Source organism: Micromonospora sp. NPDC049662 (assembly GCF_040675055.1).
Lineage (GTDB): Bacteria > Actinomycetota > Actinomycetes > Mycobacteriales > Micromonosporaceae > Micromonospora.
Map to the genome: position 1 here is coordinate 170,837 of NZ_JBFAOC010000002.1, position 55,448 is coordinate 226,284.

The following is a 55,448-nucleotide window of genomic DNA, read 5'->3' on the forward strand; positions in this document are numbered from 1 at the left end:
GAAAAATCGGCAGACGGTCATCCGGCGGCGGTGTGCTCCGGAAGCGGACTGACCGTGTAGACCAGGGCGTCGCGCACTGCGGCAGCGCGAGCCCGCAGGGTCGCCACGTCCGGTGCGGCCAGGAGAAAGTGAGCGAAGAAGTTCTCCTGGTCGATCGACTCGGCCCGGTAGGGGGAGAGGACGAGACCGTCGACGACGCCCGGCAGGCCCAGCAGGTCGGCCACCGCACTGTGGCACGTGACGATTCCTGCCTCGTCCGCCTGGATCGGAAGCGCGCCCCACAGCTGGGCCTCGACCGGATGAGGTTGTCGAGCGGGCTCCCTCGGCTTGCGCTCGTCGGGGTGGAAGAGCGCCATGTCGATCAGGGTGTCGATCGGGTTCAGCCCGGTGAGTTGCGTGACGGCGTGCAGGTTCACGCCGCCGCCCACGCGCGGGTTGATCTCGATCAGCTCCGCGACGCCGCCGGCGGCCCGGCCCTCGACGTGGAACCAGGCCTCGTCGACACCGATGGCCGCGCAGAGCTGCGACACCCGGTCGGCCAGGCGCCGGGCGGCCTCGTCGACCCCGTCGGACGTGGGCGGGGAGACGAGTAGCCCGGTGTCGTGAAAGCGCTGCCCGACGTGCGCGTCCTTCTCGAAGATGACCACCGGGGTGAACCGGGAACCGGTCACCGGACCGTCCATCGAGAACTCGGTGCCGGGGACGAACTCCTCAAGGATCATCTCGCAGTCCGCGCCGAAATCGTGGGCCGCTTCGAGCAGGAAGGCAGTCGCCTCCGCACGGTCGTGCAGCAGCCGTACGCTCCGGGACGCGCCGCTGCGTTGCGACGGTTTGCCGATTACCGGGAAGCCCGGCACGTCGTCGAGTGGGAACGACGCGGCCGGCCCGGCCGTGAACCGCAGGTCGGAGAGGCCGTGCTCACGCATCGCCGACCTGACCTTCGCCTTGCTGAGAAGTGTGGCCAGACCGGGCGAAGCCCCATGCACGCCGAAGTGCTCCACGAGGTGGATCTGCCACGGGATCAGGGCTTCGACGAGATTGATGAGGGCAACCGGCGCCGGGGCCAGGGCAGCCACCTTGGCGGCAAGCTGAGACTCCGAGTCGTGCGCCCAATCGACCAGGACGTGGCCGTCGCACAGTCCTCGGTTGAGGTCGTCGGGCTCGTTGGACACGAGTACGGGCGAGTACGCCCGCTCCCGGAGGGCGTGCACGATGTAGCGCACTCCGCCGGCGTTCAGCTCGGAAAGGATTAGGACCTGCGGTTGGACTTGGCGGGGGACACTCATCTTCGGTCTCACCGTTCCTCGGGAACGATCGCGAACGCTCGCCCGCCGAGGTGGACGGCGCCGGACGCGATCACGATTACGCGACAGAAATGCTGGTGATAGGGGAAGGCGTCGTTGTTGACGTGCATCTGCGCCGACAGCAGGACATCGTCGGTGCTCCCGGGCGTCACCCGTACCTCACCGGGGTCCGGAACGTCGACGCCCTGGAAGTACTGCCCGTGCAGGAACCAGCCGACGGTGAGTCGGTCGGTCCTCCAGCCGTCGGCGCCCGGAAGCAGTCGAACCGTCCCGCGAACGTCCTCCCCGCGATGCCAGACCTCGGGTATGTCGATCAGCGGCACCTGTAGCTGAGGATCGGCGGGGGCGTCCCACACGTGGCTGCATCGATGGCAGAACGCGGCCGTGCGGGAGGTCCAGGGTCGGTCCGGGCTGGTGCCGACCAGCTCCTCGACGGTGGCGTCGCAGTAGGGGCACGGCGTCCGCGACGCGTGGGTCCGGGTGGCCAACACGGGCTCCCAGATGCTGTCGAACCCGGAGTAGGTGGCCGATGTGTAGTCGATGAGTTCGGCGGCCGCCGCCATCTGTGCCCGGGCCAGAAGGTCCGGGTCGGGTACGGACCGGGCTTCCAACTCGGCCACGCAGGTTTCGAGGGCCGTCGAGTTCAGGCCGAGATCGAGCAGGCTCCGCAGCAGCTGTTGCGGGGTCGCTGCCGTGCCGTAACCGGATGTCGGGGCTGTCGTAGCGGGCGCGACGTCGGGATCGGCCGAGCGTGCGGCGTCGGCCTCCCAACGCCTCAAGGTGGCCTCGTCGGCCGGTGCGACTCCACCGGCCACCAACCACGGGAACCCGAGCAGGGCGAAGTAGGGCAGTTCCGTCCCGGTCTCCCTCGCCCTGCCGTTGAGGGCTGCGACCACCTCACCCAGCGGGACTCCCGCGTCGCACAGACGGTGGAACGTCTCGGTGGCCCAGTCCGTCGTGTGGGAGGGGAACATGGGGCCGATGGCCGCCGCGGCGTAGCCGGAGCTGAGCGCGTTGGTCAGGAGGAACTGACGGGGCGCCCGGCCGCTGTGCGGGCGCCAGCTGAGGCAGGAGTTGGTGAAGACGACCTCGGCTCGGACCGATCTCGCCTCGATCACGTCGTCCAGGCTCACTCCGGGCAGGAAGCACGTGCCCTCGAACGCGCAGTGCGGAGCCCCACCACCCGTACCGAGCTCGAGCCACTGTCGGCGGGACTCGTGATCGCTGCCGCACAGGACGGTGTCGTTGAGCAGTACCGCGTGCTCCCGCCCGGACGACGTGATCGACAGGAAGGTCGCGCTGCCGGCGACGACTGCCTGGTGGACCGATTCGCGGGTGACCTGCGCCCCGCTGAGGACCAAGGCGCCGGCGCTCAGCAGCGGACCATTGGGGAAGGGGCTCAGGAACACGTGTTTCCGAGAGGCCGGTTCACGATGCCCCGACGCCAGGTTCTTCAGGATCAGCCAGGAAAGCTGGTCCAGGTCGCCCGCCGTCAGGAACCCGAGCCGGGGTACCCGCCCGCCCGGCCGGTCCCGGTACGCGTTGACCCGATCGACGACGGCGAGGGCGTCATCGACGGACACCTCGTCGGCGAGGGCGATGACGAGTACGTGGGCGGCCTGATCGTCGAGGACGAGATGCTCGCCGAGGCCGCCGGCCGGCAGCGCGATGACCGTTCCACCGAAGCGGGCCGCCAGCGCCTCGGCGACGCGGGCGACAGGCGAAGCTGAGACGCACACGACGCGAAGGTCGGCGACCGGTCGGGACCTGTCCGGCGTTCCCAGCGACGTGACGTCGACCGGTGCACTCCTGCTCCGCAGCACCGGGAACGAGTCGGGGTCCGCGAGCTCGCGCACGTACGTGTCGAGGTCGTGGTGTTGCGAGAGCATGCTGGTCTGTGTCATCGGGCGACCGGCCTTTCATGCTGCGGGGCGGCCGGGTCACTCACGTCGGGCCGTTCGCGGAGACGTCGCGAGGCTTCCTCTCCTCGGAACACCGGCACGGCACAGACGGTCGCGGCGAGCAGCGCCACCGCGACGGCGGATATGACCACGACGAGGAGCGGGCTCGTGGCGGCAGCCACCGGAACGGCCAGCAGCAGGCCGAGAGGCCGGCAACCGTACGAGACGAACCCGTCGAGCGCCGACACCCGCCCCAGCATCTTGCCGGGCACGCGCTGCTGAACGGTGGTGCCCCAGAGGGTGTTGAAGATCGCGAGAGCTACGCCGTAGACGAACATGCCGGCCAGGGTGATCGGCAGGGGGGCACCCGTCGCGAGCAGGATCAGGCCGGGCGCGACCCCGAGCGCGGTCGCCGTGTACGCGGCCAGCAGCGGGCGCTTCGGAACGAAGCGGGTGGAGGCGAATCCGCCGGCCAACATCCCGAGCGAGCTCGCGAGTAGCAGCGCGGACCAGCCGGCGACGCCGTCGTAGTGCTTGATCGCCAGGAGCGGGCCCAGCACCGGCAGCATGCCGAGCACGAGCATCTGGAACATTCCGGCGTTGGCGAGCCCGGCGGTCAGCCATGGCGTCCGTGCCACCTCTCTGACCCCGGTCACAAAGTCGGCGGCCCAGGAGCTGTCCGACTGGGCGACAGTTGCCGGGATCCCACGGATGCGCGTCAGGAGCAGGGCACTGGTGAGGAACGTCAGGGCATCGGCCAGTAACGCGACACCGGGCGAGGTCACGGACACCAGGAGGCCCGCCAGTGGGAACCCGAGGATGCCGACCGACGTGAAGGTCATGGACAGACCGGCGTTGGCGGTCTGCAGGTCGCGGCCGGTGGCGAGTCCGGCCAGGATCTTGCTCGTCGCCGGTATGTAGAGCGCCGCGGCTGCCCCGTTGACCGCGAACAACGCCACGAGCTGCCACGCCGAGGGGTTGCCGAAGACGATCAACATGCCGATCGAGGCCTGGGTTCCGAAGGCCACGAGATCCGCGGCGATCATGAGCGGCCGAGGCGGGAAGCGGTCGACCGCGACGCTGCCGAGCAGCAGCACCGCCACCTGGGCGATCGTGCGCGCGGCGAGGACGAGCCCGGTGAGGAATCCACTCTTGTCCAGCGCGAGCATCGCGAACGGAATTGCCACGAGGGCGAGGACATCGCCGAAGCCGCTGACGCCCTGGGAGGTCAGCAGGAGGCGGAACTCGCGCTTCAGCCCCGGACGGCTCGGGGTCTGCTCCATCTCGTCGGTCACTTGACCCGCACCGGGAGGGAGGTGAAGCCGCGGATGAAGTTGGACTGCAGTCGCACGGGCTCACCGTCCGGGATCAGTCGCACGTCCTTCAGCGCTGCGACCGCGTGAAGGAGCGTTTCGAGCTCGACCAGCGCCGGCGTCGCCCCTACGCAGCGGTGAATGCCGACGCCGAAGGCCAGGTGGTTCGTTGCCTTTCGGTCGAGGCGTAGTTCCAAGGGATTCTCGAATTCTGAAGGATCACGGTTGGCGGAGTAGATCCAGAGCAGCACGGTCTGCCCGGCCTTGATCGTCGTGCCGTGCATCGTCCTGTCACTGGTGGCCACCCGCTTGACGTAGGCGGCGACGGAGGTGAGCCGCAGCATCTCCGTGAGTGCGTTGGGCACCAGATCGGGGTTCTCGACCAGCGCGGTGTACGACCACGGCTCCTGCATCATGAGCAGCAACGACCCGGACGCCGTGTGGGCGGACGTCTCATTGCCACCGAAGACGAGATTGACGAGGTTGTAGATCACCTCGTCGCGGGTGAGCGTGCCGGTGCGTTCGGCGGCGAGGAAGTGGCTGAGGGCGTCGTCACGGGGCTGCGTGGCGTGTCGTTCCTCGAGAATTTCGTCGAGGAACCCGAGCAGCTCTATCTGTGCCACGGCCCGTCGGGTCTCCTCGGGCACGGAGAGGTCGGACAGCGTCTCGTCCCGGTAGCCGACCACGGCGTCGGTGAGGTCGACGACGTGATTGGCGGCGGACTCGTCGATGCCGAGCAGCGTCATCAGCGCGGCGACCGGAAGTTGACGCGAGATGGAACGCGCGAAGTCGCCACCGCCGTCGGCCAGGAGGATGCCGAGTTCGCGATCGAGCAGGGCCTGGAGCTGCTGGCGGATTCGCTGCGCCATCGCGGGGCCGAGAGCTCCGAGGAACACCCGGCGGAAGTTCCGATGCTCAGGCAGGTCGCTCGCGACGAGCATCTTGCTCCTGGCGGAGTCCTGGTCCGAGTGGAAGGAGCTGCCCATGATGGCCCCGCTCAGCGAGCTCAGCCAGTCATGGTCGCGGTAGCAGGCGGAGACGTCCGCGTAGCGGGAGAGGTTCCAGAAACCCTCTTCCGACCCACCGTCATTCCAGTAGACAGGCTGCTCTTTCCGCAGCTGCGCGAACATCGCTTCGGGGGCGTTGGTGCGAAAGAGATTTGCGTCGCGCAGGTCGGGAAAGGACTGCGTCATCGCGTGGCCCGCTCATCGATCAGTTCGGACAGCGCGGTGAGCGTCTTCTCCTGGAGTAGATCCTTGAAGCCGAGGTCGACCGAGAGCTCCGCTTTGATCATCTTGTTCAGGCGGAACAGCAGGATCGAGTTGCCGCCGAGCCGGAAGAAGTCGTCATCGAGACCCACGGGGGAGACCCGCAGGAGCGTGCTCCACATGGCCCCGACCCGCTTCTGCGTCTCGGTGACAGGGGGAGTGAAGGCCGACAGGCGTGCGCTCTCGGCGAGAGCGAGCATGCGCATCTCACTCACGTCGCGCTTGCCGTGGTCGGTGGAAGGGAGTCGATCCACGGTGACCAACGAGTGCGGAACCAGGTGCGCGGGGAGCCGCGACTCGGCGAACTCCCGCAGTTCGGCGACGCTCGCCCCCGAGCGCAGTACGACGATGGCGACCAGGGACGGCTCCACCGACTGCCGTTCCACGATCAGCACAGCGTCGTCGACGGACTCGTGATCGAGCAGAACACGCTCGATCTCGATCGGGTCCACCCGGTGCCCGCTGACCTTGACCATCCGATCGCGCCGGCCCACGAACTCGAGCCAGTCATCGTGCTGCACGAGGATGTCTCCGGAGCGGTACGTCGCCACCTCGGCGTCCCCGATCACGGCCGTCCCGAAGACGGCAGCGTTCTCAACCGGGCTGTCCTGGTAGCCCAGGCTCACGCCGGGCCCGGCGATGACTGCCTCGCCGGGCGTGCCGGGAGGCACGGGGCGACCCGCCTCGTCCACCAGTTCGATGGAGCAGCCGTCCAGGGTGCGACCCAGGGGGATGCTCGGCTCGTCCGCATCAGCCGGGCGGACGGCGTGGATCGTGCACGCGGTGGTGATCTCGGCGGGGCCGTACAGGTTGTACAACGTCCCAGCGAAGCCTCCGTCGTACAGCTTGCGCACCGCGGAGACGGCGAGCACGTCCCCACCGACACCCAGCACGCGCACTCCGCTGAACGCCCGGGGATCCGCCTCGATGATGTGGTTGAACGCCATCGTCGGCACCAGAAGAGCGGTGATCCTTCGCGAGGTCAGCTGCCGCTCGATGCCGGTGGCGAGCATCTGGGGAATGTGCGGCAGCGTAACCAGCGTCGCGCCGGTCGCCAAAGCACGCCAGATCTCGTAGTGAAAGGCGTCGAAGGACAGGCTGGAGATCTGGCCCATGCAGTCGTCGGTGCCCAGGTCGGGCAGCGCGTCGTTCAGGGCGAACCAGGTCAGGCCCGAATGCCCGAGCACGATGGCCTTGGGCTGACCTGTCGATCCGGAGGTGAAGACCAGGCCGGCCGCGTCCGACGGCGACGGCGGGGTGAGGTCGTCGACCGCCCCGGACGCCGCCGGGAGGTCGCCGGCATCGAGTACGAGAAGTTTCGCGTCGCCGTCGACGCGGTGGACGAACGAACTCGACACCATGACGAGGGCCACCCCGGCCCGGGAGAACATCTCCTTGCGACGTTGGTCGGGGTCCCGTGGGTCTGCGCACACGTAGACGCCTCGGGCCTTGAGGACGGCGAGGAGTGCGACCGGAACGATGGCCGAACGCTCGAGAAGCAGACCGATACGATCGCCCGGCTCGGCGCCGGCCTCCACGAGGGCCAGCGCGAGGTCGGTCGAGAGCCGGTCGAGCTCGCGGTAGGTGAAATCCATCTGGTCGTCTCGGCACGCGCTGTGGTCGGGATAGGCAGCGGCGGTCGCGGACACGAGCTCGACAAGGGTCTGCGGTGACGGCGGTGGCGCTGTGTCAACGGCCGGGCGTGTCGATCTGTGGTCTACCACGGGCGCTCCCTCGTTTCGATCTCAGGAATGTCTGGTTGAAAGGCGATGTGATCGGTGCTGTTGGGCTGCCAGTCCGGGGGAATCCAGCCGGAGTACTGCGGCGCCTCGGTCGCCTCGCCGAAATCCGTCAAGGTCGGATTGGCGTCGGCCTGCAGCCTCTGAGATCTCCTTGGCGACGTCGGCCTCTTCTGGCTCTCGCTCCGGGCCGGTCATGCCGTCGCGATCCGGATCGTCGTGCGCGACGCCTGAAGGATCCGCAGTACGTCGTCGTGGGTTGCCGCAGCGCCGAGCAGGAGGACGGTCTCGCCAAAGGTCCCCATGCCGACCGACACGACATCTCCCGGATGTTTGAGCACCCGGATCGATTCGACTCCGGGGTGCCGCGCCATCTCCTCGATCCCCCGGATGCCGGCGATGGTCCCCTCCAACTCGGGATAGAGGGAGATGTGATAGCTGACGGAGTCGGAGCCGATCGATGCCAGTTCGTTCCGCGCCTCGTCGGAGCGGCCCAGCGCGATGGCGTACCCGGCCCGGACGAGCGCTCCGGGACTGCGCTGACAGAGCAGGCTGTCGACGAGCCCGCCCAGCCGGCCGTTGACCTCGATGATGACGGGGCCATCGGGCGTGAGCTTGAGTTCGGTGTGGCAGAGACCGTTCTCCACACCGAGGGCTTCGATCGCCTTCGTCGCCTCGGCGTACGCGTCGGCCCTGACGACATCGGGCAGATTGTCCGGGAAGACCATGCCCGTCTCCCGGAACGGGGGCGTGATGGGGAACCGCCCGGAGACGCCCACGTGCGTCGGCGAGCCGTCGATCACGGCCGACTCGACGGAGATGTAGTCGCCCCACTCCGCTCCGGCGACCGTGGTGTCACCCTGGAGGATCGACTCCAGGATGAAGGCCTCACCGGGCAGCCCCTGGGCGGCCAGACTGTCGAGGAGCGGACGCAGTGAGCCCGGGTCCGCGACCCGATAGGTGTGCCGGCTGCCGTAGCCGGCCCTCGGCTTGATGATGGCCGGGAACCCGATGCTGTCGAGTCCTGGCGACGAGACGCCGTCGACCGGGACAAGAAAATCGGGACCACGCGCGCCCTTTGCGCGCAGGCGTGAGCGCTGCAGGAACTTGTCCCGCAGGAGCCGCGCGGCCGACGTCCCGACCGAAGGGAGCGACAGCGCCTCGGCCAGCTGGGCCGCCGGAGCGATGCCGGGGTCCGCGAACGACACGACGCCGTCCGGCTGGCCGATCACATCCAGCAAGGCGAGCGGGTCACCCGGGGTGAACTCGTGAACCAGAGCGATCTCGTGTAGCAGGTCGAGATGAGCCGCGACCTCGTCGGAGCCCTTCGGCACCGCGAACGACAGCTCCGCCGTACCCTCGGCGTTCGACAGGAGCTCGAGAGGCGATGCGGATCCGCCGTCGAAGACGACCACCAGATGAGGAAGCTTCACTGCGCCATCCACTCTGGAGTCCGTGCGCGTGCTCGATCGCCGGCCGACCCGGAAGTGTTCAGCGTGGCCACGGCGGCACCTCGATTCATCCTCGATGGTGGTTGGTCGGCTGGGGACAGTCAGGGGAGGATGGCAACGCCGTTCTCACGGACGAATACCTGGAAGTCGCGGATGTCCGTCTGCTGGGTGACCCACATGAGCAGTCGTTCGACCCCGAGGCCGAAGCCGCTGGTCAGCATCGGCGCGGTGTCCTTCATCGCGACATACCACCCGTACTCGGTCTCAGGTACCTCGTGCAGGCGCAGCGCCGCCCGTACCGATTCGCCGTCGACGTGGCGCTCACCGGCACCGACGACTTCGCCGGGGCCGAAGAGCAGATCGCCGTTGAGCGCGTGTCCCTCGCCGTCGTTCGCCTGGTAGAACGGCACGGAGCGCTCGTCGAAATGGGTGATCCAGACGAACTCGCCACACAGTTCCATGAGCTTGCGCTCGCCGGCGCGGGTGAGCCCCCGGAAGCCAAGGTCCGGATCGGTTTTGACCAGTTCCGGGTCGCCGTCGAGCATGTCGATCGCCTGATCGAGGGTGAGACTGCGGAAAGGCGTTGGATCATCGAGACGGGCGAAGTGGTCCAGAGATCCGCTGGCCCTCGCGATATCCGGGCCGCACTCGCTGCGAAGGCGCAGGAGGATGTGCCGAATGTATTCCTCGACGAGAACCTGAGTGTCGGCGAGGGTTCCGGGAATCTCGGCCTCGCTGTGGAAGAACTGGCACAGGTGGGTCGAGTCGGATGCCTCCCCCCGGAAGGACGGCATCATGTAATAGGCACCCGCCTCGCTGAGGCGGCAGAGGTATTCGAGCCCGAACTGCATGGAATCGGCGAGGTACGTACGCACGTCGAACATCGACACCGACACGGGGGTCGAATCGCTACCCAGACCCATCGGTGACGAGATCGACCCGGTCGTGACCGGGAGGTGACCGAAACGGACTCCGCGCGCACTCCAGAATTCAACCGTGGCTGAGGTGATGCAGTCCTGGAGTTTGACGACGAGGCGGTACCATTCGCCTTGGAGCGCCTTGAGGTAATGGGTCTCCGAGTCCTCCCAGGTGCGGGGAGGGGTGATGTTTTCGTCGGTCATGTCAGATTCTCCCGGACTGCGGGCGCCGGAGCCCCTGCGGAAGCTGGGGCTTGCAGATTGCAAGCACCTTGGTCATATTCTCGAAGGTCACCAAAATCTCCATCCTTCGGTGGTTTCGGGAATTGCGGCGACGTCGTCGTCGCACTGGCCGGACTGTACGGTGGTACACCTCCTGCCAATCTTCGGCAGGAACGCTATGAAAACGTCTGGGCAGACCTGGGCGCCGGATCACCGGCCGCTGATAAGGCAGGCTCGGCCCACCAGGTGGGCGGCACGGTCCAATTCGCGCCGACCCGCCAAGGCGAGTTGGCCGATGCCACTTCCTGCGCGATCTTGTCGGCGACTTCGCGTGAGCGGCTCGACGGCCCTTGGATCAACCTGAGATGAGACCGGGCCCTTGCGTTGACGGGCCCGGCAGCCTCAGCCTGAGGGCGTCGGTGGGTGAAGCCATCCCCGGAGGGTGCGGCGACATTGGACAGCGCACCGACCGTGCGTCACTCCTGGTGCTTGATCCACAACCGCAGGAGATGGCGCCGCTCTTCGAGGTTGGGGCTGTCGACGAAGCCTGTCCGGCCGTGGAAGATCGACGTGTTGTCGAGGAGGAACAGGTCCCCCGCCTGAAGTCTCAGTTCCGTCGTGAGCCCGGCGTCCTCGATCACCTTGGGGAGGCCGCGGATCAGTTCCTGATCCTCCGCCGTTACGGACCCGGGGTGGAAGTCTCGCCCACGGTCGAGCGCCCCGATGCTGAAGCGAGCCACCAGTTTGCCGGAATAGCTTCTGAAGACGGAGTCTTCGACGAACGGGCCGTCTTTCAGGGCTGCCGTCGGCCGGCCGCCCCACCACCTCTTCTCGCACAGAATGCGGAGATAATCGGGGCGGTTAGCTGCCAGCCATTCGTAGACGGCGGGTGCGCTGGCAAGTACCGACCTGCCGCCGTCTGGCGCCTGCTTCATGCAGAGCAGCCCGAGGATGCCAATGTCCGGCCGACCGCCGGGCACCTCGCCTTCCTGGGCGCTGGCATTGTCCGTGTGCATGGGCTGCGCTTCGACAGAGAGGCTTGGCGCGGGTGCGGGCTCAGCGTCACTACGAACGGTGGCCAAGACCTTCGCGGTCATCGCTTGCGAGATCGTGCCAATGGCCCCGTCTCGGGCCGTGGGCTGTTCGAAAACCGGGCCCAACAATGGACTGACGGTTTTGATGACGCCCGCGTCGATGTCCTCGATTCCGGAAATCGGCCATCCTCGGAGAACGGCAAAACCACGTCCCGAGAGCACCCGTTCGTCTGCGACCCCGAGTAGGAAGCTTCCAACGCGCTGCAGCTTGTCTTCCGGAACACGCGCCGCGTCGACGCCGTGAGCTTCGACCTCTTTCTGAATGTCGAGCAGATCATCGACAATTGCAGAGGGTACGGATACAAGCCAGTCGTCTTCTTCGATACTTTGCTGATCCCATACGCGCGAACGCGGATAGGTCACCCCGCTTAGCATTCAGGTCTCCTATGGCATCCTTGCTGCCGTGGCTGGCGGCGTCCATATCAACCGACCTGATCCCCCGTCGGCTGGCACCATCATAGACAGACGAGCCGCCGGATGAAAGAGGAACTTCGAAGTAAGGGGAGGCTTACCTTAGTAATTTCATGCCCGAAGCAGATTATATCCGGCGGTGACGCCAATATCAACGCCGGTCAACTTCGCCACATTTCCAGCCGAATGTTGACCCCCCTCGTATCGTGGGTTCGAGTCGAAAATGAACGTCATTAAACCGGCTGATGATCGGGATGCCGTCGAACCGCGCTACCGCCGGCCGGTGGGTGCTGGACCCGGGGACGCGACATCGTGATCTTCGATGGTGTGCGCGGTGCGCTCTCCCGGTGGGTGCCAGCCCAGGCCAACCCATGCCAATGCGGGGTCGCGTGGCCGACCGCCGGTCGCAAACCGGGGTCGTGTGCTCGCGCTGTGGTCTGGGCTGGGAGAACGGCCCTCCGGGAACGCGGGTGCACGTGGGCCGCTCCCAGCCACCCCGGGTGAACCCCAGATCGCTAGACTAGGCGCTCGCGGCCCCGTAGCTCAGGGGATAGAGCATCGGTTTCCTAAGACGATGTTATATCTGCGCCCGCACGGCTGATTACCTGCGGTTTCCTGGTTATCGCCTCTTGTGGCCTGGTCGCATACGGGTTTGCTGTGCTCGCTTGCGTGAGATCTGCGGCCTGACCGTCGCTTGGCTGATGCGGTAGGTGATGTGCCGGAATCATGCTTATGCCGGATTCGCGACGCCGAGAGCCAGAACAAGCGCTGTGGAAGGGCTTCGCATTGCTTCCGTGCGCCGTCGGGCAGCCCGCGGTCGGGTCTTGACAGCCGGCCTCAACCGAAGGCTGGCGGCTCGAGTCTCCCGACCGGATGCTTGGGATGATCTTCGATGTGAGCATGCTTAATGCCCAGCACGGTTGGCGTAGGCTCAGGGGTCGATAGCCATACTGCGGCCGGCCCTCGCCATAGACGCCGTTCCGCTGTCGAGTCGATGAGGCGGGTGGACCACGTGCAGGCTTTGTACTCGGTGGCTGTGCGGGTCGAAGGTGACGCACGAAGCGCCTTCGACGCTTTGCAGCAGAAGGTGGGTAGCTGGGCACTCGCCGGCGAACCTGAGCCTGACGGCTTATTCACTGGCCACGGGTCTGCCGTTATGAGTGGGCGAGAAATCCGCTGGGAAACACTGTTCGTCGACCGCTCGCCGCATCGTCTCTGGACGCTAGAAGTCTGTAGCCCCCTCGGCGAGGGGGGTGAGGCGGAGTTCGTTTGTGCTGTGTCAGTCGCCCAGGCGGCCGACTCCACTGGTATGCGTGTCGAGCTTGGTCGGCGCTCTCGGGTGGCTCGGCTTGCCCCCGTCCACCTCGACTTCTTGGACCGCCCACGTCTAATCCCAATCGTTCTCGACACCTTGCCATGCTGCTATGGGGACGAGCGAGTCCGAGCGACACCAGTGCGAGCGCGGGCCGGCGATGTTCGAGCGGTGATCGAGCTGTTGTTACAGCCGTCGCGGCGGCTACCTGTCGTTGTGGTTAGTAGTACTAACGACGGCAGCCCTGAGGCCCGGTTCGCTACGGTTCTTGCCAGCCGCCTGGCTGGCTTGGCTCACGTCGTGCTGCTGGATACATGGTTGGCTCTCGACTCGCTGAACGCACAGCACCTGTCCCGTGTGCCTCTGCGCGGAGCCCGGCTGTTTTGGCCCTCGGCCGCGGGGGCGGCACGTGACCCGTGGTGGACATCGCTGTCACTTAAGGACGCGCGCGACGTAAGCGATCGGATCTTCGGAATGCTGTCGCGGCTGTCGGTCGTCGCGAATCCACGCGATCATCTAGCCGAGGCGGTGCGCGCAGCCGAACGGATGTCAGTTCGGGAGGAGACCCAACGCAGGATCCAGGCCGCTGCGGCCAGCGGTGATCTTCAGCGGCTGATCGATGAGCTCAAGTCACAAGTCAAGGAGGAGCAAGAGTGGTCCGCCGCCCTCGTAGACATCAATGCCGAGCTGGAACGCGAAAACCGCGACCTCCGCACGTACAAAGAAAACTTCGAGGCCCTTACCCGCTGGTCTGAGGCGACGTCCACAGAGATGGAACCGGCACTCGAAGAGCTGCAGGTTTCGCCCGATTTCCGCGAGCTTTGGCCAGCGCTCGAGACAGAGTCGGACGGAGCGCTAGTATTCACCGAGTCGGCCAAGGAATCCTGGATCGACTCCGGGTATCCATATCCGGACCGGATGCGTAAAGCCCTGGAAGCATTGGCAAGAGCAGCCCTTTCATGGCGCGCTGCCGGCGGACGCCTTGGTAAAAGTATGGTGACATGGATGACCGAGGAGTTCGGGCTCACCTATGCACCGGACGACGAGGGTATGCGCCGACGCAAGATCGATACGTTCACGTTCGGCGAGCGGACGTTGTCACGACTGCCACACGTCAAGATTGATGACTACGTACAACCCGACCGAGTTGGACGTATCTACTTTGCTATTGACGAGTCGGCAAACCGCTGGATTGTCGACCACGTCGGCATCAAACTCGGCCTGTGACAACCAGCGTTGCGGCCATTGGGTCTGCTGCGTCGGCAGGTGACCGGTGTAGTCACGCGGCCCGAGCTGGCCGGTGGGTGCATGATGGTCGCGAATTCAACGGGGGTCAACCGGGACAGTGACCGCTGGCGTCTTGCGGCGGTGGTAGGTCGGTTCGATCCAGGTCACGATCGCGATCCGGAGGTTAAGGGCTCGGACGAATTTCCTGGACCGGAATTGAGATCCGCAGTCGGTGTGCAGAATGCAGCCGGCCAGGTCACCGCGTCTGGCGGCGGCGTTTGTTCAGTGCGGCGACGGTCAGGCGGGACTTCATCCGCGAGTCGCTGGAGTAGCCGACGATCCGGTGGGACCAGACGTACCGACGAAGGTTCCCGCCCCCACGTCGAGCGGTAGCTTTGCACCGGTGAGGGCCGTGAAGCGTTCGACGTCGTCGCTGCGGATTTCGAAGACGGCGGCGCCGTCGAGCGTGGCCATCGAGGGCTTCAGGGCTCCGTGAGCGGGGTCCGCGGGATCAGCGGCGTCCGGATCCCACGGCAGGGCCCGGTTCCATCGCTTGCCCCCTTTGAGGGTGGCGGTGTCACTCACGCTGATGCCTTTCCCTGGCCGTCGGCATCAACGGCCATGGCGGGGTGGAGTGGGGGGTTGCCTTCCCCGCCGCGCATCGGGCGGCCGGGATCCGGCAGAGATGAGACGACAGCTTGATCATCGGAGAGGCTCAACTCCGATAGGACTACGGCTTGTGCCCGGACCGGCTGGGATTTTCACCACGAGACCGGCGGGGACTCCAAGCCGTCTGCCGTGACCCAGTGGTTAGGCCCGTCGGCGGAGTAGCACTGCCGCTCGGTGGAGGCCCAGCCGGACTCGTCGGTGATCAGCGAGAACGAGTAGAAGCCCTCCGGCGACACAGAGTCGTGACAGGTCAGAGCGACCTGCGAGTTTGCGGGGAAGTCGGACAGCGTGATGGCGTAGCGGAAGCCGTGCGGGGCGGCCGGTCCCGGCTCCAGCCAGATTTTGGGGCCGTCCGGTTGATATTGGAAGAGGGGGCCGTCGCAGGGCGGAGTGCTGGTTTGGCCAGCCACCAGTTCCGACCAGACGTAGCCAGACCATCCGATCTTCGGCCCCTCCGCGACGGTTACCCAGAACCAGCGGGGCGAGGTGCGCTCATAGGGTGCGACACCATCGCGCCAGCAGCGCATCATCACGTGGGTGTCGTTGGGGAGCCAGCCAACGATTCCGCAGCCGTTCGTGGTGTCGTTGGGGTTGGGGAGGTTCGGACACGTCCGAAGGTTGGCCCCACCCGAGTCGGGAGAGCTGATGACGCTGCGCTGGTCGCTCGGTGCCGCTGCAGAGACGCCGGGAACGACCAAAACAGCGATGAGGCCAAGGGCCGTCAGCGCGACGGGTCTGATGGCTCGCACTCTTCCTCCTCAAGGAACGATAACCGACGACTGGTGGCGACCTCGGGCCCCGATTTGGGCGTCGGGTAAGGATTGACGATCTTAATATTCGTGTCGCCGTGCGCCGTCGGCCGGGTTGGCTGAAGTGTGAGTGCATCAAGCCGCCAGATCAATGTCAAAACCCCTGAAAGGTAATGATGTGACTTAGTTCACGAGTGCGTTTGTAAATCGTAGCGACCGATTTGGTCGATACGTCAGCAACTTCGCCAGGCGCGATACATGAATCAGATTTTCGTTCGAACTGACTGGCGACGCTGTGGCACACTGCCTCCGGAGTTTCCTTGGGGCCGCGAACAGAGTTCCCGGGTGGCGGCGCGGCGCGTTTGCTGATCTTGTTCCTCTATACGTTGAAGGCCGTCGGGGGAGGTCGAAACCGGTTCTGTGCCGGCGTGGGGTGCATTCCGGTTCGTAAGACAAGCAATCAATACTCCGGCTCGATGTGGGGAGCATGTGTCCGTCGACGATCTTGGTGAGTTTGAAGGGAGACCGGTGGTGACCAGCAACAAGCGTTCTTTTCTGCAGCGCACATCGATCGCGTTTCTGTTCGCCGCTGTAGGTGCGGTATCCGGGATCGCGCAACTGGTTGGCGGGTTCATCGCCGGCAGGATGCTGATTGTCTGGTCCGCTGCCATCACCCTGGCGCTGGTCGGTGTTGCTGTCGGAATCGACGAGCTCTGGATGCGGCAGCACCTGCAGCGCGTATTTGCCCGGAGAGCCGTTTTGATCACAACCACCGCCGCAGTGGCCCTCAGTATCGGTGTAGGCGCTGGCTACTTGATCGCTGCATATCCTGATGGAAGAAAGTCTTACTCTTCGTCCGGGCAAACCCCGTCGCCCAAGCCCTCCGAAGGCGGCGACGGGGTAGTGGAAATCGCCGGCAACCGACTTGGGTCCCCCGTATTCGGCGACAATGCGGGGCGTGCGGCTCCAGCGGGTGTTCCGAGGATCCCAGCCGGAACCCACGTCACGGTGATCTGTAAGGCCGAAGACCTTACTGGAATGGCAAGCGTCACCTACCTGTACAAGATCGGTACCGCCCCGTGGACCAACCTGTACTCGCCTTCGGATACCTTCCGCAACGGTGACCCCCCAGAGGGTGGTACCACCGCGTTTAACCCTGCCGTACCCGACTGCTGATGGCGTGGTGGGATCCCGCCGTCGATGGGATCTATCGGCGACATGGATGACTACCGATGATGGAGAACTCCTAGTCGAAGTTGAAGACTGAGTTCGCCGAGCGCACGAGCTGGCGGACGCGCGACGGGGTTGAGAAATGTGATGTGGAAAGCTCCTCCCCGCCCAACGCTAGTTTGGCTACCTCAGCCCGGCGTCCGCATCGCGGCGTGAGCTAGCCACTCGAAGCCTGCGGAGGGTTGCCGCCGACCACACTCCTGCCAGCCGGCGCCTCCGAAAAGGAGACCAGGCAGCATGTCGTGATCTTGGATGATGTGCGCGTTGTGTGCTCTCCAGCGGATGCCAACGGGGGTCAACCGGTGCCAACGCGAGCCAATGCGGCCGACCCCCGGTCGCAAACCGGGGTTCGTGTGCTCGGGGTGTGGTCCTGGGCTGGGAGAACGGGGGACCAGGGAACGCGGGTGCAGGTGGGCCACTCCCAGCCACCCCAGGTGAACCCCAGGTCGCTAGACTAGGCGCTCGCGCCCCCGTAGCTCAGGGGATAGAGCATCGGTTTCCTAAACCGTGTGTCGCAGGTTCGAATCCTGCCGGGGGCACCCAGGGTCTGTTTCAAGAGCTGGCTGGTCTGCGGCGGGCCCGGACTGCGGTTCGCCCCGCGGACTCCGCCTCGGTTCGACCGCTGTCAGGAAACTGACCTTCGACGGTCACCAGCGGTAGGACACGTTCACGGGCAGCCGGGAGTGTGGGACCCGCTTCATGTCTGCCTGGGCCTTGGGGTGGTCGTGGCCGGTCAGGTAGGTGACTGCGGCGATGGCGGTGAACACCGAGGCGATGATGGTGACTGTCACAAAGCCCCTCGCGGTGGTCGTCGCCGTGCGGACCGAACCGTGCCGCGAGAGGTCGAGGTGCCCTCCGGGCCGTCCCGGAGGGCACCTCGTCATCCACAGGGGTCAGAGGAACTTGTACATCTCGGCGGAGGCGGCCTCGGTGTCGGCGGCCGGCGGAGCGGCCACGGTGACCTTCTCGCCGAAGCCGCTCATCTTCATGTCGGTGACGAGGTCACCGAGACTCTTCGTGGCGATCGTGTAGGACAGGGCGGTGAGCCGGCCGTCGGCGTCGACGGTCGCCTCGAAGGGGATCGCCTGGGGCTCCTTCGCCAGCTTGGCGGTCGACTCGAGGCCCTCGCGCATGCCGCCGTCGGTGCTGGCGGTCTCGGCGGCCTTGTTGAGGTCGGCGGTGCCGCTGTAGTGGCCGGGGCTGACCTCCTGGGCGACCACGACGCCGCCGATGAGGCCGGTCTGTGCCTTCAGGTCGAACGACTGGCGCAGCGAGCTGGTCGGCCGGAGCTTGTTCAGATCGATTTTCATCCAGGGCTTCTCGCCGTCGAGCGAGTCCGACTTGATGTAGGCGACGTCGCCGATCAGCCGGGCCTCGATCGGCTCCGGCGCGGTGCCGGTGACGTGGATCGCCTTGGCGGCGGGGTCGACCTTGCCCTTGAGGCTGACCGACTGGCCGCCGGCCTTGACCGAGGCGTCCATGGTGACCGTGCCGGCGAGGCTGCGTTCCATGGCCTGCCGGACGGCGGCGGCCGGTTCGAGCTTGGGCGTGGTAGGAGCCGAGGACGGTCCGGACCCTCCGGTGTCACCGGAGGTGGTGTCGCAGCCGGCCACGAGGGCGGCGGCGAGGGCAATCGAGAGGACAGGGATCAGTCGACGCATAGACGTGACCCTAACCAAGAAGGTCCACTCCGGGGGGCCCGGCCAACACGGTGGGTCAATCCGCCGGCAGTTGTTCGGCGTGGGTGAGCACCCGGTCGACGAGGCCGTACTCCCGGGCCTGCTCGGCGGTGAACCAACGGTCCCGGTCCCAGTCGCGCTGGATCTCGTCGAGGGTGCGTCCACTGTGCTGGGCGATCAACTCCTGCATGGTGCGCTTGACGTGCAGCATGTTCTCCGCCTGGATGGTGATGTCCGAGGCGGTGCCGCCCATCCCGCCGGACGGCTGGTGCATCATGACCCGTGAGTGCGGCAGCGCGTACCGCTTGCCGGCGGCTCCGGCACAGAGCAGAAACTGTCCCATCGAGCCGGCGAGGCCGAGCGCCAGCGTGGCGACGTCGTTGCGGACGTAGCGCATCGTGTCGTAGACCGCCATCCCTGCGGTCACCGAGCCGCCCGGCGAGTTGATGTAGAGGTAGATGTCGCGGTCGGCGTCCTCGGCCGCGAGCAGCAGGATCTGCGCGCAGATCTGGTTGGCCGACTCGTCGGTCACCTCGGTGCCGAGGAAGATGATCCGCTCCCGTAGCAGCCGCTCGAACACCTGGTCACCGAAGGTCGGCTGACCGCTGTCCAGCATCCGCACGTCGTACCCGATCATGTGTCGCCGCCTTCCGCGCTGCCGGCGGGCGGCGGAACCGCCTGGGGAACCGGCTCCTCCAGCGTGCGCGCGGCGGCGGTCGCGGCCCAGGGATTCTGCCGCCGGCAGATCGGCCCAGGGCAGAACCCAGCCGGCCTACACCCGGGTCAACCGCCGCCGGCCCGTCCGGGCCCGGCGGCAGGCCAGCATCTTGGAGGTACGCGGACCGGGGCGCCCGGCCGGTGCGGAGGCGATCAGTCGAACTCGCAGCCCCGCCCCTCCGACAGTCGACCCGACGGGCGAGGCTGGACCGCCGACGTGCAGGATCGGCCCGCCCAGCCGCAGCACCGGCCCGGCCGGCTGCCGTGCGGGGGCCGGAGCGGCGGCCACGGGTGGCGTCGCCCCACCGGGCTGAAAGCCGATTCGGAATGCGCGGCCGGTCTCGTTGCGTGGCGCGGGCACCTGTTCCAGCCGGGCCAGAGCGGCCCGGGGTGCGGCGGGGATGCGACGCTCGACTCGGCGCAGATCGTCGCGGGCCGCCTCGAGCAGGTCGGAGAGTTGGATGCCGAGGGCTCGGCAGATCGCCGCCAGGATCTCCGACGAGGCCTCCTTCCGCCCGCGTTCGACCTCCGAGAGGTAGGGCACGGAGACCCCGGCCGCCTCGGCCACCTCGCGCAGGGTGCGGCCCTGGCCCTGGCGTAGCCGGCGCAGCACCCCGCCGATCACTCGTCGTAGCAACGACATGCGGACCTCACTCTCGCGGTCGTCGTCGGGGACACCTCCCATCATCATGCCGGTTGCCGACGGTCGGGGCCGACCCGTGCATGTCGCGCCGACCGTCGTCGTAGCCCGGGCGTGCGAAGCGCCGCGTACCCGCTATGTTGTGGGCGTGCAGGCGACGGCGGCGGGGCAGGTTCGACGGTGATCCATTTTCCCGCGCAGCGCCGGGGCCCGCTGAGCGCGCTGAGCCTGCGGCTCGCGGCCGCCCTGGGGCTGGTCTTCGCCGTGGTGGCGGCGGTCTACCTGGACCGGGACGGCTACCGCGACGTCAACGAGGACGGCCTCACCCTGCTCGACTGCTTCTACTACGCGGTCGTCTCGCTCTCCACTACCGGCTACGGGGACATCACCCCGGCCGCGCCGTCGGCCCGGCTGGTCAACGTCCTGTTCATCACGCCGGCCCGGGTGCTCTTCCTGATCATCCTGGTCGGCACCACCCTGGAAGTCCTGACCGAGCAGTACCGGACCGGCCGTCGCCTGTCGCGGTGGAGGAGAGTCGTGAAGGACCACGTCATCATCTGCGGCTACGGCACCAAGGGGCGCAGCGCGGTCAACGCTCTGTTGGAGAACGGCCTGGACCGGTCGCGGATCGTGGTGGTGGAGCGCAACGGCGTCGCACTGCGGCAGGCCACGTCGGCCGGGTTGGTGGCGATCGAGGGGTCGGCGACCCGGTCGTCGGTGCTGAACGAGGCGCACGTCAAGAACGCGAAGGCAGTGATCATCGCGACCGACAGCGACGACGCGTCGGTGCTGGTGGCGCTGACCGTCCGGCAGCTCACGGCCGGGCAGGTCCGGATCATCGCGGCGGCGCGGGAGGCGGAGAACGCCCCGCTGCTCAAGCAGAGCGGCGCGCACCACGTGATCGTCTCCTCGGCGACTGCGGGCCGCCTGCTCGGTCTCTCGACCTCGGCGCCGCCGCTGATCGACGTCGTGGAGGATCTGCTGACTCCGGGGCAGGGGATGGCGTTGGCGATGCGCTCGGCGGAGCGGGACGAGGTGGGCCGTTCGCCGCGTGAGCTGGACTCACTGGTGATCGCCCTGGTGCGACGGGGCAAGGTGGTCACCCTGGCCGACAAGGCCGGCGCGGTGATCGAGACCGGCGACATGCTTGTGCACGTCCGCGACGACCGCCCGCAGTCCGCGGCCTCGGTCTGACATTTCCGGGCGTCAGCAGGCGTCCGGTTCGCCGACGCTCAAGGCTTCGGTGCAGGTGATCGGTGTCGTGGTGACCGCCCGCCGCAGCAACGAGTAGAGCGTCTCCCGCTCGGCCGGCTCCAGCGCGCCCAACACCTCGTCCTCGACACCCGCGAGGGCGCACTCTGCCTCTTTGAGGCGTTTCATCCCATCTTCGGTCAGTTCGACGACGTGTCGCCGGCGGTCCTGGGGTGAGCGTCGCCGCTCGACGAGATCCTTCGCTTCGAGGTCGTTGAGCAGCCCAACGATGTTGGTGCTGTCCATTTCCAGGGTGCCCGCGAGCGACTGCTGGCTGATGCCGCCACCCGCCCGCAACACCGTGAGCGCGACCAGGTGCCGCGGTCGCAGGCCCAGTGGCGCGAGCACCGACTCGGCCCGCAGGCGCATCCGCCGCGCCAGGTGGTCCAGCAGGGCGCCCGAGCGGTGCTCCGAGGGCTCCAGCGGCAGGGCGGACATGTGACCCAGTCTACCGACGCCACGGAACATCTGCCTGCTATAAATAGTTGGTGCAACACAGACGATCCTTGGAGGAGGAATCATGAACCTGCTGCATATCGATTCGAGCATCCGGGGCGACTGGTCGGTCAGCCGGCAGCTCACGGCCCGAGCCGCCACGGCCTGGCGCGCGGCGCACCCCGACGGCACCGTGACCTACCGCGACCTGGGCGCAGAGCCGCTGCCGCACCTGGACTCCGACGGCGGGCTGGCGCGAATGACGCCGCCGGACCAGCACACCCCCGCCCAGCGCGCGTCGTGGGAGCTCAGCCAGCGCCTCGTCGACGAGGTGAAGCAGGCCGACGTGGTCCTGCTCGGGCTGCCGCTCTACAACTACGGCGCGCCCAGCAGCGTCAAGTCCTGGGTCGACCACCTGATCGTCGCCGGCCTCACGTACGACCCGGACACGCAGGAGGGCCTGCTCAGCGGTCGTGAGTTCGTGGTGGTGGCCACGCGCGGCGGCGGCTACGGCGAGGGCACCCCGCGGCACGGCTGGGACCATGCGGAGCAGTGGCTCCCGCACGGTCTGTCGATGACCGGCCTGGAGCCGCGCTTCATCAGCACGGAACTGACCCTGGCGCCCACGGTGCCGGCGATGGCCGAGCTGATCCCCCTGCACGAGGCCAGCCGCACCGCGGCCGAGAAGGAGATCGACAACCTGTGGACGCCGGCCTCGGCCCAGCGCTGAGACGGCACCCGACACAACGAGAGCGGCCGCCCCGGATCGGGGCGGCCGCTCTCGTTCAGGTCCGACGGGTCAGAGGATCGTCCAGGTGTCGCCACCGCTCAGCAGGCCCGCGAGCTGCTGCTCAGGCGTCTCGGTGACCTTCGCCCTCGCCGTCGCCAACTGCTCCTGCACCACGCTGTCGTAGGACGGCCGGTCCACCGAGCGGAACACGCCGATCGGCGTGTTGCGCAGGTCCAGACCGGGCAGCCGGGACAGCGCGAACGCGTACGCCGGGTCGGCCACCGTCGCGTCGTGTACGACGATCTCCTCGGGGCGTACGGAGTTGGTCTCCCGGACCTCCAGCCCGAACGCGCCCGGCGGGTGCACCACGCAGAACCGACCGTCCGCCCCGAAGGTGATCGGCTGGCCGTGCTCCAGGCGGATCAGGTAGTCGTCCCGGGTGGACGGGTCCTTGAGCTGCTCGAACGCCCCGTCGTTGAAGATGTTGCAGTTCTGGTAGATCTCCACGAACGCCGAGCCCTGGTGCTCGGCGGCGGCCCGCAGCACCGACTGGAGGTGCTTGCGGTCGGAGTCGATCGTGCGGCCGACGAAGCTGGCCTCCGCACCCAGAGCGAGCGAGAGCGGGTTGAACGGCGCGTCCGCCGACCCGGCCGGCGTCGATTTGGTGATCTTGCCGACCTCGGACGTGGGCGAGTACTGCCCCTTGGTCAACCCGTAGATCCGGTTGTTGAACAGCAGGATCTTGAGGTTGACGTTGCGCCGCAGCGCGTGGATCAGGTGGTTGCCGCCGATCGACAGCGCGTCGCCGTCGCCGGTGACCACCCAGACCGACAGGTCCGGACGGGACACCGACAGGCCGGTCGCGATCGCCGGCGCGCGGCCGTGGATCGAGTGCATCCCGTACGTGTTCATGTAGTACGGGAAGCGCGACGAACAGCCGATCCCGGAGACGAACACGGTCCGCTCGCGGGGGATGTTCAGCTCCGGCATGAACTGCTGGATGGCCGCCAGGATGGCGTAGTCACCGCAGCCGGGGCACCAACGCACCTCCTGGTCGGACTTGAAGTCCTTGGCGGTGAGCTTGAGGGCGACGGGCTCAGACATTCTTCAGGACCTCTTCCAGCGTCGTCTCCAGCTCGGCGGCCGTGAACGGCAGGCCGCGGACCTGGTTGTAGCTGATCGCGTCGACCAGGTAGCGGGCCCGGATGACGTGGGCGAGCTGGCCCAGGTTCATCTCCGGGATGACCACCTTGTCGTAGGAGCGAAGCACCTCGCCGAGGTTCGCCGGCATCGGGGCCAGGTGCCGCAGGTGCGCCTGGGCGATGGACAGGCCGCGCTGGCGGACGCCGCGGCAGGCCGCCCCGATCGGCCCGTACGTCGAACCCCAGCCGAGCACCAGCACGCGGGCGTCGCCGTCCGGGTCCTCCACCTCGATGTCCGGCACCGGGATCGTCTCGATGCGGGCGGCCCGGGTGCGGACCATGAAGTCGTGGTTCGCCGGGTCGTACGAGATGTCGCCGGTCTTGTCGGCCTTCTCCAGCCCACCGATCCGGTGCTCCAGGCCCGGCGTGCCGGGGATGGCCCACGGGCGGGCCAGGGTCTCCGGATCGCGCAGGTACGGCAGGAAGGTGGTGCCGTCGTCACCGTTGGGCGCGGTGGCGAAGTCGACCCGCAGGTCGGGCAGCGACTCGACGTCGGGCAGCAGCCACGGCTCGGAGCCGTTCGCCACGTAGTTGTCCGACAGCAGGATCACCGGCGTGCGGTACGTCAGCGCGATCCGGGCCGCCTCCAACGCCGCGAAGAAACAGTCCGACGGCGACTTCGGCGCGATCACCGCGACGGGCGCCTCGCCGTGCCGGCCGTACAGCGCCATGTTCAGGTCGGCCTGCTCGGTCTTGGTCGGCATGCCGGTCGACGGGCCGGCCCGCTGCACGTCCACGATCACCAACGGCAGCTCCAGCGCCACCGCGAGGGAGATCGTCTCGCTCTTGAGCGCCACACCCGGGCCGCTCGTGGTGGTCACACCGAGCGACCCGCCGTAGGAGGCGCCCAGCGCCGCGCCGACCGCGGCGATCTCGTCCTCGGCCTGCATGGTCAGCACGCCGAAGCGCTTGTGCTTGCTCAGCTCGTGCAGGATGTCCGACGCCGGCGTGATCGGGTACGCGCCGAGGAAGACCGGCAGGCCCGAGCGGACCCCGGCGGCGACCAGCCCCAGCGACAGCGCCGCGTTGCCGGTGATGTTGCGGTAGGTGCCCGGATGCATCTTCGCCGGCTTGACCTCGTAGCGGACCGCGAAGTCCTCGGTGGTCTCGCCGAAGTTCCAGCCGGCCTTGAAGGCGGCGACGTTCGCGGCGACCAGCTCGGGGCGGGACGCGAACTTGCGCTCCAGGAAGCGCAGGGTCGACTCGTACGGCCGGGAGTACATCCACGAGAGCAGGCCGAGGGCGAACATGTTCTTGGACCGTTCGGCGTCCTTCTTGGACACCTGGTGTTCGGCCAGCGCGCCGACCGTCATCGACGTCAGCGCCACCGGGTGGACGACGTAGCCGGCCAGCGAGTCGTCGTCGAGTGGGCTGCTCTGGTAACCGACCTTGGCCAGGTTGCGCTTGGTGAACTCGTCGGTGTTGACGATGATGTCCGCGCCGCGCGGCAGATCGGCCAGGTTGGCCTTGAGCGCCGCCGGGTTCATCGCCACCAGCACGTTGGGCGCGTCGCCCGGCGTGAGGATGTCGTAGTCGGCGAAGTGCACCTGGAAGCTCGACACGCCCGGCAGGGTGCCGGCGGGAGCCCGGATCTCGGCGGGGAAGTTCGGCAGCGTGGAGATGTCGTTGCCGAGCTGCGCCGTCTCCGAGGTGAACCGGTCGCCGGTCAACTGCATGCCGTCGCCGGAGTCGCCGGCGAACCGGATGACCACCCGGTCGAGTTGACGGATCTGCTTGGTCACTGTGCCACCTTCGTTCGCGACTGCGGGCTCGCAAGCGCTGTCGTTCCCCACCCAGAGCCTACGTCGAAGGGACCCCCGGGCCTGCCCGGAGGTCCGCCGACTGAGACCGGATCAACGCCGAAATTGCCGTGGAATGTGGGGTTTCGCCCCGCCCGCCGTAATTCAGATCACCGTCCGCCGGCCCGGGACGACCCCGGCCGGTGGCGGCCAGGGTCGTCGATCGATCAGTCGGTGGGCGGGGCCGGGGGCTCGCTCACCTGTCCGCCGAGCCGGCGCCGCAACGAGGTGGTGGCCAGCGTGAGAGCCAGCACCACCAGCAGCGCGGAGACCGCGACCAGGATGACCGCGGTGCGCTGGACCGAGGACATGCTGTCGTCGGTGGTGGCGCCTGCCGGCAGTACGCCCTGGGAGCCGGTCGGCGCGGGCGGCGAGACGACCGGCGTGGCCAGCGCCGCCGCCGCGGTGATCCGGAAACTCATCTGCAACCGCCGGGTCGCGCCGTTGCGCGGGTCGAGTTGACCGACCACGGCCCCGGACAACGGCGCCTCCCGCTGGGCCTGCGGAGTCGCCTCCACCGGTAGCCGCAGCTCACGGGTCTCGCCGGCGGACAGCAGACCCGCGTCGCACCGGGTACGGGACGCGTCGAGAGCCACGCAACCCGGCGGTGGGGCGGGCGCGCTCACCCCGGACGGCAGGACCACCTCCACCAGCCCGGTGGCGTCCACCGTGCCGGTGTTGCCCAGCCGCACCGCGAGGGTGCTCTGCGCGCCACTGATGTCGAACGCGACCTCGTCGGCGGCCAGCGAGATCCCGGGCACCGGCGGACCGGGCGGGAACAGCACCGCGAAGCCCTGGTCGTCGGCCACCTCGCCGGGTGTCCCCGGCACGTCCGCGACGACCCGTACCGAGCCGCTGAGTGGCATCCGCTCCCAGGCGTCGCCGGCGACCCGCAGCCGGATCAGGCTGCTGAACCGGGTGCCCGCCTCGGTCGTCCACGCCCCGCAGCGGTACGCGCCGCCACCCTCGTCGACGCACCCGTTCGTGCCGGCGTCACTCAGCCCGGCCGGCAGGGTGTACGACAGCCGGACCCGCTGCGTGGCCGTGCCGGTGTTGGCCACGGTGACGCGCAGCGTGGTGGTCGTGCTGGGCGCGTTCCAGTACGACTCCGAGAGGGAGACGTCCTCGGTGGTCACCTGTACGCCGAGAGGGCTCGGCGGCGGCGCCTGCGTGCCGCCCGGCGCCGGCGGGTTGACCGGTGGGACCGGGGGTGCGGGCGGCCCGGCCGTCGGCGGATGGGTGGCGCCGCCCGGGGCGGGAGCGCTGGTGACCGGTGGCCCAGGAGCGGTGGTCGGCGGGGGCGCCGGCGGTGTGGTCTCCGGTGGTGCTGCGGTGGTCGGCGGGGCCGGGTCGGTCGGCGCGGGATCGCCGCCCGGATCTTCGGTCGGAATGGGTTCCTGCGGCCCAGTGGTCTCCGGGTCCGGGTCGGGATCGGGCGCCGACTCCGTCACGGCGGTGACCGGATGGGCGCGCGGCGCCGCCGCGCTGGCGAGGGCCGGTGCGACGGCCAGCGCCGCGAGCAGCCCGAGCGCGAGCGACGTTGCCAGCAGGGGGGTGGGATGCCGCCCTGCGGCCCAGCGATCGGGCGAAACCTTCACGCGGGCCATCTGTCCTCCGGTTGCGGGAGTGGGAATCCAATACTCTTAATAGTTGCCCCGGTGCACTAGTCCCACCTGGAAACAAATCCGTAACGTGTTGGGGACGGTCTCTCCGGGGCGGGCGGTAGGCTCCGGGCGTGACCGGTTACCTGGGCTCGTACGCGACGCTCGGGCTCTTGCTGCTCGTCAGCGTCCTGTTCTTTGTGACGGCGTTCTCGGCCAACCGGGTGTTACGTCCCGCCCGCCCGGCCGACCCGTTCGGCAAGCGGGCCAGCTACGAGTGTGGGCTCGACCCGGTCGGCGGGGACTGGGCGCAGATGCAGATCCGCTACTACGTCTACGCGTACCTCTACGTGCTGTTCGCGGTCGAGGCGGTGTTCCTGTTCCCGTGGGCGGTGGTCTTCGACCGACCCGGCTTCGGCGTGGTCACGGTGGTGGAGATGGCGCTCTTCGTGGCGGTGCTCGCCCTCGGCCTCCTCTACGCCTGGCGCAGAAACATCCTCCGCTGGACCTAACCCCCCACCCCATCCCGGGTGGGGGGGGTTAGGCCAGGGCTCTTCTGGTGGCTGTGGGTGGGCGGTCGCCGCGGATCGAGGCCACCATGTCCAGCACTCGGCGCGTCGGCCCGACCTGGTGGGCCCGGAACACGCGGGCGCCCAGCCAGGCGGAGACCGCCGTCGCGGCGAGCGTGCCCTCCAGGCGCTCGCCCACCGGAAGGTCGAGCGTCTCGCCGATGAAGTCCTTGTTGGAGAGCGCCACGAGCACCGGCCAGCCGGTGACGGTCAGCTCGCCCAGCCGACGGGTGATCTCCAACGAGTGGCGGGTGTTCTTGCCGAAGTCGTGCGCCGGGTCGATGAGGATCCCGTCGGGGCGTACCCCCTCCGCCACCGCGCGCTCGGCGAGCCCGGTCACCGTCGCGACCACGTCGGTGACCACGTCGTCGAAGGCGGCGCGGTGCGGCCTGGTCCGGGGGGTCAGGCCGCCGGCGTGCGAGCAGACCAGCCCGGCGCCCGTGCTCGCCGCGACCCGGGCGAGCGCCGGGTCGACGCCCGACCAGGTGTCGTTGAGCAGGTCCGCGCCGGCCGCCGCGGCCTCCGTCGCCACCTCGGCGCGCCAGGTGTCGATGGAGATCACCACCTCCGGGAACGCGGACCGTACGGCGACGATGGTGTCCACCGTGCGTCGGATCTCCTCGGTCACGTCCACCTCGGTACCCGGACCGGCCTTGACCCCGCCGATGTCGATGATCTCGGCGCCCTCGTCGACCGCCCGTTCGACCGCCCGGAGCGCGCTGTCCGCGGCGAAGGTGGCGCCCCGGTCGAAGAACGAGTCCGGTGTGCGGTTGACGATGGCCATCACCACCAGCTCACCCGGCGCGAACGTCCGCGAACCAAGCCGAAGTGCCCCGGCCATGCCGCCTCCCGCCTCCTGCGCGCCGTCGCCGCTGCTCCGGCCGCCACCGACGCTAGCCGGTGCGTGCGGGCACGCGTGGGGCGGGCGTGGGCGTCGATGGGTGATCGGGGTGGTGGGGTCGCTACCGGCGGGCTGTCGTGCCACGATCAGTGCATGGGTCAGCTTCTGCTCCTCCTGGTCGTGGCGTTGACCGTCGCGGCGGTTGTTTTCGGCGTGACGGTGCTGGTCGGCGGGCGCGATCCCGGTCTCGCTCCGACGGAACCGGATTCGCAGGCCGTACCGCTGCCGGGCACCCGGCCGCTGCGCGAATCCGACGTCGGCGCGGTCCGTTTCGACACCGGTCTGCGTGGCTACCGGATGGCACAGGTCGACCAGGCGATGCGCCGCGCCGCCTACGACATCGGCTACAAGTCCGAACTGATCGGCGTGTTGGAGGCGGAGGTCATCGCGTTGCGCGAGGGCCGGACCGACGACGCGGACGTGCTGCGCCGGGCGCGGGAGCAGTCCGCCGGTGCGGCGCCCGACGCCACGGCAGCGGAGCCCGCGGCCACCTCCTCGGCGGCCGACGCGGACGGCGTGGCACCGGCGACCGATTCGGCGGTGGATGCCGACGGTGTCGCCCCGGCCACGTCTTCGGCTGTGGATGCCGACGGTGTCGCCCCGGCCACGTCTTCGGCTGTGGACGCCGACGGTGTCGCCCCGGCCACCTCTTCGGCTGCGGATGCCGACGGTGTCGCCCCGGCGACCGACGAGGCGAGCATCCGCACGCCCGCCGACGACGCCGCGCCCGGGGCCGCCCGGGGCGCCGGACAGCAGGGCGCGGTGGTCCGGTCGGAGTCGGCGTGACCGGCCCGGAGGGCGCCGATGCTCTCCGGGAGGCGGCCCAACCGGGCGCCGGTGAGGTGACCGCCACGGTCATCGTCAACGCGCCGGCATCCCGCGTCTTCGCCGCGCTGCTCGCCTGGGAACGGCAGTCCGACTGGATCCCGTTCACCCGGGTCCGGGTCGTCGAGGGCGACGGGCGCGAGGGCAGCCGGATCGAGGCGGTGACCGCGCTCGGCCGGGCGACACTGCGCGACGAGATGCTGGTGGTCCGGGTGGACGAGCCGTACGAGATCGGCGTGGTGCACCACGGCCAGGTGCTGCGCGGCCCGGGTGTCCTGCGCTGCACCGAACTCGGGCAGGCCCGTACCCAGGTCGTCTGGCACGAGTGGTTCCACCTGCCCGGCGGCGCGGCCGGCCGGCTCGCGTGGCCGGTGCTCTGGCCCGGTTCCAAGCTGGGCCTCACCCAGGCGCTCAAGAGGTTCGCGCGGCTGGTCGAGCAGGGCCGCCTGCCCTGACGGCGTCATCGACCGGTTGAGCACGGGCTGTCGGTGCGATGGCCTAGCGTGTGCGACGTGAGTGACCTGGTGATCGGCGCCGACGGGCTGGCCCGCTGCGCCTGGGGGGCGAGCACCCCGGACTATGCCGTCTACCACGACACCGAGTGGGGTCGGCCGCTGCACGGCGACGACGCGCTCTACGAGCGGATGACCCTGGAGGCGTTCCAGTCCGGCCTGTCGTGGCTGACCATCCTGCGCAAGCGGCCCAATTTCCGGCTGGCCTTCGACGAGTTCCACATTCCCACCGTCGCCGGCTACGACGACACGGACGTGACCCGGCTGCTCGCCGACGCCGGCATCGTCCGCAACCGGGCCAAGATCGAGGCGGCGATCGCCAACGCCCGCGCCGCCCTCGACCTGCCCGACGGGCTGTCCGCGCTGCTCTGGTCGTTCGCGCCGGAGCGCCGGCCGGCCCGTCCCGCCTCGTTCGCCGAGCTGGCGCCGATCACCGCCGAGTCGACGGCGATGGCCAAGGCACTCAAGAAGCGCGGCTTCCGGTTCGTCGGCCCCACCACCGCGTACGCCCTCATGCAGGCCACCGGGATGGTCGACGATCACATCGTCGGCTGTCACGTCACCCTCGACACCCGCCCGTGATGGGATGACAGGCATGACGACCGAGACCGCGTACCGGGCCGACGGGGCCGGCCACGCCGACGGGCCGGGCACCTGGGCCGTGCTGCTGCCCGCCGAGCGTTACGAGGCCGAGCGGCTCGTGCACCACGACTCGCTGAAGCTGACCGGCCTGACCGACGCGGGGCGGCCGGGCCCCGGCGACCGGGTGGCGGTGCTGGCCGACGCGCCGCCGCGCCTGGTGGCCCTGGGTCGGGTCGCCGCGCCGACGCAGCGGCACCGTGAGGACCCGGACGACCCGCAGTCCCCGGTCGAGCCGGAGACGCTCGTCGTGACGTACACCCGGCGGGCCTTCGACGAGCCGGTGCCGGCCGACCTGCTCACCCTCGACGGGCCGGTCACCGCACTGGATCCGGCGACCTTCCGGGCGCTGGCCGACCAGCTCGGCCCGCCCCCGGCGCGGCGTACCTGGCTGGTCAGCCTGGACCTGCCGATCGAGGCCGGCACGCCCGCCGAGGCGGTACGCCTGTTCTGGTCGTACGTGCAGGAGTTGGGGCCGCGTGAGCTGCCCGCCTTCGTCGCACCGTCCGGCGACGAGCTGGCCATGCAGGCGTTCGTGCTCGGCGCGGAGGCCAACCAGGACCCGGAAGAGGACGATTAGGCCTGGAACAACTTGTCGAGGCGTCCCCGCCAGTCGGCGAGCACCGGGCCCGGGTCGGTGTCCAGCACCCGTTCCAGCAGCGTGGCGTAGACGTCCCGGAAGTCGGTGGTGTACTTCAGGTCCCCGTCGTCGAGGTCGGTGAGGCTGGGCGCGTCCCCGTGCCAGCCGCCGCGCACTCCCGCGCCGAGCAGCAGCATGTCGGACGCGGTGCCGTGGTCGGTGCCGTCCGAGGCGTTGGCCCGGACCCGGCGGCCGAACTCGGAGTAGACGGCCACCACCACCTTGCGGCCCGCCTCGGTGCGGCTCATCCGGTCGGCGAACCTGGTCAACGCCCGGTCGAGCTGACCCAGCAGTACGGCCTGCAACTGCTTCTCGTCGGCGTGCGTGTCGAAGCCGCCGAGCGAGACCGAGAATGCCCGGGTGGACACCCCGGCCTCCACACACTGCGCGACCAGGTCGAGTTGCGCGTCCAGGGGCGTACCGGCCCCTCCGGTGGCGGTGGCCGGCGCCTGGTCGCCGTCCGGGTCCGTCGTGTCCGGGTCGGCGGAGTCGCGGACCTCGCGGATCATCTCGTCCACCGAGCGCATGTCGGCGAAGCAGGCGGCGGCCCGGGCGCGGGCCGGCGACTCGCCCGCCTCGGCGGCGGCGAACGCCTTCAGCGTGTCCGCCGAGAGCCCCTTGGCGGCCTTGCGGTCGGTCACCGGGACGGCTGCGCCCGCGCTGCGCTCCCCGGCGAGCAGCGGCGGCAGCGCCGGCTCGAAGGAGACCGCCAGTCGGGGGTCGCCGCCCGCCCGGTCGAGCCAGCGGCCGAGCCAGCCGGTGGTGCCGGGCCGGTCCGGTTGCGCGGTGTGCCAGATGTCCATCGACCGGAAGTGGCTGCGGTCCGGCTTCGGGTAGCCGATTCCGCGCACGATCGCGAGTCCACCGGTGGACCAGCGCTTGTGCAGGCCCTCCAGCGCCGGGTTGAGGGCGAAGTCGTCGTCGAGGCGACGCACCTCGCTGTCGGGGTACGCCAGCTCGGGGCGGGCTGCCCGGTAGGCCGGGTCGCCGTACGGGATGACGGTGTTCAGGCCGTCGTTGCCGCCGTAGAGGGTCACCAGCACCAGTGTCTGTGACTGCGGGTCGCGGTCTCCGGCGGTGTCCAGCAGGTCCCGCAGGCTGTACGCGCCCGCTCCGGCGGCCAACGCGCCCGCGCCGACCACCCCGCTGGTGAGCAGGAACCTGCGTCGGGTCAGGGTGTCCATCTTCTCGACTCCTTCCGCTCAGCTGACGGTGTACTCGGGGCTGACCAGGCCGGCAGCCAGTAGTTTTCGAGGTTCGCCGGCCAGCGGGGTCAGGGCGGCCCGGGTACGAGCGCTCCATCCGTCGACGACGAGTAGCCGGGCCAGGGCGTCCGCCCGTCCGGCGGTGGGCGCGGCGGTCAGCCGGTCCAGCAGCGCGGGACGGGCCGCGGCGGCGAGCATGCCGGCCAGTCGGAGTCGGCCCTGTAGCGACGAGGTGGTCAGCCAGGCGGGGCCGGCCGGCCAGCCACCCACGCTGGGCGGTCGCAGCGGCACCTGGTCCAGGGCGCTCAACCCGCTCAGCAGTTGCTTGCGCTGCTGCTCGGGCAGTTCCTTGGGGCGGATGCCGAGCTGTCGCAGCGCGCCGACCGTCCACTCCACGGGCTGCTTCACCAGCGTGCCGCGGGTCTGGGCGAAGGCCGGTGACGAGAACAGCGCCCGCAGGGTGGCGACGGTGTCCGCGCCCGCCAGGCCGTCCGGCGTCGGGACGTCGGTGCCGGCGTAGCGGAACCAGAGCCGCCGGGCCACGAACGTCGCCGCCGCCGGCTGGGCGGCCAGCAGTCCGGCGTACGCCTCGGCGTCGAAGCGGCCGTTCTGTCCGAGGATCGTCTTCTCCCCGGGGTCGTGTCGTTTGGCCTCGAAGCGGGCCACCCCGGTACGGCGGTCGACCGTCCAGCCGGTCAACGCCCGCGCGCCGGCCTTCACGTCGGCCTCGGTGTAGCCGCCGATGCCGAGGGTGAACAGCTCCATCAGTTCGCGCGCCAGGTTCTCGTTCGGCGCCTTACGGGTGTTCTTCTGCCCGTCCAGCCAGATGATCAGCGCCGGGTCGCGCACCATCGCGGCGACCAGGGGGGCCAACGGCCCGCGCCCGTGCCGGCGCAGCGTCTCCAACTGGCCCTGCATCATCCGCGCCGACTTGACCTTCTGGGCGCTGGTCGCCCAGTGCCCGTGCCAGAAGAAGAGCAGTTTCTCGGTGAGCCCGTCCTCGGCGGCGACCATCCGGTCCAGCCACCACAGGGTCACCTGCGCAAGTTGCTCCTTGCGCTGGGCGTTGGCCTTCTGCCGCTGCTCGCGGGTGGACTCCTTGGTCAGCGCCGCGTACGGGTCGGCGGGCAGGGCCGGCGGTGGCGTGGCCGCCGCGCCCCGGTCGGCCCGCCCCGGGGCGAGCAGGTTGTCCAGGGTCGCCGCCGGCCCGGCCCGCTCGGCCGCGTCCACCTCGTCGGCGGTCGGCCCGAAGGTGGCCCGACGCAGCAGGTGCGCCACCGCTTCACGATCGCTCATGGAAGCCGACGCTAGGCGGCCCGCGTACGAGGACGGTAAGGGCGGGGTGCGAATCGCGTTCAGTGTCCCTCGAAGACCGGTTTCTGCTTGGCGACGAACGCGAGGGTGGCCGCCTTGTGGTCGGCCGTGGCGCCGCAGATCGCCTGGGCCTGGGCCTCGGCCGAGAGCGCGTCGGCGAGGGTGCCGGCGTCGGCGATCGAGAGCTGCCGCTTGATCGCCCCGTACGCGACGGTGGGGCCGGCGGCGAGCCGGGCGGCCAGCTCCTGCGCGGCCGGCAGCACCTGCTCATCGTCGTCCATCAGCCGGGTGAGCAGCCCGAGCCGGCAGGCCTCCTCGGCGCGGACCGGTTCGGCCAGCATCAGCAGCTCCACCGCCTTGGCGTGGCCGACCAGCCGGGGCAGCGTCCAGGACGCGCCGGTGTCGGCCGCCAGACCGACCTTGGCGAAGGCCATCAGGAAGCTGGTGCTCGGCCCGCCGATGCGGATGTCGGCCAGGAAGGCCAGCGACGCGCCCGCCCCGGCGGCCATCCCGCGTACGGCGGCCACCACCGGCTTGGGCAGGTTGGCCAGCCGGGCGGCGATCGGGTTGTAGTGCACCCGGACGGTGCCCAGCGGGTCGGCCGAGCCGTTCTCGAGCGTCGAGGTGTGCTCGCGCAGGTCCTGCCCGGCGCTGAACGAACCGCCCGCCCCGGCCAGCACGACCGCCCGGCAGGACCGGTCGGTCTCCAGCTCCGCCAGGGTGTCCCGCAGCGCCTCCTTCAGCGCGACGTCGAACGCGTTCATCGCCTGCGGCCGGTTCAGCGTGAGGGTGACGACGGCGTCGGTCCGGTCGACGAGCAACGGCTCGGTCACGTGTCTAACGACCCTTCTGTCGAACGATGCGGTTGCCGGCGTCGAGGCACTGCTCGACGTACCGGTCGGCGGCTGGACGCAGGCGGGCCGCGTGCCGGTCGAAGAAGCTGGCCGCGGCGGTGCCGGGCCAGCGCTCGGGCAGCAGCGCCGGGGGCAGCTGCGGATCCCGGAACAGGAAGGTACGCCACGCGTGCACGAGCCGGAACCGGACCGCGTACGCCTCCTCGTCGCTGCTGCGCACGGTGACCGCGCTCAGGAGCGGGCGCTGGTCGGCGACGAACCGCTCGTACGCGCGGCCGATCTCGGCCAGGTCCCACGCGCGACGGACGACGCCCATCGCGCCCGGGGTGCCGGAGAAGTGCGATGCGGTGAACCGTTCGAACCGGATGCCGGCCTCGGCCAGCAGCAGGTCGACGTCCTCGGCGGGGCGGGTCGCGACCCAGGTCTGCTCGTCGAGGGTGCCGTAGCCGAGAAAGCTGAGGGTAGCGGCGAGTCGTTGCCGGTCCCGCCGGGAGCCCGGCGCGTCGAGGACGAGCAGATCGAACCGGCCGTCCCAGGTGACCCGGCCGGTCCGGTAGATCCGGGCCGCCGCCTCGTCGAGTCGTCGGGCGGCTTTTGGTGTGATCGAATATCCCGGTCCGGAGGCCAGCCGGAGCGGGTCGAGCCAGCCTTGACGCACCATCCGGGAGACGGCGGTGCGAACGGCGGGCGGCGCGATTCCCAACGGCGCCAGTAGCTTGACCAGGGCGGCGACCGGTGCGCGGCCACCCCTCGGTCGGAGATGGTCGCCGTACAGGTCGAAGAGTGCCGACCGTGCCTGCATGACCGCACATTGTGACAGGCCTTCTCAAGATAAGCTAGATGCTGTTACATCAATGCTGCTCCGGTTTGGGTCCGGCGGTGTTCATCAGGGAAAATCGTCTGTCGACACCCCCGCGAGCGTTGCGGGTGGTCGTGACGAAGTGGCTGTGGGGCAACCCACCGACCCTGGTGTAGGTCTGAGGGGAGACAACATGGCGGCGATGAAGCCGCGGACGGGCGACGGTCCGCTGGAAGTCACCAAGGAGGGTCGGGGCATCGTCATGCGTGTCCCGCTGGAGGGCGGTGGCCGGCTCGTCGTCGAGATGACTCCCGACGAGGCCAACGCGCTCGGTGACGCGTTGAAGGCAGCCGCCGGCTGAGTGAGGGACGACCCGGACGGCGTACGCCGGTCGGAGCGTTTCTTGGACCCTGAGCCACCGGGAGCGCCGGTGGCTCAGGGTCTTCATATCTGTGCGCGGGCATGGCCCGATCCACTTTGTGAAACTTCCTGGAGGTGCGGTTCCGCGTGCTCGCCATCCGTCCGCTCGCCGAGCCCGAACGGCTCGACGTCCTCGTCCTGCCCGTACGCCCCACCGAGCCGGCGGCGGGAGGTGACGTCTCGGCGGAGCCGGCGCCGACCGCGGTGACGCCGCCGGACGGCACCGCCGACGAGGCGGCCGCGCTGGTGCCGGCCGCCCGACTGAGCGGACGGGCCGGCGAGATCAGCACGCAGCTGCGTCCCGGGCGCGACCCCGGTCGGCTGGTGCTGCTCGGTATCGGCGACGGCGGGGAATCCTCCTGGCGGACGGCCGGCGCGGCCCTGGCCCGCTCTGCGTCAGATGAGACGCATATCACTATCGCTCTGCCGGCCGGGGTGACTGCGGCCGCCGTGCGCGGGCTGACCGAGGGGTTGCTGCTCGCCTCGTACCGGTTCCGGCTGACCGACGCCGACCAGCCGCCCGCGCTCGACGGCGTCGACCTGCTGGTCACCGACCCGGCGGCCCACGAGGAAACGGTCGCCACCGCGCGGACCACCGCCGCGATGACCCGTCTCGCGCGCGACCTGACCAACATGCCCTCCTCGGTGAAGACCCCGCAGTGGTTCGCCGACCAGGCGGCCGCCGCCTCCGCCGACCTGCCGGACCTGCGCCTGACGGTCCGTGGTCCGGCCGAGTTGGCCGCCGAGGGCTTCGGCGGGATCCTCGCCGTGGGCGGCGGCTCGGCCAGCGGCCCGCGTCTGCTGGAGATGGACTGGCATCCCGCGAACGCGCGTACCCACGTGGTGCTGATCGGCAAGGGCATCACCTTCGACACCGGCGGCATCTCGATCAAGCCGGTGCCCGCCATGAAGCTGATGCGCAAGGACATGGCCGGCGCGGCGGCGGTCGTCGCCGCCACCCTCGGCGCGGCGGCGATGCGCCTGCCGGTCCGCGTCACCACCCTGGCCCCGCTCGCCGAGAACATGGTCAGCGGCTCGGCGTTCCGTCCGGGCGACGTCATCCGGCACTACGGCGGGACGACCAGCGAGACGACCAACTCCGACGCCGAGGGCCGACTGGTCCTCGCCGACGCGCTCGCCTACGCGGTGCGGCAGCTCAAGCCCGACCTGCTCGTCGACCTCGCCACCCTCACCGGCGCCAACGCCGTGGCGCTGGGCAAGCGGACCGCCGCCCTCTACAGCGAGAACGACGACCTGGCCGCCGACGTGCTGAACGCGATCGAGGCGGCTGGCGAGGCGGCCTGGCGGATGCCGCTGCACGGCGACTACGTCGAGTACCTGGGCAGCGAGATCGCCGACCTCTACAGCGCGCCCACCCAGGGCGCCGGATCGGTCACGGCGGCGCTCTACCTCCGCGAGTTCACCGGCGACCTGCGGGACCGTTGGCTGCACCTGGACATGTCCGCCCCGTCCTGGGCGGACGGCGACCACGCGGAGTTGAGCCGGGGCGCGACGGGCTGGGGTGTCCGCTCGCTGCTGCGCTGGCTGGCCGCCGTCGACTGACGGTCAGCACTTCACCGCGGCGAGCACCCCGTGGCCGACCGGGAGCAGCGCGGGGATCCAGTGCTCCGACTCCCGCAACGCCTTGATCGTCTCGCGGACCGTCACCGTCCCCGCGTCCCGGGCGGCCGGGTCAGCGATCCGGCCGCCGGCCAGCATCCCGTTGAGCGCGAGCACCCCGCCCGGGCGCAGTAGCCGTAGCGCCGCCTCCACGAAGGCGTGGAACCCGGTGGCCTCGGCATCGACGAAGACGAGGTCGTACGCGCCGTCGGCCAGTCGGGGCAGCACGTCCAACGCGCGGCCGGTGATGATGCGGGTACGGCCGGTGGCGAAGCCCGCCTCGGTGAAGATCCGTCGTGCCATCCGCTGGTGCTCCACCTCCAGGTCGATGGTGGTGAGCACACCGTCGGCACGCATGCCGCGCAGCAGCCAGACGCCGCTCACGCCCGTACCGGTGCCGATCTCCACGACCGCGCGGGCGTTGCCCGCGGCGGCCAGCAGCCGCAACGCCGCCCCCGCTCCGGGTGTGACCGCTTCGAGACCCACCTCGTGGGCCAGGCTGCGGGCGGTGCGGAGCACGAGATCCTCGGTCACGTACGACTCGGCGAACTGCTGAGCCTGGGTCGTCGAACTGCCGGAACCGGCGACCGTGGCGATGGGGCACCTCCGGGCGGCGCGTGGTGCGGGGGGCGGGTTGGCACTGTGAGCGTAGAGGCGACCGGCGCGAGGCGCAGCCGCGCCTCCGTCCTCACCGCGATCACCGGAGGCAACCGCTGACTCCACCGCGCGCATCCGTGCAATCCTGGAAGCGGTATTCCGTCAGTCTCGACCGCGCCGAACCGTGGCCGGGCGAGGCCGCACGGGATCCGGGGGACGGACTGGGAGGCACCGACGTGACCGACGGCTGGGAATGGCGCCGGGACGGTGAGACTCCGGCTCCGGCGCGCCCGCCGGGGGCAGGAGCCCCGCCGGAGGGGCCGCCGGCCACGCCGGGGAGCGGCACCGCGCCCTCGGCCGCCGACACCGCAACCACGGCCGGGGCCCCGACCGTGTCGTACCCGAATCCGCCGCCCCCCACCGCTGGCGCGTCGCCGTGGTGGTCCGACGCGCTCGGCGATCCGTGGCGTGACCCGGCGGCCCCCACCGCGGTCGTGGTGCCTTCGGTGGTGCCTTCCGGCACCGAGCCGGAGCCGGTCACCGACCCGGACGCGCCCGGCCGACCGACGCTGCGACACCTGCTGCTCATCCCGGTGATCACCGCTCTGCTGGCCGGCACCCTCGGCGGCGCGCTGGGCTACGCGTTCGCGGTGCGTGGCGGCGCGGCCGGCACGGTGCTCGGTGCGGCGGCCGCGGATCCACCGGCGTTGGCCCAGCGCAAGCCGGAGTCGCTGGCCGGGGTCGCCGAACGTGTGCTGCCCAGCGTGGTCACCATCCGGGTCAGCAGCCTCGGCGGGACCAGCGAGGGCTCGGGGTTCATCGCCAGCGCCGACGGGCACGTGATCACCAACGACCACGTGGTGGCCGGCAGCAGCGGCAAGGCCTCGGTGGTCTTCAACGACGGCAGTTCCGCTGCGGCGACCGTGGTCGGCCAGGACCCGGAGTCCGACATCGCGGTGATCAAGGTGAACCGGACGGGTCTGCGGCCGGTGGAGTTCGGGGATTCCGACGCGCTGGCCGTCGGTGACCCGGTCCTCGCCGTGGGCTCACCCCTGTCGCTGGCCAACACGGTCACCGCCGGCATCGTGAGCGCCCTGGACCGGACGATGCAGGCCGGTGAGCCGGGCGGCCCGGTGCGCTACTACGCGGCGATCCAGACCGACGCCGCCGTCAACCACGGCAACTCGGGGGGCCCGCTCGTCGACGGCGCCGGCCGGGTGGTGGGCGTCAACTCCACCATCAAGTCGCTGGTGGCCGAGGGGCAGGAGGCCGGCAACATCGGTCTCGCCTTCGCCATCCCGATCAACCAGGCCAAGCGGGTCACCCAGGAGATCATCGGCACCGGCAAGGCCCGGCGTACGGTCATCGGCGCCCAGGTCGGCGGCCCGGGCGCGGGTGCGGGCGGCGGCGTACGACTGGCCGCCGTGGAGCCCTCCGGGCCGGCGGCCGGGGCCGGGCTCAAGGTCGGCGACGTGATCCTGAAGCTCGACGGCCGGCCGATGACCGAGCCGACCGACCTGATCGCCCTGGTCCGCAAGTTCGCGCCGGGGTCGGTGGTGACCGTCGAGTTCCGGCGGGGCACCGCACGACGGAACACGTCGGTGACCCTCGCCGCGGATGCCAAGTGAACAGCGGGTCACCCCCTGCCGGAAAGCCGCCCGACGTGCGTAGTCTTGCTGCTGACGCCGAGAGGAGGCCCACGGGATGTTCGAGAACCTGAACATGTGGGAAGTCGGGGCGCTGCTGCTTCTGGCGCTGTTGATCTTCGGTGACCGGTTGCCTGCCGTGATCAACGACGGCCTACGGCTGGTCCGTAACCTGCGGAACATGGCCCGCAACGCCACCGGCGACCTCAGTCGTGAGCTGGGCACCGACATTCAGCTCGAAGACCTGCACCCGAAGGCGTTCATCCGCAAGCACCTCCTCAGCGAGGAGGACGAGGCGGCGATCCGCAAGCCGCTACAGGGCGTCTACGACAACCTGCGCGCGGACGTCGACGGTGTGCACAACGAGCTGAAGGACGTGGCCAACGCCGCGGACCTGCGCTCGAACGGCACGCGACCCGGCACCACCACCGGTACGCCCTCGACGCCGGCGCCCCGGGTCAGCTACGACGACGCGACCTGAGCCCGGTGCCCGCCGGTGCGGGTCCCGTCGCGGCGGGCAGAAGCGCGGCCTTGATCGACTCGGTCTCAAGGAAAGCGGCCGATCAACCGGCGCGGGACAGCCCGACTTCCCGAAACCCGAGTTGATCATGGCGCGCCGCCGGAGGCCGAGCGCTGGCGCGGCGTAACCCGCTCAGCGCCCGGCGCGCGGCAGAACCGGTCAGCGCCCGGCGGGCTTGAGGCCGAGCGGCTTGCCGAGCAGCGACTCACGGCGCAGCGCGAGCCGGTCGGCGACGCCGCCGAGCGCCTGCGCGGCCGGGGAATCCGGCGCGGCCAGCACGATCGGGTTACCGGCGTCGCCGGCCTCGCGGACCCGGGTGTCCAGCGGGATCTGTCCCAGCAGCGGCACCTGGGCGCCGATCGTCCGGCTCAGCGACTCGGCGACCGCCGTGCCGCCACCGGCCCCGAAGATCTCCATGCGGGATCCGTCCGGCAGCTCCAGCCAGGACATGTTCTCGATCACGCCGACGACCCGCTGGTGGGTCTGCAGGGCGATCGCCCCGGCCCGCTCCGCCACCTCGGCGGCGGCGGTCTGCGGGGTGGTGACGATCAGGATCTCCGAGTTGGGCAGGAGCTGGGCCAGCGAGATGGCCACGTCGCCGGTGCCCGGCGGCAGGTCGAGCAGGAGCACGTCCAGGTCGCCCCAGTAGACGTCGGCGAGGAACTGCTGCAACGCCCGGTGCAGCATCGGGCCGCGCCACACCACGGCCGCGTTGCCCGAGGTGAACATGCCGATCGAGATCACCTTCACACCGTGCGACTGCGGCGGCATGATCATGTCTTCGACGCGGGTGGGCCGGCCGTCCGCGCCGAGCATGCGGGGCACCGAGTGACCGTAGATGTCGGCGTCCACCACGCCCACGGAGAGCCCCCGGGCGGCGAGCGCCGCCGCCAGGTTGACCGTCACGCTGGACTTGCCGACACCGCCCTTGCCGCTGGCCACCGCGTACACGCGGGTGCGCGAGCCGGGCTGGGCGAACGGGATGACCGGCTCCTCGCTCGCACCGCCGCCGCGCAACTGCGCCTGTAGCGACTGCCGCTGCTCGGGGCTCATCACGCCAAAGTCGATCTCCACGCCGGCCACGCCCGGCACCGCCGCCACCGCGGCGGTGATGTCGGTGCGCAGCTTGTCCTTGAGCGGGCAGCCGGCGACGGTGAGCAGCAGCTCGACCCGGACGACGCCGTCCGCGCCGATCGTGGCGGAGCGGACCATGCCCAGCTCGGTGATGGGCCGGCGGATCTCCGGGTCGTTGACGGTGGCCAGGGCGGCCAGGATCGCGTCCTCGACGGTGCTCACGGGTGCTGACATGCCCGCAATGCTACGTCGCGGGGCATCCCGACCGGCCGCTGGCCGAAGGTGGTGTGAGCCAAACGATGAGCCGTCGTCAGCGCTCGGGCCGGGCGTCGCGGGCGTAGTCGCCGTCCAACTCGTCGCGCGGCTCGTCCAGCCCGGGAAGGTCGGTCGACCGCTGGCTGCCCTTCTCCTGCTGCCGGCGCTCCAGGCGTTGCCGGCGCTGCCCCGCCTCGTCCAGCTCCTCGGCCAGCCGGGTCAGCTCGGAGCGGAGGAAGTCCCGGGTGGCCACCTCGCCGAGCGCGATCCGCAGTGCGGCGATCTCCCGGGCCAGGTACTCGGTGTCCGCCTTCTGCGCCGTGGCCCGCCGCCGGTCCTCCTCCAGGGCCAGCCGGTCCCGGTCGGCCTGCCGGTTCTGGGCCAGCAGGATCAGCGGCGCGGCGTAGCTGGCCTGCAACGACAGCACCAGCGTGAGGAACGTGAAGGTGTACGGGTCGAAGCGCAACCCGGCCGGGGCGAGGGTGTTCCAGCCGAACCAGATCGCGATCACCACCGTCATGACGACGATGAAGTTAGCGGTGCCCATGCCCCGCGCGATCCCCTCCGACCAGCGGCCGAACGCCTCCGCGTCGAACCGGGGGAGGGTGATGCCCCGGGGCTCGCGGGGCTGGTCGAGCCGCTCCGTGCGCCGCTGCTCAGCCACCGTCGCCGTCCGGTACCGCGTCGGTGGTGCCCGGGGCGCTCACGGCGTCCCGGTCACGCCAGTCCCGGGGCAGCGAGTGGTCCAGGACGTCGTCGACCGTGACGGCCCCGACCAGCCGGCTGTTCCGGTCGATCACCGGCATGGCGACCAGGTCGTAGGTGGCCATGCGGCGGGTGATCTCCGGCAGTGGGGTGGTGGGACGCAACGGGTCGATGTCGTTGACCACCACCTTGCCCAACAGGTCGGCCGGCGGTTCGCGCAGCAACGCCTGGAAGTGCACCATGCCCAGGTAGCGGCCGGTCGGCGTGTTCTGCGGGGCCCGGGTCACGAAGACCTGCGCGGCGACCGCGGGGGAGAGCTGCGGCTCACGGATCCGCGCCAGCGCCTCGGCGACGGTGGCGTCCGGCGGCAGGATGACCGGCTCCGAGGTCATCACGCTGCCCGCCGTGCCCGGCGTGTACTTCAAGAGCTGGCGTACCGGGTCCGCCTCGTCCGGCTCCATGAGGTCCAGCAGGACGTCCTGCTCCGGTGGGGGCAGCTCGTTGAGCAGGTCGGCGGCGTCGTCCGGGTCCATCTCCTCCAGCACGTCGGCGGCCCGTTCCCGGTCCAGCGCGGCGAGGATCTCCACCTGGTCGTGCTCCGGTAGCTCGCTGAGCACGTCGGCCAGCCGCTCGTCGTTCAACGCGGCGGCCACCTCGTTGCGTCGGGCGTCCGGCAGGTCCTGCAGGGCGTTGGCGAGGTCGGCGGGGCGCATGTCCTCCAGGACGGCGAGCAGGTTCGCCGTACCCCGGTTGTCGGCGATGCCGCTGAGGCCGCGCACCCGGTCCCACTCGACCTGGTGCAGGTGGCCGCGGCGGCTGAGCCGGCCGGTCTGCTCGCGGACCGCGACCCGGGTCAGCGACCACTCGCCACCCCTGGTGCACTCCATGGCGACGTCCACCACCGCGCCGGGCTGGCCGCCCGGGTCGAGCTGTACGCGCCGGTCCAGCAGCTCCTGGAGCACCAGCAGCTCGTTCGGGCGCTTCTCGAAGCGTCGCAGGTTGAGCGTGCCGGAGCCGAGCACCACCGCGTCCGCGTCGATCGACGTGATGCGGTTGATGGAGAGGAAGATGCGCCGACGCATGGGCATCTCGGCGACCAGACCCACCACCTCGGGGGGACGCGTGGTCGCCCGGAGCCGTCCCACGGCGTCACGGACCCGGCCCACCTGGTCGCCGTTCGGATCGAAGACGGCGACTCCGGCGAGGCGGGCGATGTAGACCCGGGTCGGCGTACTCACGGGCACCAGCCTAAGCGCCTAGTGTTTATCAACATGTCGACCTTGGCCTACGAGATCGTGGACGTCTTCACCGACCGCCCGTTCGCCGGCAATCCGCTGGCCGTGGTGTTCGGCGCGGAGGCGCTGGCCACCGAGCAGATGCAGGCGCTCGCGCTGGAGTTCAACCTCTCCGAGACGGTGTTCGTGCTGCCACCGACGCAGGTCGGCGCCACCTACCGGGCCCGCATCTTCACGCCGGTCGAGGAGTTGCCGTTCGCCGGGCACCCGAGCGTCGGCGCGGCGGTCACCGCGAGCCGGCGGGGGATGTTCGGTGTGGGGCAGATCACCCAGGAGTGCGGGGCCGGCGTGCTGCCGATCGAGGTGACGTCGTCCGGGGCGACGCTCACCGGAGGCGTTCCCACCCTCGGCCCCGAGTTGGACCCGGAGCCGCTGCTGGAGATCGCCGGTCTGGGCGCGGACGACCACGACCCGGCCGGGCCCGCTCCCCGGGTGGCCGGCTGCGGGCTGGAGTTCCCCTACCTGCCGGTCCACCCGGACGCGGTGGCCCGGGCGCGGGTGAACCCGGCGGCGGCGGAACGGTTGGGGGTGGCGCACGTCAGCGTCTTCTCCTGGGACGTCGCCACGCAAACCGCGCACGCTCGGGTCTTCGTGCCGGGGATCGGCGTCCCGGAGGACCCGGCGACCGGTTCGGCGGCCCTCGGGTTGGGCGTCTGGCTGGTGGCCAGCGGGCTACTGCCGGCGGACGGGCTGTCGCACTATTCGGTGCGCCAGGGCGTGGAGATGGGCCGCCCGTCCGCGCTGGGCTGCACGGTGACCGCGGCGAACGGCGTGGCGGTCGGCGCGACCGTCGCCGGCCAGGTGATGCCGGTGGCCCGGGGCGAGATCGCCGTGCCGCCGTTCGTGGGCTGAGCGACGGCGTCGATGCGGGAGGATGCGGGTGTGACGGACGAGGACGCCGCCGGTGGCACGCCGCTGGTGGACGAGGCGATGAAGAAGGCCGCCATGGCCTGGGTCAGCGTGGCCGGTGGGCCGGCGCTCGCGCTCTGGTGCGCCCCGCTGGAGGGCGCGCTCCTGGTGGTGAGCGGGCCGGGCGAGCAGGCCGCGCCGGGCCTCGCCGATGCGACCGAGGCGCAGGTCACCCTGCGCGGTGACCACGGGGGGCGGATCGTCACCTGGCCGGCCCGGGTGACCCGGCTGGCACCGGGCACCGAGGCGTGGGACACCGCCGCGCCGCTGGTGGCGGGCAAGCGCCTGAACGCGCCCGGTCCGACCGCCGACCTGGTGGCCCGCTGGGTCGCCGACGGTTGCGCCCTGAACCGCCTCGCTCCGGCCGGCACGCCCCTGGCCGGCACGGACCTGCCGTCCGACGCGCAGACCGAGCCGCCCCGGGAGACCCCGGCGGTCCGCGCCACCCGCAAGCCGTTCCGCCTGCACCGGGTCCGTCGCCGCTGATCGGGTCAACTCGCCGCGACAGCGGCGGCAGTGACCTTGGCGTCCACGAGGTCGAGCACCTCACGCAGGGTGCCGAGCGTGGTGCCGCGCCACTGACGGTCGGCGTTGAAGACCATGTGTTCGGCCAGATCGGGCGCGGCCAGCCGGACCGCGGTCATGCCGGCCTGTTCGGCGCCGGTCAACTCGTGGCTGCCGCCGTCACCCACGTACAGGCAGTCGTCCGGCGTGAGCCCGAGTCGACGGCAGGCGGTCAGGTAGAGCGCGGCATCCGGCTTGCAGCGTCCGACCTGCACGGAGAAGACCCGTACGTCGAGCAGGGGCGCGACGGGGAGGTGCGGCAGGAAGGCCGGCAGTTCGTGCGTACAGTCGCTGATCAGGCCGGTGCGGACGCCGCGCTCGCGCAGCGCCGCCAGCACGGGCACCGCGTCGGCGCGCAGCCGGGTGTCCGCGCGGATCGCGCGAAGCCGAGACACCACCGCCGCCCGCAGGGCACTGTCACTCGGATGTACGCCCGCCTGGGCGCAGACCCACCGCATGGTCGTCTGCGCGTCGCCGAGCCGGCCGGTGGCGCGCTCGTAGTAGGTGCGGTTCAGCACCTCGCTCAACGTCTCGCTGGGACAGCCGAGCAGTTCGGCGGTGCCGAGGTGCGCGGCGCCGCGCTGCACCGAACGGGTCAGCGTGCCGAAGAAGTCGAACAGCACCGCCTGGTAGCCGGCCATGGGGGAGCGCCTTTGCGGTCGAGGGTCGTCGGCGCGAACGCGCGTGATCGTAACTGAGTGCTGACGTTCCGTGCTGTCCGTGGTCGTGTGAAGATTGCTTCCCGTGTCCCCTCGACCACCCCTGGACCCGCTGACCACCGCCGCGGTCGCCCTGGCCGTCGTTGCCGTGTCAACGTCCGCGCCGTTGATCGCGTACGCCGCCGCTCCGGCGCTGGCCATCGCCTTCTGGCGCAACCTGCTCGCGGTGGCCGTGCTGAGCCCGTTCGCCCTGGCGCGCCGCCGAGCCGAGTTCCGCGCGTTGGCGGGGCGGGCCGGCCGGCGCGAGGGACTGTTCTGCGTCCTCTCCGGGGTCGCGCTCGCCGGGCACTTCGCGACCTGGGTGCCGAGCGCCCAGCTCACCTCGGTCGCCGCGGCCACCGCGCTGGGTGCCACCCAGCCGGTCTGGCAGGGGCTGATCGCCCGCGCCCAGGGGCGGCGGCTGCCCACGGTGGTGTGGGTCGGCATCGCGGTGGCGGTGGGCGGCGCGGTGATCGCCACCGGCGCGGACGTGGGCATCTCCGGCCGAGCCGTCGCCGGCGATCTGTTGGCGGTGACCGGTGGCATGTTCGCAGCCGTCTACACCGCCTTCGGTGAACGGGCCCGTGCCAGCATCAGCACCACCACCTACACGACCATCTGCTACGGCATCTGCTCGGCGGTCCTGCTGGTGATCTGCCTGCTGGGCGGGGTCCGTACGGTCGGCTTCGACGGGCGTACCTGGCTGGCGATCCTGGCCCTGGTGGCGGGCGCCCAACTGCTCGGGCACTCGATGTTCAACTACGCCCTGCACAAGATCTCGGCGACCACGGTGAGCGTGCTGATCCTGCTGGAGGCCCCCGGTGCGGCCCTGCTCGGTTGGGCCTGGTTGCACCAGGTTCCCCGCCCGTACGCGCTGCTGGGCATGGCGTTGCTGCTTGTCGGCGTGGCGGTGGTGGTGCTGGGGGGCGCCCGGGCCGCCCGCCGTGCCACGCCGCTCACCCCGCTGCCCGCCGACGCCGCCCCGCTGGAGAGCTGACGATCGCTTCAGACGTCGTACGCCTCGATGACGCGCGTGGTCGGGGCGGCGTCGCCGAGGTCGGCGCGCAGCGCGGCACGCTCCGGGTCGACGAGGAACGACTCGTATCCGGTCCGGGCCGCGAACGTGATCACGTGCACCTCGCTCCGCCCGTCGGTGCCGCGCAGCCGCCGTTCCAGCCGGCCGTCGTGGCGGTCGAGCAGGGCCAACACGGTGTCCTCGTAGCGTTGCCCGGCGGTTTCGGCCCCGGTGGCGTACTCGACGATCGCGACAAGCGTCAGCATGGCGGCCACGCTACCCATCGATGCCGACGGCCGTGGCGCTGGCTTCCCAGAGCCGGGACGCGAGCTGTGGGTCCGCCGCCTTGCGGTACGGCCGACGCGGCCGGCGGTTGTAGTAGTAGCCGCCGCGGGCGAGCCGGGCCGGATCCTGGTTCGCGAGCCAGAGGAGCGTCTCGGCCCCCTTCTCCGGGCTGCGGAACGGCATGAACCGCATGCCGAAGGCGACCAGCCGACTGTCGTTGGCGAACCGGGTCCGCACCACTCCCGGATGGAAGCTGTACGCGGCGATGCCCGGCCAGCGCCGGGACGCCTCGGCGGCGAACAAGATGTTCGCCTGCTTGCTGGTGCCGTACGCGCCCATCGGGTGGTAGGCGCGCAGCGGCCTGTTGAGGTCGTCCGGATCGAGCGCGCCGAAGCGGTGTGCCCCCGAGGCGGTCACCACCGTCCGGCCCACCCGGTCGGCCAGCAGGTTCGTGAGCAGGAACGGGGCCAGGTGGTTGGCCTGGATCGACAGCTCGAAGCCGTCGACGGTGGTGAGCGGTTGAAGCGCGATGGCGCCGGCGTTGTTGGCCAGGACGTCGATCCGGTCGTACGCGTCGCGCAGCCGCTCGGCCAGCCCGCGTACGTCGTCGAGGACCGCGAAGTCGGCCCGGAACAGCTCCGGGCGCTCGCCGGCTGTCTCCCGTACGCGCTCCGCCGCGGCCTGTAGTCGGGCCGGGTCCCGCCCGACGAGCACCACCTGGTCGCCGCGGCAGGCGAAGGCCACCGCGGCGGCCAATCCGATGCCGGAGCTGGCACCCGTCACCACCACCAGCCGACGCCCAGTGAGATCTTCCACAGATCCATTCACCGCGGTCATGGCGCGAGGTTACCGTGGCGTCACCACGCCCTTTGGGATCGTTAAGTTTTCCTCGGATTCAGGTGGCGTCGGCGTGCCCGCCGGTCGCTGGAAGGAGCACATCCATGGCCGCAGTCGGTCGTCCCCGCCGGTCGTGCCTGGCCGTACCGGGTTCCAGCGTCAAGATGCTCGGCAAGGCGCAGGGGCTCCCCGCCGACCAGGTCTTCCTCGACCTGGAGGACGCGGTGGCGCCGCTGGCCAAGCCGGAGGCGCGCAAGAACATCGTGGCCGCCCTCAACGACGGCGACTGGGCCGGCAAGACCCGGGTGGTACGGGTCAACGACCTGACCACCCCGTGGACGTACCGGGACGTCATCGAGGTGGTCGAGGGCGCCGGCGCGAACCTCGACTGCATCATGCTGCCGAAGGTGCAGGACGCCGGTCAGGTGCGGTGGCTGGACCTGACGCTCACCCAGATCGAGAAGACGCTCGGCCTCGAGGTCGGCCGGATCGGCATCGAGGCGCAGATCGAGAACGCGGCCGGTCTGGTAAACGTGGACGCCATCGCGGCCGCCTCGCCCCGGGTCGAGACCATCATCTTCGGCCCGGCCGACTTCATGGCCTCGATCAACATGAGGTCGCTGGTGGTCGGCGGGCTGATCCCGGACTATCCGGGCGACCCGTACCACTACATCCTGATGCGCATCCTGATGGCCGCCCGGATGCACGACAAGCAGGCCATCGACGGCCCGTTCCTGCAGATCCGGGACGTCGACGCGTTCCGCGAGGTGGCGAAGCGGTCGGCGGCGCTGGGCTTCGACGGCAAGTGGGTGCTGCACCCGGGCCAGATCGACGCCGCGAACGAGGTCTACCAGCCGGCGCAGGCCGACTACGACCACGCCGAGCTGATTCTCGACGCGTACGAGCACTACACCTCGGAGGCCGGCGGCAGGCTGGGCGCGGTGATGCTGGGCGACGAGATGATCGACGAGGCGTCCCGCAAGATGGCGCTGGTGATCGCCGCCAAGGGCCGCGCCGCCGGCATGAGCCGTACCTCGTCGTTCACCCCGCCGGCGCAGTGAGTGGCCGGGTCGGGTCGCCCGCCGCCGGCCGTCGACCCGGTCCCGCATTCGGCGGTACGCCCACCCGCGCGCCCGCCTCAGTAACCGCTGTCGCTGCTCGCGCCCGTCGTGACCGCGAAGATGATCACGGCGATGTACGCGGCGATGCCCAGCACCATCAGCGCGGTGACGATCCAGCCGACGATGATGCCGGCCTTCGCCAACCCCTCGCCGTCCTCGCCGCTGGCCCGGATCTGCTTCTGCGCCACGTGACCGAGGATCGCCCCGATCGGCGCGGTGATGCCGCAGGACGTGAGACCGACCAGGGCCAGCACCAGTGACGCGATGGCCAGACCGTTGGTCTTGCGCGGGGCCGGGTAGCCGTAACCGGCGTACTGCGGCGGGTAGCCCGCCGGCGCGTACCCGGGTGCGGGGTATCCGGGCGGGGCGTAACCGGGCATGGGCTGACCGGGTGCCTGCTGCGCGCCCGCGTACGGGTCGACCGGCGCGTACGGGTCCACGGGACCGGGCTGGGCGGGCACCGGCTGACCGGCCACCAGGGTCGGGTCCGGCGGTGTGCTCGACGGCTGAGCCGACCAGGTGGGGTCGTTCCAGTCGCCGGGGGGCGGGGGATTGGTCATGCGTGATCTCCGTCGGCTCGGCTGCGCCGCCAGAGTAGCCAGCAGTGACCAAACCCGACGCCCCCGCTCCCGGGTGCCGCGTTGCCCGGGCCGGTCGTAACGGGCAGGATCCCTGGCATGTCAACTGACGCGCGTGCCGCGGACCGGTCCGGCAGCCGACCGCGACGGGACGTGAGCCGTCCGGGTGTGGCGCGGCGCGGTCGGGCGGCCACGTCGACCGGCGCGACCGGCGCCGACGAGCCGGTCGCGCTGCCCGATCCGGTGACCATGCGGCTAGACGGCCGGGTCGCCCTGGTGACGGGGGCGGGCAGTCCGGACGGCATCGGGTACGCCACCGCGCGGCGCCTCGCCGACCTGGGGGCGCGGGTCGCCATCGTGTCGACCACCCGGCGCATCCACGAGCGGGCCAGTGAACTGGGCGTGACCGGGTTCGTCGCGGACCTGACCGACGAGTCCGAGGTGGGCGCGCTGGCCGACGCGGTGGCCGAGCAGTTGGGCGACGTCGAGGTTCTGGTCAACAACGCCGGCCTGGCGAGCCGGACCAGTCAGGGAGTGCTGCGGCCGGTCGCGCAGCTGACCTACGACGAGTGGCGCGGCGAGATCGACCGCAACCTGTCCACCGCGTTCCTGTGCAGCCGGGCCTTCATCGGCGGGATGGCCGAGCGGGGCTGGGGGCGGATCGTCAACCTGGCGGCCACCGCCGGCCCGGTCAACGCCCTGCCCACCGAAGCCGCGTACGCCGCCGCCAAGGCCGGTGTCGTCGGTCTGACCCGCGCGCTGGCCATGGAGATGATCGCCGACGGGGTGACCGTGAACGCGGTCGCGCCGGGCACCATCTACACGGCGGCCTCCACGATGGCCGAGATCAAGCAGGGTCTGGGCACCCCGGTCGGACGACCGGGCACCCCGGACGAGGTCGCCGCCGCGATCAGCTTCCTCTGCTCGCCGGCCGCGTCGTACATCACCGGTCAGATGCTCGTGGTGGACGGTGGCAACAGCGTCCGGGAGGCCCGGTTCCGCTGATCAGTAGCCGCGGCTGTCGCCGTTGTTACCGAGGATGACCAGCGCCAGCCAGCCGCAGCAGGCCAGCAGGGTCAGCGCGGTGAACACGTACCCGAGGATCAGGCCCCAGGTCGCGAGCTGGTCGCCCTCCTCGCCGGTGGTGCGGATCTGCCGCTTGGCCAGGTGACCGAGGACGGCGCCGGCCGGGGGGAACACGAAGGCGAACACCAGCGACAGGATCGCCAGCACGTTGGTGCCCCGACCGGGGCCGCCGGGAGGTGGGCCGTACTGGCCGTAGGGGCCCTGCGGCGGGTACGGCGGCTGCTGACCCCAGTGCGCCGGCTGGTGCGGCCCCTGCCGCTCGTACGGCGACGGCTCGTCGGCGGGTGGCCCGTACGGCGAGCGCTCCGGCGGTCCGGAGGACGACTGGTCCGGCGGTGGCGCGTACGGCGACTGGCCGGCCGGCGGTGGCGCGTACGGCGACTGGTCCCGGGATGGCTCGTAGGGTGACGGCGGCGGCTCGTCTCCCGGCGGGCCCGACGGCGGCGGGTAGCTCACGGCTGTCCTCCTCCTGTCGGTGCCGGAAAAGTCCTTCTTGCCGGACGGTACCCGTAGCGGTGAACCTTTTCACAGCGGTTGTGTGGACTGGTCACCTTGGCCTGGCGGGCCGGGCGACCGATACTTACCGAGCGTTCAGTTACCCACGAGTAGTGCGCTGATTCCCGGAGGCCGAGATGGCTCGACTCGCCCAGACGCCCGGCCTCACCGACGTGCAGCAGTCGATCCTGGAGACCGTCCGGGAGTTCGCCGACAAGGAGATCATCCCGCACGCCCAGCGGCTCGAACACGCCGACGAGTACCCCACCGACATCCTCGACGGGATGCGCGAGATGGGGTTGTTCGGTCTCACCATCGACGAGGAGTACGGCGGGCTCGGCGAGTCGCTGCTCACGTACGCCCTCGTGGTGGAGCAGCTCTCCCGGGGCTGGATGTCGATCTCCGGCATCGTCAACACCCACTTCATCGTGGCGTACCTGATCTCCCAGCATGGCTCCGCCGAGCAGAAGGCCCGCCTGCTGCCGAAGATGGCGACGGGCGAGGTGCGCGGTGCGTTCTCGATGTCCGAGCCGGAGACCGGCTCCGACGTCTCGGCGATCAAGTCCAGGGCCGTCCGGGAGGGCGACACCTATGTCCTCAACGGGCAGAAGATGTGGCTGACCAACGGGGCGTACTCATCGGTGGTCGCCACCCTGGTCAAGACCGACACCGGCGCCGACTCGGTGTACGGCAACATGAGCACCTTCCTGTTGGAGAAGGAGCCGGGCTTCGGCGAGACCGCGCCCGGCCTCACCATCCCCGGCCGGATCGAGAAGATGGGCTACAAGGGCGTCGAGACCACCGAGATGGTGCTCGACGGCGTGACCGTGCCCGACTCCGCGATCCTCGGCGGGGCCGACCAGGTGGGCCGCGGCTTCTACCAGATGATGGACGGCATCGAGGTCGGCCGGGTCAACGTCGCCGCCCGCGCCTGCGGCATCTCCATCCGCGCCTTCGAGTTGGCGGTCGCGTACGCCCAGCAGCGCAAGACGTTCGGTCAGCCGCTCGCCCGGCACCAGGCGATCGCCTTCAAGCTCGCCGAGATGGGCACGAAGATCGAGGCCGCGCACGCCCTCATGGTCAACGCCGCCCGACTCAAGGACGCCGGACAGCGCAACGACGTCGAGGCCGGAATGGCCAAGCTGCTCGCCTCGGAGTACTGCGCCGAGGTCGTCCAGGAGGCGTTCCGCATCCACGGCGGCTACGGCTACTCCAAGGAGTACGAGATCGAGCGGCTGATGCGCGAGGCCCCGTTCCTGCTGATCGGCGAGGGCACCTCGGAGATCCAGAAGACCATCATCAGCCGAGGCCTCCTCAAGGAATACAAGCTCTAACCCCCACCCTGAATCCCGCGATCTTGCAGTTACTGCGGCGACATGGCGTGCATAACGGGGCAGAACGCCAACCGAAACTGCAAGATCGCGGGGGAAACGCGGGTCAGCGGAGGCGGGTCAGGTTTCCGGCGGCGCGTTCGACGATGAGGCAGCGGTCCTCGACGTAGTCCATGCCGGCCTCCTCGGCAATCTCGCGCGCCTCGGCCGACACGATGCCCAGTTGCAGCCAGACCGCCGGCGCGCCGATCGCCGCCGCGTCCCGCACCACCTGCACGGCGTCCGCGGCCGGCCGGAACACGTCCACCAGGTCGACCGGGTGCGGGATGTCCGCCAGCGACGCGTACGCCCGCTCGCCGAAGAGTTCGTCGACGCTCGGGTTGACCGGGATGATGCGCCAGCCGTACCGCTGCATCTGCAACGGCACGCTGTGCGCGGCCTTCATCGGGTCGCGGGACGCGCCCACGACGGCGATCACGGCGGAGTCGGCGAGGATCTGCTGAGCGGTACGCACCCGCCGACTGTAGCTCCGCCGCCCGCCGCACGCGGGCGAGCAACACCTGCGCCGAAAGGCCCGACTGGCCGCCCCCAGCAGCCAGTCGGGCCCGGCCGGCGCTTCGCGCGAAGCGAAGCAGACCGGTTACGCCGTGGGCTGCCGTTCCCCGGAACCCAGGGCGCGGCAACCCACGGCGGTCAGTCGGTCGTCGGGCTGGGGGCCTGGTCGGGTCCAGCGGGAAGGGTGAACGGCGAGTCGCCCTTGGTGGCCTTGCTTCCCGCCTTCTCATAGCCGGCGGGCGGCGTCAGGTCGAAGTGGCTCAGGTTCGCATCCGAGCGGGGCAGCCATTCGAAGGTGCTGACCTCTGACCTGTCGGTCACCTTGCCGCTCTTGTCGGCGACCGTCTTGTACGGCAGGAACGAGGTCGAGTCCACCCACAGTTCTGCGGTGTAGGCCGCCGTCCCCGCCGTCAACCGCAGGTGCACGGTGTCGCGCCCGTCCACCTTCTCCTGCCCCACGATCTCCAATTTGCCCCGGGCGAGCCAAGTCCGGATGCTCGCCGCGTCGTTCGGCACGAAGACCGTGCCGGTTGCCTTGTCCGGTGAGTCGACGAACTCGAAGTACGTCCGCTCGAGATGGCTGATCTGGGTGCCACGGTATTTCCCGTCGGCGACGACCGTCACCAGCGTGGAGTCCGGTCTGCCGTCGCCCCCGAAGATGTCGACCCGCCGGCGTCCGGTCTGCCGGTCCTCCCAGGAGTCGATCCAGCCACCCCGATAGGTGTCGTGCACCTTCACGACGTAGTCGTCCGCCTTGCCCAGCGCGGCCTGGGTCTGGCTGCTGACGTAGGTGACATCGCCCAGCTGCGACGGGTGGGACCCGTCCGTCGAGCTGGCGACGCCGCCCACCTGCCCGGTCCGGTCGGCCGTGCCGAGGGCGACACCGCCGGCTGCGAGACCAGCCAGAGCGAAGGCGGTCGCGGTCGCGATCGCCGGACGACGCAGGAACCAGCGCTTCGCCGTTGGACGCGCGTACCTGGTCCCGTTGAGGATCGCGTGCCGCATCCGGTCGGTCGCGTCCGTTCCAGGGCCGGTCAGGTCCTCGCGAAAGGCGACGAGCAGCTCGACGCCCGCGTTGTCAGATTCCACGTTGTCGTTCATCCGTTTTCCTCATTCGCAGCGGCGGACGGTGCGTAGTGGGCGGGCATCGCGAGGCGCAGGCGTGCCTTGGCCCGGTGAAGGCGGGAGCGGACGGTGCCCGGTGCCAGGCCGAGCGCGGAGGCCAGCTCCGGATAGTCCAGGCCGGCCCAGATGTGCAGCAGGAGCAGGTCACGTTGGTCGTGTGGCATCGCGGCGAGAGCGCCGGCCAGTGCCCGCGTAGCGGCCTCGGCGTCGAGCCGTTCGTCGGCCCGATCGGCGAAGTTGTGCTGGCCGGAACCGCTGAGTGGATCTCTGCCCGACTTCTCCAGTGCCCGCAGCCACCGCACCTCGGCGCGGTGGTAGTTCCGGAGCAGGTTGCTCAGGATGCCGAACAGCCACGGACGTGCATTGGGCATCGAGGTGTCGTAGCGGTCCCGTCGCGAGAACGCGATTAGGAACGTCTCGGCGACCAGATCCTCGGCGAGCTGCCGCCCGACCCGGCGGGAACTGAAGTTGTACAGCCAACCGCCGTACCGCTCGAACAGCTCCCCGAACAGTTCAGGCGCTCCCGTTACCAACAGCGAGTCGGAGCGCTCGGTCACAGTCATGTCCCGATGGCCCCCTGGTTCGACGGTGCGTTCATGCCCTGTTCTTGTCTGGCACCGCCGCCAGGTTCCGTCTTCGCGGTCCCACACCGTCGCGAGCGTCCCCGCGTCCTGCCGGCAGGACGTCAGCGCCACGTGCCAGGGCGCACGGGGGAGGGTATCGCCGCAGTTCCGGGGGCTTTCCACCCGGCGCGGAAGGTCAGAGCAGGGTCAGTTGCTCGACGGCGAGAGCGGGCGGCGGCTCGGGCAGGCGGCGGTTGTCGCCCACCTCGCCCCGGAGCAGCCCGTGGCGACGGGAGGCGATCCGCACCCGGGCGGTCAGCTCCCGCTGGTACGCCTGCGGGGCGTACGCGCCCGCGCGGTACAGCTCTCGGTAACGGCCGACGAGGTGCGGGTGCTCCCGGGCGAGCCACTGGGCATACCACTCGCGGGCGCCAGGGCGCAGGTGCAGCGCCAGCGGGGTCACACTCGTCGCTCCGGCGGCGGCGATCGCCGAGACCGTGGCGTCGATCGACTCCTCGCCGTCGCTGAGGCCGGGCAGGATCGGCGCCATCAGCACCCCGACGGAGAAGCCGGCGTCGGTGAGCCGGCGGACCGCCTCGAGCCGGCGACTCGGGTGCGGCGTGCCGGGCTCGACGCCACGCCAGAGCTGGTCATCGACGAAGCCCACCGAGAAGGAGATGCCGACCGTGGTCACCTCGGCCGCCTGACGCAGCAGGGGCAGGTCACGCAGGATCAGGGTGCCCTTGGTGAGGATGGAGAACGGGTTGGCGAAGTCCCGCAGGGCCGCGATGATCTGCGGCATCAGCCGGTAACGACCCTCGGCACGCTGGTAGCAGTCGACGTTGGTGCCCATCGCGACGTGCGCGCCCCGCCACTTCGGCGCGGCCAGCTCGCGTCGCACCAGCTCACCGGCGTTGACCTTGACGATCACCTGCCGGTCGAAGTCCGTACCAGCGTCGAGATCGAGGTAGGTGTGGGTGTTTCTCGCAAAACAGTTGTGGCTCACCACCCCATTGGCGATGAAATCGCCGGTGC

The 55,448-nt window shown here is 70.2% G+C and carries 55 protein-coding genes, 1 tRNA gene and 1 pseudogene (1 of these 57 cut by a window edge); 20 read left to right on the forward strand and 37 right to left on the reverse strand.

Annotated features, from left to right (window positions below):
- Positions 1-17: 17 nt before the first annotated feature.
- The 8 genes from AB0J36_RS02600 to AB0J36_RS02635 form a co-directional block, all read right to left on the reverse strand.
- On the reverse strand, positions 18-1,286 hold the full coding sequence (locus tag AB0J36_RS02600; RefSeq protein ID WP_357124287.1) for an ATP-grasp domain-containing protein: 1,269 nt from the start codon (positions 1,284-1,286) through the stop codon (positions 18-20).
- 8 nt (positions 1,287-1,294) lie between these two features.
- On the reverse strand, positions 1,295-3,208 hold the full coding sequence (locus tag AB0J36_RS02605; RefSeq protein WP_357171921.1) for a hypothetical protein: 1,914 nt from the start codon (positions 3,206-3,208) through the stop codon (positions 1,295-1,297).
- Positions 3,205-4,500 carry an MFS transporter gene (locus AB0J36_RS02610; RefSeq protein WP_357171920.1) on the reverse strand — a complete coding sequence of 432 codons (1,296 nt, stop codon included), beginning with the start codon at positions 4,498-4,500 and terminating at the stop codon, positions 3,205-3,207. Before AB0J36_RS02610 ends, AB0J36_RS02605 begins: the two co-directional genes overlap by 4 nt.
- Complete coding sequence (locus tag AB0J36_RS02615) at positions 4,497-5,711, reverse strand: cytochrome P450 (protein WP_357124297.1); 1,215 nt, start codon at positions 5,709-5,711, stop codon at positions 4,497-4,499. The genes AB0J36_RS02610 and AB0J36_RS02615 overlap by 4 nt, the downstream gene beginning before the upstream one ends.
- On the reverse strand, positions 5,708-7,510 hold the full coding sequence (locus AB0J36_RS02620; protein ID WP_363660054.1) for a non-ribosomal peptide synthetase: 1,803 nt from the start codon (positions 7,508-7,510) through the stop codon (positions 5,708-5,710). Before AB0J36_RS02620 ends, AB0J36_RS02615 begins: the two co-directional genes overlap by 4 nt.
- Before the next feature lie 209 nt (positions 7,511-7,719).
- The gene (locus AB0J36_RS02625; protein WP_357394175.1) at positions 7,720-8,958 is read right to left on the reverse strand and encodes an ATP-grasp domain-containing protein; all 1,239 of its coding nucleotides are present in this window, start codon (positions 8,956-8,958) and stop codon (positions 7,720-7,722) included.
- A gap of 119 nt (positions 8,959-9,077) precedes the next feature.
- Entirely contained in the window at positions 9,078-10,097 is a 1,020-nt protein-coding gene (locus tag AB0J36_RS02630) for an asparagine synthetase A (protein ID WP_357394173.1), read from the reverse strand.
- Between the two features lie 494 nt (positions 10,098-10,591).
- Positions 10,592-11,572: a TauD/TfdA family dioxygenase gene (locus tag AB0J36_RS02635; protein ID WP_357394172.1), complete on the reverse strand. Its 981-nt coding sequence runs from the start codon at positions 11,570-11,572 to the stop codon at positions 10,592-10,594.
- Between the two features lie 1,531 nt (positions 11,573-13,103).
- Here AB0J36_RS02635 and AB0J36_RS02640 point away from each other — a divergent pair.
- Complete coding sequence (locus AB0J36_RS02640; RefSeq protein ID WP_357394170.1) at positions 13,104-14,159, forward strand: hypothetical protein; 1,056 nt, start codon at positions 13,104-13,106, stop codon at positions 14,157-14,159.
- Positions 14,160-14,221: 62 nt separating this feature from the next.
- Here the strand turns inward: AB0J36_RS02640 and AB0J36_RS02645 are convergent.
- The 3 genes and pseudogenes from AB0J36_RS02645 to AB0J36_RS02655 form a co-directional block, all read right to left on the reverse strand.
- Positions 14,222-14,520 (reverse strand): annotated as a pseudogene (locus AB0J36_RS02645) (DDE-type integrase/transposase/recombinase); the annotation flags it as partial.
- Positions 14,469-14,744, reverse strand: coding sequence for a hypothetical protein (locus tag AB0J36_RS02650; RefSeq protein ID WP_357394168.1), 276 nt, complete (start codon positions 14,742-14,744; stop codon positions 14,469-14,471). The pseudogene AB0J36_RS02645 and the gene AB0J36_RS02650, both read right to left, overlap by 52 nt.
- Before the next feature lie 176 nt (positions 14,745-14,920).
- Positions 14,921-15,577, reverse strand: a complete 657-nt coding sequence (locus AB0J36_RS02655) for a hypothetical protein (RefSeq protein WP_357394166.1) — start codon at positions 15,575-15,577, stop codon at positions 14,921-14,923.
- A gap of 531 nt (positions 15,578-16,108) precedes the next feature.
- Here AB0J36_RS02655 and AB0J36_RS02660 point away from each other — a divergent pair.
- Together AB0J36_RS02660 and AB0J36_RS02665 are read left to right on the forward strand one after the other, a co-directional pair.
- On the forward strand, positions 16,109-16,753 hold the full coding sequence (locus AB0J36_RS02660; protein WP_357394164.1) for a hypothetical protein: 645 nt from the start codon (positions 16,109-16,111) through the stop codon (positions 16,751-16,753).
- Positions 16,754-17,273: 520 nt separating this feature from the next.
- Positions 17,274-17,346 (forward strand) — tRNA-Arg (locus AB0J36_RS02665).
- A gap of 108 nt (positions 17,347-17,454) precedes the next feature.
- Here AB0J36_RS02665 and AB0J36_RS02670 read toward each other — a convergent pair.
- The 4 genes from AB0J36_RS02670 to AB0J36_RS02685 all read right to left on the reverse strand — a co-directional run bounded on the left by AB0J36_RS02670 (position 17,455) and on the right by AB0J36_RS02685 (position 19,846).
- On the reverse strand, positions 17,455-17,598 hold the full coding sequence (locus AB0J36_RS02670; protein WP_357171877.1) for a hypothetical protein: 144 nt from the start codon (positions 17,596-17,598) through the stop codon (positions 17,455-17,457).
- Positions 17,599-17,700: 102 nt separating this feature from the next.
- Positions 17,701-18,468, reverse strand: a complete 768-nt coding sequence (locus tag AB0J36_RS02675; RefSeq protein ID WP_355049047.1) for a hypothetical protein — start codon at positions 18,466-18,468, stop codon at positions 17,701-17,703.
- Between the two features lie 55 nt (positions 18,469-18,523).
- Positions 18,524-19,123 carry an ATP-dependent Clp protease proteolytic subunit gene (locus AB0J36_RS02680; protein WP_357124333.1) on the reverse strand — a complete coding sequence of 200 codons (600 nt, stop codon included), beginning with the start codon at positions 19,121-19,123 and terminating at the stop codon, positions 18,524-18,526.
- 135 nt (positions 19,124-19,258) lie between these two features.
- A complete protein-coding gene (locus tag AB0J36_RS02685) occupies positions 19,259-19,846 on the reverse strand; it encodes a helix-turn-helix transcriptional regulator (protein ID WP_357124336.1) in 588 nt (195 codons plus the stop codon).
- 177 nt (positions 19,847-20,023) lie between these two features.
- On the opposite strand from AB0J36_RS02685, the gene AB0J36_RS02690 reads away from it, so the two are divergent.
- Positions 20,024-21,037, forward strand: coding sequence for a potassium channel family protein (locus tag AB0J36_RS02690; protein ID WP_357124339.1), 1,014 nt, complete (start codon positions 20,024-20,026; stop codon positions 21,035-21,037).
- 12 nt (positions 21,038-21,049) lie between these two features.
- Here AB0J36_RS02690 and AB0J36_RS02695 read toward each other — a convergent pair whose 3' ends face one another.
- Complete coding sequence (locus tag AB0J36_RS02695) at positions 21,050-21,532, reverse strand: MarR family winged helix-turn-helix transcriptional regulator (protein ID WP_357124342.1); 483 nt, start codon at positions 21,530-21,532, stop codon at positions 21,050-21,052.
- An 82-nt stretch (positions 21,533-21,614) separates the two neighbouring features.
- Between AB0J36_RS02695 and AB0J36_RS02700 the strand changes: the two genes are divergently transcribed.
- Positions 21,615-22,259, forward strand: coding sequence for an NAD(P)H-dependent oxidoreductase (locus tag AB0J36_RS02700; RefSeq protein ID WP_357124345.1), 645 nt, complete (start codon positions 21,615-21,617; stop codon positions 22,257-22,259).
- A gap of 69 nt (positions 22,260-22,328) precedes the next feature.
- Here the strand turns inward: AB0J36_RS02700 and AB0J36_RS02705 are convergent, their stop codons facing one another.
- The 3 genes from AB0J36_RS02705 to AB0J36_RS02715 all read right to left on the reverse strand — a co-directional run bounded on the left by AB0J36_RS02705 (position 22,329) and on the right by AB0J36_RS02715 (position 26,867).
- Positions 22,329-23,363 (reverse strand): 2-oxoacid:ferredoxin oxidoreductase subunit beta, encoded by a 1,035-nt coding sequence (locus AB0J36_RS02705; RefSeq protein ID WP_357124349.1) that lies wholly within the window; start codon positions 23,361-23,363, stop codon positions 22,329-22,331.
- Positions 23,356-25,203, reverse strand: a complete 1,848-nt coding sequence (locus AB0J36_RS02710; protein ID WP_357124352.1) for a 2-oxoacid:acceptor oxidoreductase subunit alpha — start codon at positions 25,201-25,203, stop codon at positions 23,356-23,358. Before AB0J36_RS02710 ends, AB0J36_RS02705 begins: the two co-directional genes overlap by 8 nt.
- 224 nt (positions 25,204-25,427) lie before the next feature.
- The gene (locus AB0J36_RS02715; protein ID WP_363660055.1) at positions 25,428-26,867 is read right to left on the reverse strand and encodes a hypothetical protein; all 1,440 of its coding nucleotides are present in this window, start codon (positions 26,865-26,867) and stop codon (positions 25,428-25,430) included.
- Between the two features lie 128 nt (positions 26,868-26,995).
- Between AB0J36_RS02715 and ndhC the strand changes: the two genes are divergently transcribed.
- Positions 26,996-27,373 carry an NADH-quinone oxidoreductase subunit A gene (gene ndhC / locus AB0J36_RS02720; RefSeq protein ID WP_357124358.1) on the forward strand — a complete coding sequence of 126 codons (378 nt, stop codon included), beginning with the start codon at positions 26,996-26,998 and terminating at the stop codon, positions 27,371-27,373.
- A 28-nt stretch (positions 27,374-27,401) separates the two neighbouring features.
- On the opposite strand, the gene folP is transcribed toward ndhC, so the two are convergent.
- Positions 27,402-28,271, reverse strand: coding sequence for a dihydropteroate synthase (gene folP / locus AB0J36_RS02725; protein ID WP_363660056.1), 870 nt, complete (start codon positions 28,269-28,271; stop codon positions 27,402-27,404).
- A 153-nt stretch (positions 28,272-28,424) separates the two neighbouring features.
- Here folP and AB0J36_RS02730 point away from each other — a divergent pair, with 153 nt between their 5' ends.
- The 4 genes from AB0J36_RS02730 to AB0J36_RS02745 are packed head-to-tail and all read left to right on the forward strand — an operon-like array spanning position 28,425 to position 30,887.
- Positions 28,425-29,117: a DivIVA domain-containing protein gene (locus AB0J36_RS02730; protein WP_363660057.1), complete on the forward strand. Its 693-nt coding sequence runs from the start codon at positions 28,425-28,427 to the stop codon at positions 29,115-29,117.
- On the forward strand, positions 29,114-29,611 hold the full coding sequence (locus AB0J36_RS02735) for an SRPBCC family protein (RefSeq protein ID WP_357124368.1): 498 nt from the start codon (positions 29,114-29,116) through the stop codon (positions 29,609-29,611). Before AB0J36_RS02730 ends, AB0J36_RS02735 begins: the two co-directional genes overlap by 4 nt.
- Before the next feature lie 57 nt (positions 29,612-29,668).
- Positions 29,669-30,250: a DNA-3-methyladenine glycosylase I gene (locus AB0J36_RS02740; RefSeq protein ID WP_357124371.1), complete on the forward strand. Its 582-nt coding sequence runs from the start codon at positions 29,669-29,671 to the stop codon at positions 30,248-30,250.
- Between the two features lie 13 nt (positions 30,251-30,263).
- Positions 30,264-30,887 (forward strand): hypothetical protein, encoded by a 624-nt coding sequence (locus tag AB0J36_RS02745; protein ID WP_357124374.1) that lies wholly within the window; start codon positions 30,264-30,266, stop codon positions 30,885-30,887.
- On the opposite strand, the gene AB0J36_RS02750 is transcribed toward AB0J36_RS02745, so the two are convergent.
- Genes AB0J36_RS02750 through AB0J36_RS02765 form a run of 4 tightly spaced genes read right to left on the reverse strand, consistent with a single transcriptional unit; the run spans position 30,884 to position 35,122 of the window.
- Complete coding sequence (locus AB0J36_RS02750; RefSeq protein ID WP_363660058.1) at positions 30,884-32,131, reverse strand: DUF1501 domain-containing protein; 1,248 nt, start codon at positions 32,129-32,131, stop codon at positions 30,884-30,886. The two genes, AB0J36_RS02745 and AB0J36_RS02750, sit on opposite strands and share 4 nt — an antisense overlap.
- Positions 32,132-32,149: 18 nt before the next feature.
- Entirely contained in the window at positions 32,150-33,448 is a 1,299-nt protein-coding gene (locus AB0J36_RS02755; RefSeq protein WP_357124380.1) for a DUF1800 domain-containing protein, read from the reverse strand.
- Between the two features lie 59 nt (positions 33,449-33,507).
- The gene (locus AB0J36_RS02760; RefSeq protein ID WP_357124383.1) at positions 33,508-34,299 is read right to left on the reverse strand and encodes an enoyl-CoA hydratase-related protein; all 792 of its coding nucleotides are present in this window, start codon (positions 34,297-34,299) and stop codon (positions 33,508-33,510) included.
- 4 nt (positions 34,300-34,303) lie between these two features.
- Positions 34,304-35,122 carry a PaaX family transcriptional regulator C-terminal domain-containing protein gene (locus AB0J36_RS02765; protein WP_355049029.1) on the reverse strand — a complete coding sequence of 273 codons (819 nt, stop codon included), beginning with the start codon at positions 35,120-35,122 and terminating at the stop codon, positions 34,304-34,306.
- Between the two features lie 190 nt (positions 35,123-35,312).
- Between AB0J36_RS02765 and AB0J36_RS02770 the strand changes: the two genes are divergently transcribed.
- Both AB0J36_RS02770 and AB0J36_RS02775 read left to right on the forward strand, forming a co-directional pair.
- On the forward strand, positions 35,313-35,480 hold the full coding sequence (locus AB0J36_RS02770) for a DUF3117 domain-containing protein (RefSeq protein ID WP_007455245.1): 168 nt from the start codon (positions 35,313-35,315) through the stop codon (positions 35,478-35,480).
- Between the two features lie 146 nt (positions 35,481-35,626).
- Complete coding sequence (locus AB0J36_RS02775) at positions 35,627-37,102, forward strand: leucyl aminopeptidase family protein (RefSeq protein ID WP_363660059.1); 1,476 nt, start codon at positions 35,627-35,629, stop codon at positions 37,100-37,102.
- 3 nt (positions 37,103-37,105) lie between these two features.
- Here the strand turns inward: AB0J36_RS02775 and AB0J36_RS02780 are convergent, their stop codons facing one another.
- On the reverse strand, positions 37,106-37,693 hold the full coding sequence (locus AB0J36_RS02780; protein ID WP_363660060.1) for an O-methyltransferase: 588 nt from the start codon (positions 37,691-37,693) through the stop codon (positions 37,106-37,108).
- Positions 37,694-38,148: 455 nt separating this feature from the next.
- On the opposite strand from AB0J36_RS02780, the gene AB0J36_RS02785 reads away from it, so the two are divergent.
- Entirely contained in the window at positions 38,149-39,384 is a 1,236-nt protein-coding gene (locus tag AB0J36_RS02785; protein ID WP_357124685.1) for a trypsin-like peptidase domain-containing protein, read from the forward strand.
- 76 nt (positions 39,385-39,460) lie between these two features.
- A complete protein-coding gene (locus AB0J36_RS02790) occupies positions 39,461-39,883 on the forward strand; it encodes a preprotein translocase subunit TatB (RefSeq protein ID WP_357124392.1) in 423 nt (140 codons plus the stop codon).
- A gap of 198 nt (positions 39,884-40,081) precedes the next feature.
- Here AB0J36_RS02790 and AB0J36_RS02795 read toward each other — a convergent pair whose 3' ends face one another.
- The 3 genes from AB0J36_RS02795 to AB0J36_RS02805 all read right to left on the reverse strand — a co-directional run bounded on the left by AB0J36_RS02795 (position 40,082) and on the right by AB0J36_RS02805 (position 43,194).
- Positions 40,082-41,230: a P-loop NTPase gene (locus AB0J36_RS02795; RefSeq protein ID WP_363660061.1), complete on the reverse strand. Its 1,149-nt coding sequence runs from the start codon at positions 41,228-41,230 to the stop codon at positions 40,082-40,084.
- Positions 41,231-41,306: 76 nt separating this feature from the next.
- Complete coding sequence (locus AB0J36_RS02800; protein WP_357124398.1) at positions 41,307-41,915, reverse strand: DUF1003 domain-containing protein; 609 nt, start codon at positions 41,913-41,915, stop codon at positions 41,307-41,309.
- A complete protein-coding gene (locus AB0J36_RS02805; protein ID WP_357124402.1) occupies positions 41,908-43,194 on the reverse strand; it encodes a CBS domain-containing protein in 1,287 nt (428 codons plus the stop codon). The genes AB0J36_RS02800 and AB0J36_RS02805 overlap by 8 nt, the downstream gene beginning before the upstream one ends.
- Positions 43,195-43,227: 33 nt before the next feature.
- On the opposite strand from AB0J36_RS02805, the gene AB0J36_RS02810 reads away from it, so the two are divergent.
- Together AB0J36_RS02810 and AB0J36_RS02815 are read left to right on the forward strand one after the other, a co-directional pair.
- Positions 43,228-44,103 (forward strand): PhzF family phenazine biosynthesis protein, encoded by an 876-nt coding sequence (locus AB0J36_RS02810; protein ID WP_357124405.1) that lies wholly within the window; start codon positions 43,228-43,230, stop codon positions 44,101-44,103.
- A 12-nt stretch (positions 44,104-44,115) separates the two neighbouring features.
- Entirely contained in the window at positions 44,116-44,646 is a 531-nt protein-coding gene (locus tag AB0J36_RS02815; protein ID WP_363660062.1) for a hypothetical protein, read from the forward strand.
- 5 nt (positions 44,647-44,651) lie between these two features.
- On the opposite strand, the gene AB0J36_RS02820 is transcribed toward AB0J36_RS02815, so the two are convergent.
- Complete coding sequence (locus AB0J36_RS02820; RefSeq protein WP_357394142.1) at positions 44,652-45,365, reverse strand: HAD-IA family hydrolase; 714 nt, start codon at positions 45,363-45,365, stop codon at positions 44,652-44,654.
- A 94-nt stretch (positions 45,366-45,459) separates the two neighbouring features.
- Between AB0J36_RS02820 and AB0J36_RS02825 the strand changes: the two genes are divergently transcribed.
- Entirely contained in the window at positions 45,460-46,419 is a 960-nt protein-coding gene (locus AB0J36_RS02825; RefSeq protein ID WP_363660063.1) for a DMT family transporter, read from the forward strand.
- Between the two features lie 8 nt (positions 46,420-46,427).
- Here the strand turns inward: AB0J36_RS02825 and AB0J36_RS02830 are convergent, their stop codons facing one another.
- The gene (locus AB0J36_RS02830) at positions 46,428-46,703 is read right to left on the reverse strand and encodes a hypothetical protein (protein ID WP_357124416.1); all 276 of its coding nucleotides are present in this window, start codon (positions 46,701-46,703) and stop codon (positions 46,428-46,430) included.
- 10 nt (positions 46,704-46,713) lie between these two features.
- Complete coding sequence (locus AB0J36_RS02835; protein WP_357394188.1) at positions 46,714-47,538, reverse strand: SDR family NAD(P)-dependent oxidoreductase; 825 nt, start codon at positions 47,536-47,538, stop codon at positions 46,714-46,716.
- A 125-nt stretch (positions 47,539-47,663) separates the two neighbouring features.
- Here AB0J36_RS02835 and AB0J36_RS02840 point away from each other — a divergent pair, with 125 nt between their 5' ends.
- Positions 47,664-48,620 carry a CoA ester lyase gene (locus AB0J36_RS02840; protein WP_357394141.1) on the forward strand — a complete coding sequence of 319 codons (957 nt, stop codon included), beginning with the start codon at positions 47,664-47,666 and terminating at the stop codon, positions 48,618-48,620.
- Between the two features lie 77 nt (positions 48,621-48,697).
- On the opposite strand, the gene AB0J36_RS02845 is transcribed toward AB0J36_RS02840, so the two are convergent.
- The gene (locus AB0J36_RS02845; protein WP_363660064.1) at positions 48,698-49,240 is read right to left on the reverse strand and encodes a DUF4190 domain-containing protein; all 543 of its coding nucleotides are present in this window, start codon (positions 49,238-49,240) and stop codon (positions 48,698-48,700) included.
- Positions 49,241-49,357: 117 nt separating this feature from the next.
- On the opposite strand from AB0J36_RS02845, the gene AB0J36_RS02850 reads away from it, so the two are divergent.
- Positions 49,358-50,263 carry an SDR family NAD(P)-dependent oxidoreductase gene (locus tag AB0J36_RS02850; protein ID WP_357124424.1) on the forward strand — a complete coding sequence of 302 codons (906 nt, stop codon included), beginning with the start codon at positions 49,358-49,360 and terminating at the stop codon, positions 50,261-50,263.
- Here AB0J36_RS02850 and AB0J36_RS02855 read toward each other — a convergent pair whose 3' ends face one another.
- On the reverse strand, positions 50,264-50,800 hold the full coding sequence (locus AB0J36_RS02855) for a DUF4190 domain-containing protein (protein ID WP_357124427.1): 537 nt from the start codon (positions 50,798-50,800) through the stop codon (positions 50,264-50,266).
- Positions 50,801-50,976: 176 nt separating this feature from the next.
- On the opposite strand from AB0J36_RS02855, the gene AB0J36_RS02860 reads away from it, so the two are divergent.
- Positions 50,977-52,173: an acyl-CoA dehydrogenase family protein gene (locus AB0J36_RS02860; protein WP_363660065.1), complete on the forward strand. Its 1,197-nt coding sequence runs from the start codon at positions 50,977-50,979 to the stop codon at positions 52,171-52,173.
- Positions 52,174-52,276: 103 nt separating this feature from the next.
- Here the strand turns inward: AB0J36_RS02860 and AB0J36_RS02865 are convergent, their stop codons facing one another.
- The 4 genes from AB0J36_RS02865 to AB0J36_RS02880 form a co-directional block, all read right to left on the reverse strand.
- Positions 52,277-52,684: a CoA-binding protein gene (locus AB0J36_RS02865; protein ID WP_357124433.1), complete on the reverse strand. Its 408-nt coding sequence runs from the start codon at positions 52,682-52,684 to the stop codon at positions 52,277-52,279.
- Between the two features lie 179 nt (positions 52,685-52,863).
- Positions 52,864-53,826, reverse strand: coding sequence for a DUF2092 domain-containing protein (locus AB0J36_RS02870; RefSeq protein ID WP_357171866.1), 963 nt, complete (start codon positions 53,824-53,826; stop codon positions 52,864-52,866).
- Entirely contained in the window at positions 53,823-54,413 is a 591-nt protein-coding gene (locus AB0J36_RS02875; RefSeq protein ID WP_357171865.1) for a sigma-70 family RNA polymerase sigma factor, read from the reverse strand. Before AB0J36_RS02875 ends, AB0J36_RS02870 begins: the two co-directional genes overlap by 4 nt.
- A gap of 196 nt (positions 54,414-54,609) precedes the next feature.
- A protein-coding gene (locus AB0J36_RS02880) for an intein-containing Rv2578c family radical SAM protein (protein WP_357124441.1) crosses the window boundary here: on the reverse strand, positions 54,610-55,448 show its 3' portion. Its footprint extends 1,321 nt past the window's final position; the window shows 839 of its 2,160 coding nt (coding positions 1,322-2,160); its start codon lies beyond the right edge, outside the window; it ends in the stop codon at positions 54,610-54,612.

What these genes read in the sequence shown, in the direction of transcription:
- AB0J36_RS02600 (WP_357124287.1), bottom strand. Translation starts at nt 1,286, where the DNA reads ATGAGTGTCCCCCGCCAAGTCCAACCGCAGGTCCTAATCCTTTCCGAG.
- AB0J36_RS02605 (WP_357171921.1), bottom strand. Translation starts at nt 3,208, where the DNA reads ATGACACAGACCAGCATGCTCTCGCAACACCACGACCTCGACACGTAC.
- AB0J36_RS02615 (WP_357124297.1), bottom strand. Translation starts at nt 5,711, where the DNA reads ATGACGCAGTCCTTTCCCGACCTGCGCGACGCAAATCTCTTTCGCACC.
- AB0J36_RS02630 (WP_357394173.1), bottom strand. Translation starts at nt 10,097, where the DNA reads ATGACCGACGAAAACATCACCCCTCCCCGCACCTGGGAGGACTCGGAG.
- AB0J36_RS02675 (WP_355049047.1), bottom strand. Translation starts at nt 18,468, where the DNA reads ATGCGTCGACTGATCCCTGTCCTCTCGATTGCCCTCGCCGCCGCCCTC.
- AB0J36_RS02680 (WP_357124333.1), bottom strand. Translation starts at nt 19,123, where the DNA reads ATGATCGGGTACGACGTGCGGATGCTGGACAGCGGTCAGCCGACCTTC.
- AB0J36_RS02685 (WP_357124336.1), bottom strand. Translation starts at nt 19,846, where the DNA reads ATGTCGTTGCTACGACGAGTGATCGGCGGGGTGCTGCGCCGGCTACGC.
- AB0J36_RS02695 (WP_357124342.1), bottom strand. Translation starts at nt 21,532, where the DNA reads ATGTCCGCCCTGCCGCTGGAGCCCTCGGAGCACCGCTCGGGCGCCCTG.
- AB0J36_RS02700 (WP_357124345.1), top strand. Translation starts at nt 21,615, where the DNA reads ATGAACCTGCTGCATATCGATTCGAGCATCCGGGGCGACTGGTCGGTC.
- AB0J36_RS02705 (WP_357124349.1), bottom strand. Translation starts at nt 23,363, where the DNA reads ATGTCTGAGCCCGTCGCCCTCAAGCTCACCGCCAAGGACTTCAAGTCC.
- AB0J36_RS02715 (WP_363660055.1), bottom strand. Translation starts at nt 26,867, where the DNA reads ATGGCCCGCGTGAAGGTTTCGCCCGATCGCTGGGCCGCAGGGCGGCAT.
- folP (WP_363660056.1), bottom strand. Translation starts at nt 28,271, where the DNA reads ATGGCCGGGGCACTTCGGCTTGGTTCGCGGACGTTCGCGCCGGGTGAG.
- AB0J36_RS02730 (WP_363660057.1), top strand. Translation starts at nt 28,425, where the DNA reads ATGGGTCAGCTTCTGCTCCTCCTGGTCGTGGCGTTGACCGTCGCGGCG.
- AB0J36_RS02745 (WP_357124374.1), top strand. Translation starts at nt 30,264, where the DNA reads ATGACGACCGAGACCGCGTACCGGGCCGACGGGGCCGGCCACGCCGAC.
- AB0J36_RS02750 (WP_363660058.1), bottom strand. Translation starts at nt 32,131, where the DNA reads ATGGACACCCTGACCCGACGCAGGTTCCTGCTCACCAGCGGGGTGGTC.
- AB0J36_RS02755 (WP_357124380.1), bottom strand. Translation starts at nt 33,448, where the DNA reads ATGAGCGATCGTGAAGCGGTGGCGCACCTGCTGCGTCGGGCCACCTTC.
- AB0J36_RS02765 (WP_355049029.1), bottom strand. Translation starts at nt 35,122, where the DNA reads ATGCAGGCACGGTCGGCACTCTTCGACCTGTACGGCGACCATCTCCGA.
- AB0J36_RS02770 (WP_007455245.1), top strand. Translation starts at nt 35,313, where the DNA reads ATGGCGGCGATGAAGCCGCGGACGGGCGACGGTCCGCTGGAAGTCACC.
- AB0J36_RS02790 (WP_357124392.1), top strand. Translation starts at nt 39,461, where the DNA reads ATGTTCGAGAACCTGAACATGTGGGAAGTCGGGGCGCTGCTGCTTCTG.
- AB0J36_RS02795 (WP_363660061.1), bottom strand. Translation starts at nt 41,230, where the DNA reads ATGTCAGCACCCGTGAGCACCGTCGAGGACGCGATCCTGGCCGCCCTG.
- AB0J36_RS02810 (WP_357124405.1), top strand. Translation starts at nt 43,228, where the DNA reads ATGTCGACCTTGGCCTACGAGATCGTGGACGTCTTCACCGACCGCCCG.
- AB0J36_RS02815 (WP_363660062.1), top strand. Translation starts at nt 44,116, where the DNA reads ATGCGGGAGGATGCGGGTGTGACGGACGAGGACGCCGCCGGTGGCACG.
- AB0J36_RS02820 (WP_357394142.1), bottom strand. Translation starts at nt 45,365, where the DNA reads ATGGCCGGCTACCAGGCGGTGCTGTTCGACTTCTTCGGCACGCTGACC.
- AB0J36_RS02830 (WP_357124416.1), bottom strand. Translation starts at nt 46,703, where the DNA reads ATGCTGACGCTTGTCGCGATCGTCGAGTACGCCACCGGGGCCGAAACC.
- AB0J36_RS02840 (WP_357394141.1), top strand. Translation starts at nt 47,664, where the DNA reads ATGGCCGCAGTCGGTCGTCCCCGCCGGTCGTGCCTGGCCGTACCGGGT.
- AB0J36_RS02845 (WP_363660064.1), bottom strand. Translation starts at nt 49,240, where the DNA reads ATGACCAATCCCCCGCCCCCCGGCGACTGGAACGACCCCACCTGGTCG.
- AB0J36_RS02850 (WP_357124424.1), top strand. Translation starts at nt 49,358, where the DNA reads ATGTCAACTGACGCGCGTGCCGCGGACCGGTCCGGCAGCCGACCGCGA.
- AB0J36_RS02860 (WP_363660065.1), top strand. Translation starts at nt 50,977, where the DNA reads ATGGCTCGACTCGCCCAGACGCCCGGCCTCACCGACGTGCAGCAGTCG.
- AB0J36_RS02870 (WP_357171866.1), bottom strand. Translation starts at nt 53,826, where the DNA reads ATGAACGACAACGTGGAATCTGACAACGCGGGCGTCGAGCTGCTCGTC.
- AB0J36_RS02875 (WP_357171865.1), bottom strand. Translation starts at nt 54,413, where the DNA reads ATGACTGTGACCGAGCGCTCCGACTCGCTGTTGGTAACGGGAGCGCCT.